The 57,671-nt window shown below is 58.1% G+C and carries 46 protein-coding genes and 2 pseudogenes (2 of these 48 running past the window's edge); 31 read left to right on the top strand and 17 right to left on the bottom strand.

What is annotated here, in order from left to right; all coding sequences use genetic code 11:
- The 4 genes in view from AB8B33_RS24300 to AB8B33_RS24285 are tightly spaced (at most 47 nt apart) and all read left to right on the top strand, a layout consistent with a single transcriptional unit that may run on beyond the window.
- Positions 1-911 carry the 3' portion of a Zn-dependent hydrolase gene (locus AB8B33_RS24300; protein ID WP_439017163.1) on the top strand. 370 nt of this gene lie to the left of the window's left edge, so 911 of the gene's 1,281 nt are visible here — the last part of the coding sequence; its start codon lies off the left edge, out of view; its stop codon occupies positions 909-911.
- The gene (locus AB8B33_RS24295) at positions 892-1,989 is read left to right on the top strand and encodes a DUF917 domain-containing protein (RefSeq protein WP_439017162.1); all 1,098 of its coding nucleotides are present in this window, start codon (positions 892-894) and stop codon (positions 1,987-1,989) included. Before AB8B33_RS24300 ends, AB8B33_RS24295 begins: the two co-directional genes overlap by 20 nt.
- A gap of 3 nt (positions 1,990-1,992) precedes the next feature.
- The gene (locus tag AB8B33_RS24290; protein WP_310379502.1) at positions 1,993-2,322 is read left to right on the top strand and encodes a TfoX/Sxy family protein; all 330 of its coding nucleotides are present in this window, start codon (positions 1,993-1,995) and stop codon (positions 2,320-2,322) included.
- A 47-nt stretch (positions 2,323-2,369) separates the two neighbouring features.
- Complete coding sequence (locus AB8B33_RS24285) at positions 2,370-4,031, top strand: urocanate hydratase (protein WP_439017161.1); 1,662 nt, start codon at positions 2,370-2,372, stop codon at positions 4,029-4,031.
- Between the two features lie 9 nt (positions 4,032-4,040).
- On the opposite strand, the gene AB8B33_RS24280 is transcribed toward AB8B33_RS24285, so the two are convergent.
- Together AB8B33_RS24280 and AB8B33_RS24275 are read right to left on the bottom strand one after the other, a co-directional pair.
- Positions 4,041-4,442 (bottom strand): GFA family protein, encoded by a 402-nt coding sequence (locus AB8B33_RS24280; RefSeq protein ID WP_439017160.1) that lies wholly within the window; start codon positions 4,440-4,442, stop codon positions 4,041-4,043.
- Positions 4,443-4,500: 58 nt separating this feature from the next.
- Positions 4,501-5,754, bottom strand: coding sequence for an MFS transporter (locus AB8B33_RS24275; RefSeq protein WP_439017159.1), 1,254 nt, complete (start codon positions 5,752-5,754; stop codon positions 4,501-4,503).
- Positions 5,755-5,845: 91 nt separating this feature from the next.
- Here AB8B33_RS24275 and AB8B33_RS24270 point away from each other — a divergent pair.
- Positions 5,846-6,722: pseudogene (locus AB8B33_RS24270) on the top strand (LysR family transcriptional regulator).
- Here AB8B33_RS24270 and AB8B33_RS24265 read toward each other — a convergent pair.
- Complete coding sequence (locus AB8B33_RS24265) at positions 6,719-7,624, bottom strand: LysR family transcriptional regulator (RefSeq protein WP_439017158.1); 906 nt, start codon at positions 7,622-7,624, stop codon at positions 6,719-6,721. The pseudogene AB8B33_RS24270 and the gene AB8B33_RS24265 sit on opposite strands and share 4 nt — an antisense overlap.
- Positions 7,625-7,749: 125 nt before the next feature.
- Here AB8B33_RS24265 and AB8B33_RS24260 point away from each other — a divergent pair, with 125 nt between their 5' ends.
- Together AB8B33_RS24260 and AB8B33_RS24255 are read left to right on the top strand one after the other, a co-directional pair.
- Complete coding sequence (locus AB8B33_RS24260) at positions 7,750-8,514, top strand: SDR family oxidoreductase (RefSeq protein WP_439017157.1); 765 nt, start codon at positions 7,750-7,752, stop codon at positions 8,512-8,514.
- 134 nt (positions 8,515-8,648) lie between these two features.
- Positions 8,649-9,398 carry an SDR family oxidoreductase gene (locus AB8B33_RS24255; RefSeq protein WP_439017156.1) on the top strand — a complete coding sequence of 250 codons (750 nt, stop codon included), beginning with the start codon at positions 8,649-8,651 and terminating at the stop codon, positions 9,396-9,398.
- 62 nt (positions 9,399-9,460) lie between these two features.
- Here AB8B33_RS24255 and AB8B33_RS24250 read toward each other — a convergent pair whose 3' ends face one another.
- Positions 9,461-10,324: an NmrA family NAD(P)-binding protein gene (locus AB8B33_RS24250; protein WP_439017155.1), complete on the bottom strand. Its 864-nt coding sequence runs from the start codon at positions 10,322-10,324 to the stop codon at positions 9,461-9,463.
- A gap of 250 nt (positions 10,325-10,574) precedes the next feature.
- On the opposite strand from AB8B33_RS24250, the gene AB8B33_RS24245 reads away from it, so the two are divergent.
- On the top strand, positions 10,575-11,495 hold the full coding sequence (locus AB8B33_RS24245; protein ID WP_439017154.1) for a DMT family transporter: 921 nt from the start codon (positions 10,575-10,577) through the stop codon (positions 11,493-11,495).
- 70 nt (positions 11,496-11,565) lie between these two features.
- Positions 11,566-12,777, top strand: a complete 1,212-nt coding sequence (coaBC, locus tag AB8B33_RS24240) for a bifunctional phosphopantothenoylcysteine decarboxylase/phosphopantothenate--cysteine ligase CoaBC (RefSeq protein WP_439017152.1) — start codon at positions 11,566-11,568, stop codon at positions 12,775-12,777.
- On the opposite strand, the gene AB8B33_RS24235 is transcribed toward coaBC, so the two are convergent.
- Positions 12,764-13,576 (bottom strand): class II glutamine amidotransferase, encoded by an 813-nt coding sequence (locus tag AB8B33_RS24235; protein ID WP_439017151.1) that lies wholly within the window; start codon positions 13,574-13,576, stop codon positions 12,764-12,766. The genes coaBC and AB8B33_RS24235 overlap by 14 nt on opposite strands.
- Before the next feature lie 550 nt (positions 13,577-14,126).
- Here AB8B33_RS24235 and AB8B33_RS24230 point away from each other — a divergent pair.
- The 5 genes from AB8B33_RS24230 (at position 14,127) to otsA (ending at position 19,988) form a co-directional block, all read left to right on the top strand.
- Positions 14,127-14,804 (top strand): FadR/GntR family transcriptional regulator, encoded by a 678-nt coding sequence (locus tag AB8B33_RS24230; protein WP_113324415.1) that lies wholly within the window; start codon positions 14,127-14,129, stop codon positions 14,802-14,804.
- Positions 14,801-16,093 (top strand): CynX/NimT family MFS transporter, encoded by a 1,293-nt coding sequence (locus AB8B33_RS24225; protein ID WP_439017150.1) that lies wholly within the window; start codon positions 14,801-14,803, stop codon positions 16,091-16,093. Before AB8B33_RS24230 ends, AB8B33_RS24225 begins: the two co-directional genes overlap by 4 nt.
- Before the next feature lie 98 nt (positions 16,094-16,191).
- Complete coding sequence (locus AB8B33_RS24220; protein ID WP_439017149.1) at positions 16,192-17,730, top strand: S10 family peptidase; 1,539 nt, start codon at positions 16,192-16,194, stop codon at positions 17,728-17,730.
- Positions 17,731-17,777: 47 nt separating this feature from the next.
- On the top strand, positions 17,778-18,575 hold the full coding sequence (otsB, locus tag AB8B33_RS24215) for a trehalose-phosphatase (protein ID WP_439017302.1): 798 nt from the start codon (positions 17,778-17,780) through the stop codon (positions 18,573-18,575).
- A 39-nt stretch (positions 18,576-18,614) separates the two neighbouring features.
- A complete protein-coding gene (gene otsA, locus AB8B33_RS24210) occupies positions 18,615-19,988 on the top strand; it encodes an alpha,alpha-trehalose-phosphate synthase (UDP-forming) (RefSeq protein ID WP_439017148.1) in 1,374 nt (457 codons plus the stop codon).
- Between the two features lie 82 nt (positions 19,989-20,070).
- On the opposite strand, the gene AB8B33_RS24205 is transcribed toward otsA, so the two are convergent.
- Positions 20,071-20,586 (bottom strand): Lrp/AsnC family transcriptional regulator, encoded by a 516-nt coding sequence (locus AB8B33_RS24205; protein WP_439017147.1) that lies wholly within the window; start codon positions 20,584-20,586, stop codon positions 20,071-20,073.
- A gap of 93 nt (positions 20,587-20,679) precedes the next feature.
- Here AB8B33_RS24205 and AB8B33_RS24200 point away from each other — a divergent pair, with 93 nt between their 5' ends.
- A complete protein-coding gene (locus tag AB8B33_RS24200; protein WP_439017146.1) occupies positions 20,680-21,066 on the top strand; it encodes a RidA family protein in 387 nt (128 codons plus the stop codon).
- Between the two features lie 39 nt (positions 21,067-21,105).
- On the opposite strand, the gene AB8B33_RS24195 is transcribed toward AB8B33_RS24200, so the two are convergent.
- A complete protein-coding gene (locus AB8B33_RS24195; RefSeq protein ID WP_439017145.1) occupies positions 21,106-21,813 on the bottom strand; it encodes a glutathione S-transferase family protein in 708 nt (235 codons plus the stop codon).
- A 111-nt stretch (positions 21,814-21,924) separates the two neighbouring features.
- Between AB8B33_RS24195 and AB8B33_RS24190 the strand changes: the two genes are divergently transcribed.
- Positions 21,925-22,818, top strand: coding sequence for a LysR substrate-binding domain-containing protein (locus tag AB8B33_RS24190; protein WP_439017144.1), 894 nt, complete (start codon positions 21,925-21,927; stop codon positions 22,816-22,818).
- Here the strand turns inward: AB8B33_RS24190 and AB8B33_RS24185 are convergent, their stop codons facing one another.
- Positions 22,819-24,402: a peptide chain release factor 3 gene (locus AB8B33_RS24185; RefSeq protein ID WP_439017143.1), complete on the bottom strand. Its 1,584-nt coding sequence runs from the start codon at positions 24,400-24,402 to the stop codon at positions 22,819-22,821. It abuts the gene before it with no gap.
- Positions 24,403-24,492: 90 nt separating this feature from the next.
- Between AB8B33_RS24185 and dut the strand changes: the two genes are divergently transcribed.
- Positions 24,493-24,963 carry a dUTP diphosphatase gene (gene dut, locus AB8B33_RS24180; protein ID WP_439017142.1) on the top strand — a complete coding sequence of 157 codons (471 nt, stop codon included), beginning with the start codon at positions 24,493-24,495 and terminating at the stop codon, positions 24,961-24,963.
- Positions 24,960-25,853: a GNAT family N-acetyltransferase gene (locus tag AB8B33_RS24175; protein ID WP_439017141.1), complete on the top strand. Its 894-nt coding sequence runs from the start codon at positions 24,960-24,962 to the stop codon at positions 25,851-25,853. Before dut ends, AB8B33_RS24175 begins: the two co-directional genes overlap by 4 nt.
- Positions 25,854-25,855: 2 nt before the next feature.
- Here AB8B33_RS24175 and AB8B33_RS24170 read toward each other — a convergent pair whose 3' ends face one another.
- Positions 25,856-26,323: an Lrp/AsnC family transcriptional regulator gene (locus tag AB8B33_RS24170; protein WP_376776545.1), complete on the bottom strand. Its 468-nt coding sequence runs from the start codon at positions 26,321-26,323 to the stop codon at positions 25,856-25,858.
- Positions 26,324-26,419: 96 nt separating this feature from the next.
- Between AB8B33_RS24170 and AB8B33_RS24165 the strand changes: the two genes are divergently transcribed.
- Complete coding sequence (locus tag AB8B33_RS24165; protein WP_439017140.1) at positions 26,420-27,334, top strand: DMT family transporter; 915 nt, start codon at positions 26,420-26,422, stop codon at positions 27,332-27,334.
- A gap of 21 nt (positions 27,335-27,355) precedes the next feature.
- On the opposite strand, the gene AB8B33_RS24160 is transcribed toward AB8B33_RS24165, so the two are convergent.
- A complete protein-coding gene (locus tag AB8B33_RS24160; protein ID WP_113182192.1) occupies positions 27,356-27,874 on the bottom strand; it encodes a Dps family protein in 519 nt (172 codons plus the stop codon).
- Positions 27,875-28,105: 231 nt separating this feature from the next.
- On the opposite strand from AB8B33_RS24160, the gene AB8B33_RS24155 reads away from it, so the two are divergent.
- Entirely contained in the window at positions 28,106-28,723 is a 618-nt protein-coding gene (locus AB8B33_RS24155) for a LysE family translocator (protein WP_113324402.1), read from the top strand.
- 142 nt (positions 28,724-28,865) lie between these two features.
- Positions 28,866-29,828 (top strand): cysteine synthase A, encoded by a 963-nt coding sequence (gene cysK, locus AB8B33_RS24150; protein ID WP_113324401.1) that lies wholly within the window; start codon positions 28,866-28,868, stop codon positions 29,826-29,828.
- A gap of 60 nt (positions 29,829-29,888) precedes the next feature.
- Here cysK and AB8B33_RS24145 read toward each other — a convergent pair.
- The 5 genes and pseudogenes from AB8B33_RS24145 to AB8B33_RS24125 form a co-directional block, all read right to left on the bottom strand.
- Positions 29,889-31,331, bottom strand: a pseudogene (locus tag AB8B33_RS24145) (YifB family Mg chelatase-like AAA ATPase); the annotation flags it as partial.
- A 154-nt stretch (positions 31,332-31,485) separates the two neighbouring features.
- Positions 31,486-32,469 carry a GIY-YIG nuclease family protein gene (locus AB8B33_RS24140; protein WP_439017138.1) on the bottom strand — a complete coding sequence of 328 codons (984 nt, stop codon included), beginning with the start codon at positions 32,467-32,469 and terminating at the stop codon, positions 31,486-31,488.
- A gap of 221 nt (positions 32,470-32,690) precedes the next feature.
- Entirely contained in the window at positions 32,691-33,221 is a 531-nt protein-coding gene (locus tag AB8B33_RS24135) for a hypothetical protein (protein ID WP_439017136.1), read from the bottom strand.
- Between the two features lie 68 nt (positions 33,222-33,289).
- A complete protein-coding gene (locus AB8B33_RS24130; protein ID WP_439017135.1) occupies positions 33,290-34,264 on the bottom strand; it encodes a hypothetical protein in 975 nt (324 codons plus the stop codon).
- 339 nt (positions 34,265-34,603) lie between these two features.
- Positions 34,604-35,068: a GNAT family N-acetyltransferase gene (locus AB8B33_RS24125; RefSeq protein WP_439017134.1), complete on the bottom strand. Its 465-nt coding sequence runs from the start codon at positions 35,066-35,068 to the stop codon at positions 34,604-34,606.
- Between the two features lie 119 nt (positions 35,069-35,187).
- Here AB8B33_RS24125 and AB8B33_RS24120 point away from each other — a divergent pair, with 119 nt between their 5' ends.
- On the top strand, positions 35,188-35,553 hold the full coding sequence (locus tag AB8B33_RS24120) for a DUF6641 family protein (RefSeq protein ID WP_439017133.1): 366 nt from the start codon (positions 35,188-35,190) through the stop codon (positions 35,551-35,553).
- Between the two features lie 173 nt (positions 35,554-35,726).
- Entirely contained in the window at positions 35,727-38,411 is a 2,685-nt protein-coding gene (locus AB8B33_RS24115; protein ID WP_439017132.1) for a DNA polymerase, read from the top strand.
- A gap of 301 nt (positions 38,412-38,712) precedes the next feature.
- Here the strand turns inward: AB8B33_RS24115 and AB8B33_RS24110 are convergent, their stop codons facing one another.
- Entirely contained in the window at positions 38,713-39,435 is a 723-nt protein-coding gene (locus tag AB8B33_RS24110; protein WP_439017131.1) for a hypothetical protein, read from the bottom strand.
- A gap of 199 nt (positions 39,436-39,634) precedes the next feature.
- Positions 39,635-39,967 carry a helix-turn-helix domain-containing protein gene (locus tag AB8B33_RS24105; protein ID WP_439017130.1) on the bottom strand — a complete coding sequence of 111 codons (333 nt, stop codon included), beginning with the start codon at positions 39,965-39,967 and terminating at the stop codon, positions 39,635-39,637.
- A 147-nt stretch (positions 39,968-40,114) separates the two neighbouring features.
- On the opposite strand from AB8B33_RS24105, the gene AB8B33_RS24100 reads away from it, so the two are divergent.
- The 8 genes from AB8B33_RS24100 to AB8B33_RS24065 form a co-directional block, all read left to right on the top strand.
- A complete protein-coding gene (locus tag AB8B33_RS24100; RefSeq protein WP_439017129.1) occupies positions 40,115-40,597 on the top strand; it encodes a YccF family protein in 483 nt (160 codons plus the stop codon).
- Between the two features lie 34 nt (positions 40,598-40,631).
- Entirely contained in the window at positions 40,632-41,225 is a 594-nt protein-coding gene (locus tag AB8B33_RS24095) for a hypothetical protein (protein WP_439017128.1), read from the top strand.
- A gap of 1,230 nt (positions 41,226-42,455) precedes the next feature.
- Positions 42,456-42,986, top strand: coding sequence for a hypothetical protein (locus AB8B33_RS24090; protein ID WP_439017127.1), 531 nt, complete (start codon positions 42,456-42,458; stop codon positions 42,984-42,986).
- Between the two features lie 4 nt (positions 42,987-42,990).
- Complete coding sequence (locus AB8B33_RS24085; RefSeq protein WP_439017126.1) at positions 42,991-50,715, top strand: hypothetical protein; 7,725 nt, start codon at positions 42,991-42,993, stop codon at positions 50,713-50,715.
- A gap of 153 nt (positions 50,716-50,868) precedes the next feature.
- A complete protein-coding gene (locus tag AB8B33_RS24080; protein WP_439017301.1) occupies positions 50,869-52,992 on the top strand; it encodes a type I secretion system permease/ATPase in 2,124 nt (707 codons plus the stop codon).
- Complete coding sequence (locus tag AB8B33_RS24075; RefSeq protein WP_439017125.1) at positions 52,989-54,464, top strand: HlyD family type I secretion periplasmic adaptor subunit; 1,476 nt, start codon at positions 52,989-52,991, stop codon at positions 54,462-54,464. The genes AB8B33_RS24080 and AB8B33_RS24075 overlap by 4 nt, the downstream gene beginning before the upstream one ends.
- A 160-nt stretch (positions 54,465-54,624) precedes the next feature.
- A complete protein-coding gene (locus AB8B33_RS24070) occupies positions 54,625-55,269 on the top strand; it encodes a recombinase family protein (protein WP_439017124.1) in 645 nt (214 codons plus the stop codon).
- Positions 55,270-55,610: 341 nt separating this feature from the next.
- Positions 55,611-57,671: the 5' portion of an AAA family ATPase gene (locus AB8B33_RS24065; RefSeq protein WP_439017123.1), read on the top strand. It continues 237 nt past the right edge of the window; 2,061 of the gene's 2,298 nt are visible here — the first part of the coding sequence; it begins with the start codon at positions 55,611-55,613; its stop codon lies beyond the right edge, outside the window.

Below are 57,671 nucleotides of genomic sequence, written 5' to 3'. Positions count from 1 at the left end.
ATTTCCTGGCCGAGGAGGTCAGCATTTTCGGCGTTTCCTGCATCGGCAGCCGTGGCATGACCGGCCAATTGCCGCAAGCATGGCTCTCTCGCACAGTCGAAGGTCGCGATCTCGCCGAAGCGATTGCCGAGGTCGGCGGATCGCCGGGTGTGCTTACTCATGAGAACAAGCCCGATATTGCCGGTTTTCTGGAACTGCATATCGAGCAAGGTCCTGTGCTTGAAAACGAGCGCAAGGATATAGGCATCGTCACGGCGATCTCGGGCATCACCCGCATCGAAATCACCGTCGAGGGTCGGGCCGACCATGCCGGCACGACGCCGATGGATACGCGTGCCGATGCGCTGGTTGCCGCTTCGCAGATCGTGCTCGATATCCGCAATGCCGCAAACGAGCTTGCCAAGACGCCCGGCCATTTTGCAGCGACCGTCGGCGAATTCCGCATCGAGCCGAATGCCGCCAATGTCGTGCCGTCGCGTGTCGTGTTGCTGATCGACGGGCGGGCCGAAATCCGCGCCGACATGGAAGCCTTCTGCCGCTGGCTGGACGGCCATACGGAAAAGCTCGCTCTGGCCTTTGGCGTGACGATCGCGCCCCCGAACCGCATCTCCGACAATTTTCCGACACCGAGCGACAAGGGCCTGCTCTCGACTCTGGAACGGGCCTGCGAGACTGTCGGCGCCAAACACCGCTTCATGGCCTCGGGTGCGGGTCACGATACGGCCTGGATCGCCCGCGTGGCGCCGGCTGCGATGATCTTCGTGCCTTGCCGGGAAGGCCGCAGCCACTCCCCGGATGAATGGGCTGAAAATGACGACATAGCGCTCGGGGCGGCCGTGCTTTTCGAGGCGGTGCGCGAGATGGACAGGACACTTACGACGGAGAAGGATAATGGGACGCATACTGGTTGAGAAGGACGTGGAAGCCGCCATCAAGGGCGGTTCCGTCTATGCCGCCGGCGGTGGTGGCTGGGCCGATCACGGCCGCATGCTCGGTTATGCCGCCGTTAATGTCGGCAAGCCCGAACTCGTCTCCATTGAGGAACTCGGCGACAACGACTGGATCGCGACGGCCGCGGCTATCGGCGCACCGGCCTCGACCACGCCCTGGGAAATGCAGGGCATCGACTATGTGAAAGCCGTGCAGCTTCTGCAGGAGGCGCTCGGCGAAAAGCTCTCCGGTCTCATCATCGGCCAGAACGGCAAATCCTCGACACTGAACGGCTGGCTGCCTTCGGCCATCCTCGGCACCAAGGTCGTGGATGCCGTCGGCGATATCCGCGCCCATCCGACCGGCGACATGGGATCGATCGGCATGGCAGGGTCGCCGGAACAGATGATCCAGACCGCCGTTGGCGGCAACCGGGCTGAAAACCGCTATATCGAGCTGGTCGTCAAAGGCGCGACGGCGAAGATCTCGCCGGTGCTGCGGGCGGCGGCCGACCAGTCCGGTGGCTTCATTGCCAGCTGCCGCAATCCGCTGCGCGCCTCCTATGTCCGCAAGAATGCCGCGCTCGGCGGCATCTCGATGGCGCTGAAGCTCGGCGAAGCGATCATTGAAGCGGAAAAGAAAGGCGGATCGGCGATCATCGATGCGATCTGCAAGACGACGGGCGGCCATATCCTCGCCGAGGGTACAATCACCGAGAAGGATGTGGTCTATACCAAGGAGGCCTTCGACATCGGCACGATCACGGTCGGCGCCGGTGACAAGGCCGTGACCCTGCATGTGATGAACGAATATATGGCGGTCGACGATGCCGACGGCAGGCGCGTCGCAACCTTCCCCGCCGTCATCACCACGCTTTCCGAGGAGGGCGAGCCGCTCTCCGTCGGGCAGCTCAAGGGTGGCATGCATGTGTTTATCCTGCACGTGCCGAAGGACATCATTCCGCTGTCGGCCAGCGTGCTCGATCCGACCGTCTATCCGTCTGTCGAAAAGGCGATGGGCATCGAGATAGCACGCTATGCACTGGAGATGAGGGCCTGAGCCATGGCGCGCGATCCCGGCCTGGAAGAACTGATGCGCGAGGAACTCGGCGACCGACCGGGGCTTACCGAAAAATCCATGTTCGGCGGCTGGGCCTTTATGCTCAACGGCAACCTGCTCTGCTGCGCGCGTCAGGATGGCATGTTGCTGCGTCTCGGCAAGGGAAATGACGATTGGGCACTGGCTCTGCCGGGCGTGATCCAGATGCTGTCGGGCGAGCGGATCATGCATGGTTGGGTGCGGGCCAATGCCGATATCTATGGCGACGATGCCATGCGGCGGCGGCTCATCGACGCCGCACTTGCCTATGTGGGGCCGATGCCTGCCAAGTGAATGAACCGGTGCGCTTGCGCCGATGACGAAAAGACGAGGAACCCAAGATGCCGAAGGCCAATCCACGCCATCCGAAATTTCCAATTCCCGGTGGGCCGGAGCTGCGCGCCAAGGGCTGGCGGCAGGAAGCGCTGCTGCGGCTTCTGGAAAACGTGCTCTCGGTCGGTGAAGACCCCGACAATCTCGTGGTCTATGCTGCGCTCGGCAAGGCAGCGCGCAACTGGCCGGCGCATCGCGGCATCGTCAAGGCACTCACTGAAATGGACGACGACCAGACGCTGCTCATCCAGTCCGGCAAGCCGATCGGTCTCGTGAAGACCCATGCCAAGGCGCCGCTCGTCATCATGGCGAACTGCAACATCGTCGGCCAGTGGGCGAAGGCCGAGGTCTTCTACGAGCTGCAGCGCAAGGGCCTGATCTGCTGGGGCGGTCTGACCGCTGGCGCCTGGCAATATATCGGCAGCCAGGGCGTCATTCAGGGTACCTATGAGATCTTCATGCGCATTGCCGAGCGCCGTTTCGGTGGCGACCTTCATGGCCGTTTCGTGCTGACGGCCGGGCTTGGCGGCATGGGCGGCGCGCAGCCGCTTGCTGGCCGCATGGCGGGGGCAGCGATCCTCTGCATCGACATCGATCCGGAACGCGCCCGCAAGCGCCAGCAGATCGGTTACCTGCAGGAGATTGCACCCGATCTCGACAGCGCGCTTGCGATGATCGATGCCGCGGTCAAGGAAAAGCGGGCACTCTCCGTCGGTCTCGTCGGCAATGCGGCCGAGATCTATCCGGAAATTGCCCGGCGCGGCATCGTGCCCGATGTCGTCACCGACCAGACCTCGGCGCATGATCTCGTCTATGGCTATGTACCGAAGGGCATGAGTATCGATCAGGTGAAGGGCCTGCGCGATGACGGCCAGGGCCAGCTGATGGCCGCCAGCCGCGCCTCGATCGTCGAACATGTCACCGCGATGCTGGAATTCCAGAAGCGCGGTGCCGAGGTCTTCGACAACGGCAATCTCATCCGCACCCAGGCGCGCGAGGGCGGCGTTGCCAATGCCTTCGACATTCCGATCTTCACGGAAGCCTATCTGCGACCGCTCTTTGCCCGTGCCATCGGCCCGTTCCGGTGGATGGCACTTTCGGGCGAGGAGAGCGATATCGCCCGCATCGACGATCTGCTGCTCGAGATGTTTCCTGACAACAAGATCATCACCAACTGGATCCGGCTGGCGCGCGAGCATATTCCCTTCGAGGGGTTGCCTGCACGTATCGCCTGGCTCGGCCACGGCGAGCGAACGGCGCTGGCGCGGCGAGTCAACGAGCTGGTCGCCAATGGCGAGCTCAAGGGTCCGGTCGCCTTCTCGCGCGACCATCTCGATGCTGGCGCCATGGCGCATCCGAACATCATGACCGAGCGGATGAAGGATGGTTCGGATGCCATCGCCGACTGGCCGCTCATCGATGCGATGATGCTCTGCTCCTCAATGGCCGATCTCGTCGTCGTCCATTCCGGCGGCGGCGGTTACGCCGGTTACATGACGAGCTGCGGTGTCACGGTCGTGGCCGACGGCTCGGAAGCCGCCGACGAGCGCTTAGACCATGCGCTGACCAACGATACGGCGCTCGGCGTCATGCGTTATGCCGATGCCGGTTATGACGAAGCGCTGGACGAAGTGGCAAAGAAGGACGTGCCCTATATCCGGCTTGGCTGAAGGCCGTCGTCAGAGATGCCGCGTTTCGGCCGGCGCGGCGTCATAGCGATCGTGCATGCCATCAAAATAGGCGACCGGAGCGGCGGCAAGCTCTTCGGCGCTGGCATCATCGAGGCAACTGACGGCGATGGCGATGAAGGGGCCGATCGTCTCGTTGTCGTTGCGGGCAAAGGAAGCCACGCCGCAATTCTCGCAGAAAAGGTGATGGATAGAGCCGGAGCCGAACAGATATTCACGCAACCCGTCCCTGCCCGACACCAGCCGGAAGTCAACGGGCTGAACGATCGCCAGCCAGCTGCGTTTCTTGCGGCAAACAGAGCAATTGCACTTGAAAGTGCCAGCCGAAAGGTCGAGCCCGGCCTCATAGGCGACGGCGCCGCAATGGCAGCTTCCATGATAGATCTTCTTCACAATGCTCCTCCGACTCTTATTTAACCTACAAGTTAAATTAATCGTCACAGGCCGGAAGTCAAGACGGGCGTCGAGCGAGCCGGCGAGCGGCGAGTGCTGACAGGAGAGCGAATGCCATCATGACCAGCGTGAAGATCACGATCGCCGCCCATCCCTCCATCGCCCAAAACCAGCCGCCGGCCGAGCCCATGACGCTGGAGCCGACGTAATAGGCAAGCATGTAAAGCGAGGAGGCGTGGCCCTTGGTGCCGGCGGCGAGTTTACCGACCAGACCACTTGCTACCGAATGGCTCATGAAGAAACCGCTGGTCAGCACGACGATGCCGAGGATGATGAGCGGCAGGGAGGCCGCCAACGTCAGAGCGCAGCCTGCGGCAGTGATGACGATACCGGCCAGGAGCACGGTAAAATGGCCGAGCCGATCGCCCAGAATGCCACCGACGGAGGAAGCGCCGATACCGAACAAGTACACGGTGAAGATCAGGCCGAGTTCGGTCTGGTTCAGCTCATAGGGCGGCGCGACGAGGCGAAAGCCGGCGTAATTGTAGATCGTCACGAAGGATCCCATCGCGAAGAAGGCAATGGCGAAGATGAAGGGTAGCGCCGGATTACTGAGATGCCTCATCCATGCCTTCAAGTGGAACTGAGGGTCGAAGCCGGCGCGGCGCACGAAATTGCGCGAGGGCGGCAGCAGCGCGATAAAGCCGATCGCGGCGGCAAGGCCGATTGCGCCGATCAGGAACAGAGCCGGCCGCCAGGAGAGATATTCGGCGAAAATGCCCGTCAGCACCCGCCCCGACATGCCGCCGAAGGCCGTGCCGCCGACATAGAGGCCCATGGTGGCGCCGAGACCGCGCGGGTCGATTTCCTCCGCGAGATAGGCCATAGCGACCGCCGGAACGCCGCCGAGCACGAAGCCCTGCAGCGCGCGAATGATCAACATCAGATGCCAGTTCGGCGCAAAGGCGGTGGCGATTGTCAGTAGGGCAGCGCCGACCAAGGAGATCGACATGAGGCCGCGCCGCCCGAGCCCTTCGGAGACGGCGGCGGCGCAGACGATGGCGATCGCCAGGAAGCCGGTGCATAGCGACAGTGCCAGAGAGCTTTCGGCAGGGCTGACGGCAAATTCCTGCGAAAAAATCGGCAATAGCGGCTGCACGCAATAGAGCAGCGAGAAGGTGGCAAAGCCCGAGAGGAAGAGCGCCAGGCTGGCGCGGCGATAGGCACCGGTGCCACGTGTCAGATATTCTTTGGGCTGTTTCTTGCCGGTCGTTTGCAGGTCGGCAACGTCTTGGATTGCAGTGTCGGACATTATTAATTCCTTCTGCCCTCCGATCTAGTCAGGACGCCTCCATTTGTCCAATATATGAAACTGGCGATCTTGATAGGTTTTGGAGATGACGATGGAGCTGCGGCATCTGAGGTATTTTCTGGCAGTGGCCGAGGAAGGTAATTTCACGCGGGCAGCCGCGCGGCTCGGCATCGGCCAGCCGCCGCTCAGCCAGCAGATCCGTGATCTCGAAACCGAAATCGGGGCGATGCTCTTCCATCGCGTGCCGCACGGGGCGGAGCTGACGGCGGCCGGCGCGGCCTTTCTGCCGGAAGCCAAGGCCGCGCTCGCAGCTGCCGAAAAAGGCACGGCTTGCGGCGCAAAGCGCCAATCGTGGCGAGACCGGCCGGCTGTCGCTTGGCTTCACCGCCTCCTCCGCCTTCAATCCCATCGTCAGCACGACGATCCGTCGCTTTCAGGCCCGATGGCCGGATGTGCAGCTGTCGCTGACGGAGATGAATACGCTCGGCCTGATGCAGAAGCTGGAACGCGGTGAACTCGATGCGACCTTCATGCGACCCGGCCTCGACGATCCCGATGGCATCAGGCTGAAGCGCCTGCCGGATGAGCCGATGGTCGTCGCCTTGCCGGCCAGCCACCCGCTGGCCAAGCAGAAGGTACTGCCGCTTGCCTTGTTGGCGAAGGAACCTTTCATCCTGTTCCCGCGCCTTGTCGGCCTCAGTCTCTATGACGACGTGGTGCGCGCCTGCCGCGAGGCGGGTTTCGACTTGAAGGTCGCTCAGGAGGCGCCGCAGATCTCTTCGGTCGTCAACCTCGTTGCCGCCGATCTCGGTGTCTCGATCGTGCCTGCATCGATTTCGCAAATCAAACTTTCCGGTGTCGCCTATCGCCCGATCGAGGGGCCGCCGGCCGTGGCGCGGCTGGCGCTTGCGGTACTGCGCAGCCAGCGCTCTCCGGTGACCGAAAACCTGATGGGCCTTCTGAGTTAGCAGTCCGGATCCCAATAGGGCGGATCACCGAAGGTCTTTTTCAGATGATCGGCGATGGCGCGCAGCTTGGCGGAGGGGTTTCGGCCTTCGGGATGGGCCATGTAGATGAATTCCGGCTCCGGCTTTGCGCCGACATCGATCTCCATCAGGCGACCTGCGCGAACGGTGGGGCCGGCAATGAAGGCCGGCAGGAGTGCGATGCCGAGGCCTTCGATCGCCGCATCATGCAGCATGTCGCCATTGTTGATGCCGAGGCCGAGCATCGCGCGGATGATGACGGTGCCCTCATCCGTCTGGAATCGCCAGTCGGCTGCGCCGCGGTTGGTATAGAAGACGCCACGATGATCGTTGAGATCGGACAATGAGGCAGGCTTGCCATGACGCTCGATATAATCGGGCGAGGCGACCAGCAGCCTGCGGCTGCGAGCGAGCTTCCAGGCGACGAGTCTTGTATCGGCGATGGCGCCGTGGCGGATGATGGCATCATAGCCGTCCGAAGCCGGATCGACACGCCTGTCATCCATGTCGAGCGTCAGCGCGATCTGCGGATGCGCCTTTAAAAACGGATAGAGGGCAGGCCCGAGATGCAGGCGACCGAAGGTGACGGGGGCTGCAATGCGCAACGGGCCTGAAAGCGTGCCGCGGCGCTCGGCCATATCGGCCACGGCGTCTTCCATCTCGCGGACGATGCGCCCAGCGCGCTCCAAAAAGGCGGCTCCATCCTCCGTCAAGGTCAGCTTGCGTGTAGTGCGATGGACGAGCATGGCGCCCAATGTCTTTTCGAGCTCCGCCAGCCTTTCGCTGACGACCGATTTCGACAGACGCAGCCGCCGCGCGGCTTCGCTCACCGAGCCCGCCTCGACTACGGCAACAAAAGCCGCGATCCCTTCGATTTTCATCATCGTTCGGCTTTTCCGAATTCGAACTCCGCGATCAGGAGACTAATCCGAACGAAAGAAGAATGCCATCTTCCAGTCATCGAAACGGGACGGCAACGCCGATCCAATCAAATTCAGGAGATGGAACAATGAATCGTCTGATCAACAAAGTCGCAATTATCACCGGCGCAAGCTCGGGCATCGGGCGTGTTACCGCCAAGCTCTTTGCCGCCGAAGGAGCCAAGGTCGTGGTCGGTGCCCGCCGCCAGGCCGAACTCGACAGCCTCGTTGCCGAAATCAAGGCTGCCGGCGGCGATGCCGTGGCCGTTGCCGGCGATGTCCGCTCGGAAGACTATCACAAGGCACTGGTCGCAGCCGCCGTTGAAAATTACGGCAAGCTCGACATCGCCTTCAACAATGCCGGCACGCTCGGCGAAGCCGGCCCAAGCACCGAAGTCTCCGAAGCAGGCTTCAGTGATGCGCTGGCGATCAACCTGACGGCTTCCTTTCTTGCCGCCAAGCACCAGATCGCCGAAATGGTCAAGCATGGCGGCGGCTCTGTTGTCTTCACCTCGACTTTCGTCGGCTACAGCTTCGCCTTCCCGGGTGTTGCCGCCTATGCCGCCAGCAAGTCCGGCCTCATCGGCCTGACGCAGGCGCTCGCCGCCGAATACGGCCCGCAGAACGTCCGCGTCAACGCGATCCTGCCGGGCGCTGTCGATACGGACATGTATCGCGAAATGAATGATACGTCAGACAAGCAGGCCTTCATCACCAACCTGCATGCGCTGAAGCGTGTCGCAGCGCCGGAAGAGCTGGCCCGCTCCGTGCTCTACCTCGCATCCGACGATGCTAGCTTCGTCACCGGCACAGCCACACTAGTGGATGGCGGAGCCTCGATCACCCGCACCTGAGGACCATGGCGCGATTATCCGCGGCAGGTTGATGATCCTTCCTGAAACGAGCAGATTATCGCGCCGGCCTTCTCCCTGCATTCTCTCAGCATCAAAAGCATCAAGCGCCACACGGACACAGAAGGAATACGACAATGACTCGCCTCGCAAACAAGACAGCCCTGATTACCGGCGGCACCAGCGGCATCGGCCTTGAAACCGCCCGCCAGTTCATCGCCGAAGGCGCACGTGTGGCTATTACCGGCAGCAGTGCAAAGAGCGTGGAAGCCGCTCGCGCCGAACTCGGCGACAAGGTTCTCGTCATCCAGGCCGATGCCGGCAATATCGCCGGTCAGGCCGCCGTCGCCGAAACGGTGAAGAACGCCTTCGGCACGCTCGACATCCTCTTCGTCAATGCCGGCATCGCCGAATTCGGCCCTGTCGAGGGCTGGAGCGAAGCTGCTTTCGACAAGTCTTTCGCAATCAATGTCAAAGGCCCCTACTTCCTGATCCAGGCCTTGCTGCCGATCTTCTCCAAGAAGGCTTCGATCGTGCTCAATACCTCGATCAATGCCCATATCGGCATGCCGAATTCGAGCGTCTATTCGCTGACGAAGGGTGCGCTGCTGACGCTTGCCAAGACGCTTTCCGGGGAGCTGATCGGTCGCGGCATCCGGGTCAACGCCGTCAGCCCCGGCCCTATCGCCACGCCGCTCTATGGCAAGCTCGGCATGTCGGAAGCCGATTCCAAGGCGATGGCTTCCCAGATCCAGTCGCAGATCCCGGTCGGCCGCTTCGGTGATGCTAGCGAAGTCGCCAAGACCATCGTCTTCTTCGCCTCGGATGAGGCTGCCTATATCGTCGGCAGCGAACTGATCATCGACGGCGGCATGAGCAACCTCTAAGCCCCCTTGATATCAGGATCTCAAGCAATGGCCGCGGTTTCTTTTGACCGCGGCCTTTTCGCTTATGCGCCAGCAACGAGGCGGCGGATCACTGTTTCGATGCTGGTCGTACCCTTCAGCGATTTCTCACGCCCGGCCTCAAAGTCGATCCAGCCTTCGTTGAAGCCGTCGAGCATGCGCATGCGAGGCTCGGGGTTCTTCATGCCCTGGGCACGGAACAGCTCTTCCCAGCTTTCCTGCGGCACGACTTCCGCCGTCACCGGCTTGCCGAGCACCTTGGCGAAGGCGGCGGCAATCACGGCCGGGCTGACACGCTCCTGCGCTTCCAGTTCTGCCACGCGCGCACCCTGCCAGTTCTCGCGGAGCATCTTCGCACCGAGCGCGCCGATATCATCCACGGCAATCATCGGCACGGCACGGTCGAGCGGCTGAAGGAAGCTCGGGATGACGCCGGTTTCGCGTGCGGGCGCTACATCCCAGGCAGCGTTTTCCATGAACCAGGCGGCGCGCAGGAAAGCGACCGGGATGGAGAGTGTCGAAAGCTCCTTCTCGACGATGCCGAGCTGGCTCAACAGGTTCGGCTGCGTGGCCTGTGCGCCGACCGTTGACAGGCAGACGAGCTTTCCGGGCCTTGCAGCCTCAAGCGCGGTCTTCAGCGTTGCCAGCATGCCTTTCACCTCCGGGAAGCCCGGCGTGGGATCGAAAAGCGGCGGAATGACGAGGAAGACACCTTCCGCGCCTCTGAACGCTGATATCAGCGATACAGCGTCGTTCATGTCGGCGACAGCGATCTCGCAGCCCCGCTCTTTCCAGCCGGCGGCCTTTTCCGGATTTCTCACGACGGCACGGACCTTGGCGCCATTCTTCAGCAGATGATCGGCAACGGCGGCGCCGACCTGGCCTGTCATTCCGGTTACAGCAAACATGGGGCAACTCCTTTATTTGGGTTGGCCCACTATGCTGCCGCACAATCTTTGACTGAAGTGCGCTTACGTCATAGGATTGATGACATCAAAGCAGTAATTTCGACTCGTTTTGCCAAGCCCGTCTCCGCTATGTCGCAGGCAGACTCTTGTTTCCGCCCGCGATAGGGCATATCGGCTAGGCGATATTTCTTCACGACCGCTCCACATCCCTTTCCTGCCGGAGCCCAGTCCCATCTCTTCGGAGTTTCACATGCTGATCGGCATCCTCTGCGGTCTGGCCACCTGTGCGCTATGGGGGCTAAGCTTTGTCGCCCCGCGCGTCGTCGCGCCCTATACGGCGATCGACCTGACCGTGGCACGCTACGGGCTTTTTGCCGTCGTCAGTCTTATCCTGATGATCAATCCGCGATTTCGTCCGGTGGGATTGCGGCGGTCGCTTGTTCTGACCGGCATTGCGCTCGGCAGCATCGGTTATGTCGGTTATTTTATGAGTATTTCCTATGCCGTGCGTTACGCAGGCACTGCCATTCCACCGCTCGTCATCGGCACGATGCCTGTACTGCTTGCCATCATCGCCAATCTCAAGGACCGATCCATCGACTGGAGAACACTGGCACTACCGCTGATCCTGATAGCTGCCGGCATCGGCTGGGTGAATGTCTCGATCTTCGCCACGACATCCGCCAGCGATCAGCCGGAGATCCTGCTCGGCATCGTCGCCGCGCTGATCGGACTGGCGCTCTGGGTCGCCTATGGGATGATGAGCGCTGCGGTCATGCAGTCGCAGGATGCGCCAAGCGCCATGCATTGGACCGCCTTGCAGGGGATCGGCGCCGGCATCGGCGCACTCGTTCTCCTGCCCTTCACCTCGCTCGGGGAGACTGTCAGCTTCACCGGCACGCAGACCTTTCACTTTGTACTCTGGGCGACAATCATGGGCATTGCCGGCTCGTGGCTTGCCACGCTGTGCTGGATGATTGCCTCGCGCCTTCTGCCGCTTGCGCTTGCCGCCCAGCTGATCGTCGCGGAAACCGTCTTCGGGCTGTTTTACGGCTTTCTGTTCGAACAGCGCATGCCGACCGTGCCCGAAGCCGGCGGTGCGGTCCTCCAGCTGATCGGCGTCGGCATGGCGATTGCGATCTTCACGCCGAAGCGGGTCAAACAAGCCTGAGTGCCGCGATTGCATGTTTTCCGCCAAAGGCTTAGGGTTTTGTCCGGTCAAAGAAGCGGCGGGAAAAACCATGGCTCTCAGCGGCAAACGCATCCTCCTCATCGTCTCGGGCGGCATCGCCGCCTACAAGAGCCTCGATCTTATCCGACGCCTGCGGGAACGCGGCGCTTCCGTGCGGCCGATCATGACGAAGGGTTCGCAGGAATTCGTGACCTCGCTTGCCGTCGGCGCGCTCGCGGCCGACCATGTCTTTACCGATCTCTTTTCGCGGCAGGACGAGCAGGATGTCGGCCATATCCGGCTGGCGCGCGACTGCGATCTGGTGCTGATCGCGCCTGCGACCGCTGATCTCATGGCGAAGATGGCGCATGGGCTTGCCGATGACCTCGCTTCCACGGTGCTGCTCGCCACCGACCGGCCGGTGCTTGCCGCCCCTGCCATGAACCCGAAAATGTGGGCGCATCCGGCGACGAAACGCAATATCGAGACATTGCGGCGCGACGGCATCCGCTTCATCGGTCCTGTCGCCGGCGAGATGGCGGAAAGCCGGGAGACCGGCACGGGCCGTATGGCCGAACCGCTGGCAATCGTCGCCGCCGCCGACGCCCTGCTCGATGATGGTCCGAAACCGCTTGCCGGCAAAAAAGCGATCGTGACGTCAGGTCCGACGCATGAGCCGATCGATCCCGTGCGCTACATCGCCAACCGCTCCTCCGGCCGGCAAGGTCATGCCATTGCCGCAGCGCTGGCGCGGCTCGGCGCGGATGTGACGCTGGTGTCCGGCCCGGTAACCATTCCTGATCCTGCCGGCGTCAGGATGGTGCATGTCGAGCGAGCCGAAGAGATGCGCGATGCCGTACTCGCTGCCCTTCCCGCCGATGTCGCCGTCATGGTGGCTGCGGTCGCCGACTGGCGGGTGGCTTCGGCCGCCGACCAGAAGCTCAAGAAGCATCCGGGCGAATCCATTCCGACGCTAGCGCTGACGGAAAACCCGGATATTCTCAAGACCGTCGGCCATCACACAACGCGGCCGAAACTGGTAATTGGCTTTGCGGCAGAGACGCAGGATGTCGAGGCCAATGCCAAGCTGAAGCTGGAGCGCAAGGGTGCTGACGTGATCGTCGCCAATGACGTATCGCCTTCAACCGGCATCATGGGGGGCACGCGCAACAGCGTAAAACTCATCCGCCGCGACGGCATCGAGCAATGGCCCGATCTTTCCAAGGACGAGGTGGCGGAACGGCTGACGGCGATGATCGCCGAACGACTTAAGCAGGAATAGAGACAGGCTCTGGCCTTGCGGACGCGCGCTTTTCAGGCTGGAAGGACGTGATCTCAAGACCATCGGCGCTGACAATCACAGCACTGCCATCGGGTATTTCCTGCCAGGCATCACCATCGTCATTCAGCGGCTCGGACACGAGGCAGTAGCCCTCGGCACGCGGCGAGGCATAGAGTGTCGGCGCCTTGCGGTCGGTGGCATAGCGGACCGCGTAAAGAGACTTGCCGTCCGAGAAGGCCGCGGTGAAGCGCAGCAGCACGGAGCCGAGAATATTTTCCGCCAGGCCTTCGACGAAGGCGATGGTCTGGGCCACAGCGGCGATCGGCGCATCCCGCAGGCCGAACTGCAGAGCGAGCAGGAACAGAAGCTCGGAATCCGTCGTGCCACTGCGGGCATTGAAGAGCTCGTCATCCAGCATGGTCTCCATCGGCCGACGCAGCCGCTCGAAGCCGGAGATCTGGCCGTTATGCATAAAAGACCAGGTTTCATGCGTGAAAGGATGGCAGTTGTCGCGCCGTGTGCCGCCGCCGGTCGCTGCCCTAACATGGGCGAGGAAGAGCGGTGAACGTATCTGCCGCGCCAGGCTCTTCAGATTGCAGTCGGACCATGCCGGCAGGATATCGCGGTAGCGGCCCGGCTCAGGCCGGTCACCATACCAGGCGATGCCGAAACCATCGCCATTCGTCGCCGTCTTGGCGCGGGTGGCGCAATGGGATTGCTCGATCAGGGAATGGGCGGGCGAAGACACCAGCTCCTCCAGATAGAGGGGGTCTCCGCGATAGGCTGCCCAGCGACACATGCTCTTGCTCCGGCCCACCGCCTGCTGCGGCAGGAATGCTGAAAACATCTTGGATAGTCTGATGCTACGGCTAACAACGACTTAACGACCACCCGATTTGCAAGGCGAAGATGACAAATTCTTGACGCCGGCCGAGATCACTTTCCGCAAAAACGATATGGATTTGCGTGATCGCAGCAGCAGAAAATCAGGCAATTGAACGAGATAGCCAGACGCCGGCTAAAAAACAGCCCTGCGTTTTCCTCTTGCATCTCGGAGGAATCGGGCTACTTTTGACCTATCGTCAACGTAACGAAAGGAAGGTGATCCAATGTCTAATGAGTTTTCGGACCTCGTAATGGGCATGGAAGTGGTGATGAAAGCGAGGCAGCCCTCGCTCTAAAACCCCACCTTCCTAGGATCGCACAAGACGGTCCGGGCCAGTTACAGGCCAAACCTCATGGAAAGGGTCGCCAAAGCGGCCCTTTTTTATTGCTTTCTTTGCCCCGTTGACGCTCGAGCGGAATAGCATTATTCATAAAGTCATCTGATGACTTTATGAATAATGCTCATGCACCCTCTCAACAAGACCAATCTTGCCGATACGGCCACTGAAGCGATCCGCAGCGAGATACTCGCCAAGCGCTGGGCTGTCGGCGAGAAACTGCCGAATGAGGCCTCGCTTTCGGCTATGCTGTCGGTCAGTCGAGGCACTGTGCGTGAGGCCGTGCGCGTTCTCGTCTCGCAAGGCTTTTTGGAAACGCGGCAGGGCTCCGGCACCTATGTGCTTTCGACCACCGATAGCAGCCGACCGCTCACCATGGCGCGGCGCGCCAGCCTGCGCGACCAGTTCGAGGCGCGCTGCGCGCTCGATGTGGAGGGCGCGCGGCTCGTCGCCCTCCGCAAGACACCCGGCATCATCGCCGGGCTTCGTGCATTGCTTGACGAACGTGGCAATTATGAAGGCGGCGATCCGGCAGGCTTCATCGAACGCGACCTTGCCTTCCACAAGGCCGTCATCGCCGCCTCCAACAACCGGGCGATGATCGAGATCTATGATTTCTTCTCCACCTCGATCGCGGAGACGATTGCCGCCACACTCGACAAGGCGATTCCCGAGCCTGACATGCAGGCGCACCAGTCGATCGTCGACGCCATCGAAACCGGCAGCCCTGACAAGGCCGATGCAGCCGTGCGCGACTTCATGGCACCCATCCTTTCCGCGCTCGACCGGATGCTTCTTTCATGAGGATGCCCATACAGAATGTCACATCCTCGTTCGACGCCGTCGACGAGACGATGATTGATGCCGAAATCGACAGCCTGCCTGTACCATTGCCGCCGCAGAAGCAGAGCCCGACGGCTCGCTTCCTGCTCGGTGCCAGCCTCGTACTGATCGCCTTCAATCTGCGACCCGTGTTTTCCAGCGCTTCCGCCCTGCTGCCGGAAATTCGTACCGAACTCGGCCTGTCGCCGCTCGGCGCCAGTCTGCTGACGACCTTGCCCGTCGTCTGCCTTGGCGCCTTCTCGCCGCTGGCGCCGCGACTTGCCCAGCGCATCGGCTCGGAGCGGACACTGCTCGGCGTGCTCCTGCTGCTGACGCTCGGTACGGCGCTACGCGGTCTTTCCTCCGTTCCTTTGCTCTTTTTCGGCACCGCGCTTGCCGGTGCTGCGATCGCCGTCGGCAACGTGTTGCTGCCCGGACTGGTGAAACGCGACTTCGCCACGAATACGGCTCTGATGACCGGCTTCTATACGATGGCACTCTGCGCGGGCGCTGCCAGTGCCGCCGGCCTGACACTCCCGATCGAACATGAGCTCGGCGGCTCGCTGGAAGGCGCGCTCGCCATCTGGGCACTGCCTGCCCTCGTCGTCGGGCTGATCTGGCTGCCGCAGGTCTTTGCGAGCAGTCGACAGGCGCGGCGCAGCGGTTTCCGTGTCGAAGGTCTGTGGCGGGACAAGCTCGCCTGGCAGGTCACGCTTTTCATGGGCCTGCAATCGGCGCTTGCCTATTGCGTCTTCGGCTGGCTGGTGCCGATCCTGCGTGAACGCGGTCTTGACGGTGTTGTGGCCGGCGGCATCGTCTCGGTCTCCGTCATGGTACAGGCCGCCGCCTGTCTCGTCGTGCCGCATATAGCGGTACGCGGTAGGGATCAGCGCCTCATCAACGTGACGCTCTGCACCTTCGCCGTCGTCGCACTTCTCGGCCTGCTCTTTGCGCCGCTTTCCACCGTCTGGGTCTGGGCCGTGCTACAGGGTATCGGTCAGGGCGGGCTGATCGCCGCGGCGATGACAGCCATCGTGCTGCGTTCGCGCGATCCGCATGTCGCCGCTCACCTTTCCGGCATGGCGCAATGCGTGGGCTATCTGCTTGCCGCCATCGGCCCGTTCATCGTCGGTCTGATCCGCGGCTGGACGGGAAGCTTCGCCTGGTGCGCAGTGCTTTTCGTCGCGCTTGGCCTTGGTGCCGCCTTCAATGGGTGGCGGGCCGGTCGGGCGCTGCATGTGAATGCACGCACGATCGAGAAGGGCGAATGAGCCAGGCTCACTTGCGTATCACCATCTCTTGATCTCCATCGAAGGAATGCGGCTGCTACCCTATCTCAGCCGCATTCTGGCCCACCGGAGGAAAATCCTTGCGTTTCCGATCCCTGTTTCTGTTCGCCGCGCTGACCGCTGCGCTCGCACCCGCTTTCTCCTTTGCGCAGGAGGCTGGCGAACGCCGTGCCCCTGCAGCACAGGGTTCGTCCCGCGAGGGCGTCCTCAAGCTGCTGCCAGGCGATTCCGTTACAGAGCACGAGTTGACGACGGCCGATGGACGCAAGATCGCCTATACGGCTACGGCAGGCACACTTGATCTCTTCGGTCAGGATGGCGGGCAGAACGCTGCGATCTTCTACACCGCCTATGTCGCCAAGGATACCGGGCCGAACCGGCCGATCACCTTCGCCTTCAACGGCGGGCCGGGGGCGGCTTCCGCCTTCCTGCATCTCGGCCTGGTGGGGCCGAAGATACTCGACTTCGGACCCGATGGCCGCGACGGCGCCAATGCGAAGCTCGTCGATAACACACATAGCTGGCTCGATTTTACCGATCTCGTGCTGATCGATCCAATCGGCACCGGCTGGAGCCGCACGGTGAAGGCCGACGACGCCTCGAACTACTATAATGTCGGCGCCGACGCGCAGTCGATGGCGAAGACGATCGCCCTCTACGTCGCGCATAACAACCGCGGCAATTCACCGAAATATCTGCTCGGCGAAAGCTATGGCGGCTTCCGCGCCGCCAAGGTCGCTTCGGCCCTGCAGCAGAGCCAGGGCATCATCATCGCCGGCACCGTCATGCTCTCACCGCTGCTCGAAGGTCAACTGATGTTCAATGCCGACCAGTTCGCGCTGGGTGCTGCGCTGGAATTTCCCTCATTGGCAGCCGCCGAAGCCGACCGGCGCAAAAGCTTCAGCGAATCCGGCCAGCGCGATGCCGAGAGTTTCGCGCTTGGCGAATATCTCACGACGCTTGCCGGCCCGACGCCGACGGGCGATGCGGCAACAGCCTTCTACAACAAGATCTCCGGTCTTACGGGCATTCCGCAGGATGTCGTTACCCGCAATCGCGGCTTCCTCGGCAATGCTTACGCCAAGCATTCCGGCAAGCAGGCGGGAGAGGTGATGAGCCCATACGACGCTGCCTTCGCCACGCCGGACCCTTATCCGGAATCCGATTACGACCGAGGCGACGATGCGATCCTTGACGGCTTTACCCGCGCCTATGGCGGCGCCTTCGCCGACTACGCCCGCAACGAGCTCGGCTTCAAGACCGAGATGACCTATACGCTGCTCGAAAATGATGTCAGCCAGCGCTGGGAGTGGGGCAGCGGCCGTGGCGGCGGTTCACGTTTCCAGGCGAGCGCCACTGATGATATCAGGCAGATGCTCGCCTCCAACCCATCTTTCCATCTGCTGATCGCTCATGGCTACAGCGATCTCGTGACGCCCTACGGCGTCAGCCGTTATGTGGTGGATCACTTGCCGCCGTCCCTAGCGGGAAATCGTGTATCGCTGAAGCTCTATCGCGGCGGGCATATGTTCTACACGACCGCCGGCCAGCGCGCCGCATTCACGGCGGATGCAAAAGCCTTTTATGCCGAGCATCCCGCCAACCCGCCGGCGGATTGAAGACGATCAAGGGTTGCCGGAGGGGCGTGCTGACCTATTTCTCCGGCATGGCAAACAGCAATCAGCTACCAGAAGCTCGGCCATCCGGCAGCGCTTCCCGGCAGGACGAAACCCTCTCCACACTCTCTTCCTATCTTCAAAACAGCGCACTCTTCCTCGATATCGACGGCACGCTCCTCGATCTTGCGCCGACGCCGGATGAGATATTCGTGCCTCCGTCGCTTCCTGCGCAGCTCGACACGCTGTCGCAGAGGCTCGGCGGGGCACTGGCTCTGGTGACCGGGCGAGGTCTTACCTATGCCGACCGTCTCTTCACCCCCTACCAGTTTCCCATCGCCGGACTACACGGAGCCGAACGCCGCAACCCCGACGGCAGCATCTTCAAGGTGGAGCCAACGGCCGAGTTCGAGAGGCTGAAGATTGAACTTCGGGCAGAAACGGCGGGCTGGACCGGCATCCTCATCGAGGATAAGGGCGCGGCCGTCGCCGCCCATTTCCGTCTTGCGCCGGCGCGGCAGGCGGAACTGACGGAACTGATGCAGCGTTTCCTGAACCGTGCAGGACCGGATTGGGCCTTGCAGCACGGCAAGATGGTTCTCGAAATCCGGCCCGCCAGAGCCAACAAGGGCGATGCATTGGAAAGCTTTCTCGCAACTCCAGCCTTCCGCGGTCGTCATCCGATCGCCATCGGTGACGATGTCACAGATGAGGCGATGTTCGACATGGCGAACCGGCTTGGCGGTTACTCCATCCGCGTCGGCCCGCCGTCTGCAGACACTGCCGCCCGCGGCACTCTGCCCTCCGCGGAAGCGGTCCGCGAGATCGTCGCGCGTTTTGCCGGCTGATTGTATTTTTGCAGTTATTTCTAATGAAAGGAATTTGCCATGAGCCGCCTTGTCGTCGTTTCAAACCGCGTGCCCGTTCCGGAGAAGAAAGGGGCGGCGTCTGCCGGCGGGCTCGCTGTGGCACTGGAGGCCGCCCTCGGGAAACGGGGGGGCGTCTGGATGGGCTGGTCAGGCAACGTCAACGACGAAGGCGAACCAGGCCCACTTGCGATCGAGCAGCGCGGCAACATCACCTATGCGCTGACCGACCTGACATCCAAGGATGTCGACGAATATTACTTCGGCTTCGCCAACCGCATGCTCTGGCCGATCTGTCATTACCGGCTGGATCTCGCAGAATACGGGCGCACCGAGATGGCCGGCTATTTCCGGGTCAATCGCTTCTTTGCCCATCGGCTGGCGCCACTGATCAAGCCTGATGACATCATCTGGGTCCACGATTATCACCTGATTCCGCTTGCTGCGGAACTGCGGCAGATGGGCATCAAGAACAAGATCGGCTTCTTCCTGCATATTCCCTGGCCGCCCGCCGACGTACTCTTCGCCATGCCCGTCCATGAGGAAATCATGCGCGGGCTCGCCGCCTATGATCTCGTCGGCTTTCAGACCGATCACGACCTTGAAAATTTTGCGGGCTGCCTGCGCCGCGAGGAGATGGGCGACATGATCAGCGAAGGGCGTTTTGTCGCCGGCGAGCGCACGTTCCGCGGTGGCGCCTATCCGATCGCCATCGAGACGGCCGCCTTCGCCGAATTCGCCAGGAAGGCCGGCACGCACAGCATGGTGTTGAAGGCACGCCATAGTATCGAAGACCGCAGCCTTATTATCGGCGTGGACAGACTGGATTATTCCAAGGGCATTACCCAGCGTATCGATGCCTTCGAGCATTTCGTCACCAACAATCCGGCACATCAGCGCCAGGTCACCTATCTGCAAATCACACCAAAATCGCGCTCTGAAGTGCCTGAATACGAGGCAATGCAGCGCACGGTCGCAGAACAGGCCGGCCGCGTGAACGGTGCACTCGGCACGGTCGACTGGGTGCCGATCCGCTATATCAACCGCTCCGTCAGCCGGCCCGTGCTTGCCGGCCTCTATCGGCTCGCCAAAGTCGGCCTCGTGACGCCCTTGCGCGACGGCATGAACCTCGTCGCCAAGGAATATGTTGCCGCACAGAACCCTGATGATCCGGGCGTGCTGGTCCTCTCCCGTTTTGCCGGCGCGGCGCGCGAGCTGAACGGCGCGCTGCTTGTCAACCCCTACGACATCGTCGGTACGTCCAATGCGCTGGCGCGCGGCCTCAACATGCCCCTTGAGGAGCGCCGCGACCGCTGGCAGCGGATGATGGACCATCTGCTGGAGCACGACGTCTCGCGCTGGTGCGATGACTTCCTCGGCGATCTCGCCGCCTGAGCAATTTGACGGGCGCGGCACCATGGGTCGCTCCCTCTGGAAGAACAGCACTATAGCAGTTGGGATGCAGCGTTTCGGCACTTCAGGCCGGCAACGGGTTCTCCGGCCAGTCCGCCGTCATGTTCGCCTGGACAGGCCGCTCCAGATAGGTGGAAAGCGCAACATAGCTTTTGGTAGCCGTCACGCCGGGAACGGCATGAACTTGCGAGAGAAAGGCTTCCAGTGCGCGCGGGCTTTCGGTCCGCACCTTGAAGATGACACTGGCGTCGCCAGCAACCGAGTGCATCTCCTCTACCTCGGGAAAGCGGCAAAGCTGCGTCAGCCTTTCGCTTTTGCCCCAGCCCGCAGCCTCGACATGCACGAAGGCCAGCAGCGGCTTGCCGAGCGCCGTGCCATCGAGCGCAGCGTGCGCGCCTTTCATGACGCCGGATCGGCGCAGCCGCTTGACGCGCTCATGCACGGCGGGCGGCGACAGATTGACAGCTTTGCCAAGCGCCGCATAGCTCTGCAGGGCATCCTCTGCCAGCGCGCCTAATATTTTTCGGTCGAAAAGGTCCAGTTGCTCGGCCTCTCGCCTGCGGCGTCGAATGCCATTCATTTCTTTTATCATTCGGAAAACTCGCCTTATCGCCGAAGAATATTCGGTGATAATAACGCCAAGCTTTCAGATATTCGAGGCAGGGACTTTCAAATGGAACTGGTGAAGCACAGTCCAAGCGGCGGCATCTACGCGGCAACGTCAGATTATGTCCATGCGATGGAGGTCAGGAATCCCGCCCGCTTTCTGTTCGTGAGCGGCACAATGGGCCTCGACGCGGAGGGTGCTCCGGGCAGAGATCTGTCGGTCCAGCTCGACCTCATCTGGTCGAACCTGCGGGCGATCCTTGCGGATGCCGATATGGACGTCAGCAATATCGTGCGGCTGACCAGCTATTTACGGGATGCTGACTATGCCGAAGCAAACCAGAATGCGCGGCTGGCCGCGCTCGGCGATCATATCGTACCGACCACCGCCATCGTCGTTCAAACGCTTCAGAAAGACTGGCTGGTGGAAATCGAAATCATCGCTGCCGCGTGAAAGGCCGCCCTGTCTGGACAAGGCGGCACCATGGGATGTTCAGGCAGCCCGGCGCAGCAGGCCGAGCGCTTCTTCCAGATCGATTTCTCCCAGAAAGCGACCGGTGCTTTCCGCCTTTTCCTGGTGCTCGATCGCATGCGCGAAGCGAACGGCCGGCTCCTGCAGCATGCGCTGATAGAGATCACTCAGCGCAGGAAACTGGCTGATATCGACGACCTTGTGGAAGTCGTTCCAGCGGGCGATGCCGGTGAAATAGGCATCCGCAATGCCGGGCCTGTTGCCGAGCAGCCATTTCCGGCCGGCAAGCAGACCCTCCAGCATACGGTGCGCCTTTTCCACCTTGGCCGTGCCGTAGGCGACGAGAACGTCTTTCTCGGCCGGTTTCAGTTCATGCTCGACAGCGTGCCAAAGCGGGCTGAAGGCATTGAAGAAGCTGGTGTTCAAATAGGCGAGCATCTGGTTCAGGCGGTCGAAATCCGCAGTACCCTGCGCAAAGCCCAATCCTTTGTCGATCGACTGCGCGCCCATGTAATTCAGGATCGCCATGCTTTCGCTGATCAGCCGGCCATCGGGCAGCAGCAATGACGGGGTTTCGCCGACGGTGTTGATGCGCCTGTATTCGTCACCGGAGACGACCTCCGGCATCTGAACGCGGCACAGACGGTACGGCAGGCCGGACCATTCCAGTGCGACGATCGAACCGAAGGAACAACCTTCCGGCACGCCGTAGAAGAGTGTGAGTGACATTGTCGGGTCCTTTCCATAGGAATTGTTGAACCCGGCCAATATGATTTCGTGGACGATGAGGCAGTAGATGGCGATAATGCATCTTAAAGTCCACAAGCATGGAAGATGAATGTGACCGCCTTCAACCTCAACGACCTCCATCTCTTCGTGCAAGCGGTGGAAAGCGGCAGCTTCACGGCGGCAGGACATCATCTCGGCATTCCGAAATCGACCATCAGCAAGCGCGTGGCGGAACTGGAGGAGAGGCTCGGCGTGCGGCTGATCCAGCGCACGTCGCGCAGCTTTGCGCTGACGGATATCGGCAGGGATTTCTTCGACCATGCGCAGGCCTCGATCATCGAAGCGGAAATGGCCGAGAGTATCGTGCGCAACCGCCTGGGAGAGCCGAGCGGTATCGTCAGGCTGACCGCAGCGGTGCCGACGGCACAATTCACGCTTGCCGACCATCTGGCCGAACTGACAGCACGCTATCCAAAGCTGAAGGTATCACTGCATGTGACGGATCGCTTCGTCGATATCGTCCAGGAAGGCTTCGACATTGCGCTGCGCAGCCATCGCTTTCCACTCGGGGATTCGACGCTCGTGCAGCGCCGGATCGCGGTTCATCCGTTCCTGCTCGTCGCTTCGCCCAATTACATAGCGCAATATGGGAGGCCCGAGCGGGCCGAGGACATCGCCGGCCACAGGGCAATCATGCCCAGTCTCTCCGAGGAGCAGTGGCGTCTCACCTCGGATAACGGCGCTGAGACTGTGGTAACGCCTCAGCCCATCATGGCGGCAGACGAGCCGATGGTGCTGCTGAAAGCGGCTGCGGCAGGCATGGGCATTACCATTCTGCCGACCTCGGTCTGCAACGACGCTTTGAAGAACGGCCAACTCGTGCGCCTGCTTCCCGATTGGACGGCGGGCAGTATCACCACGACGATCCTGATGCCGCACCGACGAGGGCAATTGCCCTCCGTGCGCGCGGTCGTCGAGTTCCTTGCCGAACGGCTGGCGGGGTGATCAGGCGGCCTTGGCCGCGTGATATTCCTTGATTGCCACCATCTTGATCGCCGGATAGCGCTCCGCCTCGTAGCGCAGCGAGAAACCATCCTGCGCCAGGAAGACCGGGTCGCCATCGAGATCGCGGGCGATATCGCCGCGCTTGACGGTGAGGAACTTGTCGAGTTCAGCAGCTTGGTCGGACGAAATCCAGCGGCAGACGGAGAAGCGCGACATTTCGAAGGAGACCGGCAGGCCATATTCGGCCATCAGGCGCTCCTTCAGGACATCGAGCTGCAGCGCGCCGACGACACCGACGATGGCAGGCGAACCATCCTCCGGCTGGAAGAGCTGGACGACACCTTCTTCAGCCATCTGCTGCAGGGCTTCCTTCAGCTTCTTGGCCTTCATGGCGTCTTCCAGGCGCACGCGGCGCAGGATTTCCGGCGAGAAATTCGGCACGCCCTGGAAAACCAGGCTTTCGCCTTCCGTCAGCGTATCGCCGATGCGCAGCGTGCCATGGTTCGGAATGCCGACCACATCACCGGCGAAAGCCGTATCGGCGAGCTGGCGCTGTGAGGCAAAGAAGAACTGCGGCGCGGTGAGACCGAGCTGCTTGCCGGTACGTGCCAGCCGCGCCTTCATGCCGCGCTCCAGTTTGCCGGAGCAGATGCGGGCGAAGGCGATACGGTCGCGATGGTTCGGGTCCATGTTCGCCTGAATCTTGAAGACGAAGGCCGTCATCCTGTCTTCGGCGGCATGTACGGTGCGGATATCGGCCACCTGGTCACGCGGCGGCGGAGCAAAATCACCGAGCGCGTTGATGAGGTCGCGCACACCGAAGTTGCGGAGCGCCGAGCCGAAGAAAACCGGCGTCATATGGCCTTCGAGGAAGGATTCCCGATCGAAGGGACGGCAGGCCTCAATCGCCAATTCCACCTCTTCGATGAAGGCGTCGCGCTCATTTTCCGGCAGGCGGTCGGCGACGCTCCGCGGCCCGTTGACGGCGGTGACGACGACTTCCGTATCGGAGCCGCGAACGGTGTTTTCCTTCAGGTGATAGGAGCCGCAGAAGGTCTTGGCGCGACCGATCGGCCAGGTGACCGGGGCCGTGTCAAGCGCCAGCTTCTCTTCAACCTCATCCAGGATCTCGAAGGGATCGCGGCTTTCGCGGTCCATCTTGTTGATGAAGGTGATGATCGGAATGTCGCGCATGCGGCAGACTTCGAAAAGCTTCAGCGTGCGCGGCTCGATACCCTTGGCGGCGTCGATGACCATGACGGCCGCATCGACCGCCGTCAGCGTGCGGTAGGTGTCGTCGGCGAAGTCTTCGTGACCGGGCGTGTCGAGAATGTTGAAGACATTGCCTTCATATTCGAAGGTCATAACCGAAGTTACGACCGAGATGCCGCGCTCGCGCTCGATCTTCATCCAGTCCGAGCGGGTCTGAATGCGGTCCTTCTTCGCCTTCACTTCACCGGCGAGCTGGATAGCACCGCCGAAAAGCAGCAGCTTTTCCGTGAGCGTCGTCTTACCCGCGTCCGGGTGCGCGATAATAGCGAATGTGCGGCGGCGGGAGACCGCCTCGGCGAGACTTTCGGCCATGATGTGAATCCTGTGGAATTGCGGCGTATCTAGCGATTAAAGCGCGTCATTGCAATTGACCTTGCGGTGTGGGGCGCGAAGTAATGCCGCATGACCATTCACACAGATAGCCGCCCGACCCTCAATTTGATCCGCCTGCCGAACGGCCAGGGCCTGGATCTGCCCGCCTATGAAACGCGTGGTGCAGCCGGCATGGACCTGCGCGCGGCCATCGACGAGGACAAGCCGCTGGTGCTGGCGCCTGGCAAACGCGCGCTCGTTTCAACGGGCTTCGTCTTTGAAATCCCTGAGGGTTTCGAGGGCCAGGTGCGCCCGCGCTCCGGCCTTGCAGCCAAGAACGGCGTCACCTGCCTCAATGCGCCCGGCACCGTCGACTGCGACTATCGCGGCGAAGTGAAGGTCATTCTCATCAATCATGGCGAGGAGGATTTCACCATCACGCGCGGCATGCGCATCGCGCAGATGGTGATTGCACCATTCATTCAGACCCGCATCGCCGAAGTCTCGGAGACGACCGAAACCGCGCGCGGCGCCGGTGGCTTCGGCTCGACCGGGGTATGAGCGTCGCCGATTCGGACGGGCTTACCTTCCGACAGGATTATTTCAGCGATCCGGCGGCCTGGAGCGCTCTCGTCTCCCTTCTCGATGATACGTTCGGCATCGATATCGATCCGCTGCGCGAACTTGGCGGCCCAGACCCGACCAGTATGCCGTTCGGCTGGTTTACGGATGAAGGCCAGCTCGCCGCCAATCTCTCCGCCTTCGCCATGCCTTTTGTCCTCAACGGCAGGCTCGTCAATGCCGCCGCCTTTCAGTCCGGCGCTGTCCGCCCGCCATGGCGCGGCCGCGGCCTTTACCGAGATGTGACGGGCAAGGCGCTCGCCTGGTGTGAGGCGCGGGATTTCGAGGCCATCATCCTCTACACGGACAAGCCGGCGCTTTATGAGCCCTACGGTTTCCGCTCGCTTCCGCTTCACAAGTATGTCGGCGCTGCACCAATGTCTGAAGGTGCAACCACCTCGCGGCCTCTTCAGCCGCGCGATGCGGAAGATCTCGCCCTGCTTCAGGGTCTGCTGAGGAACCGCGAGCCAGTTTCGGAGACGCTCGCTGTCGCCAGCAGTTCCGCGATGTTCCTCATCAACACGCAGCTCGATCCCGACGTGCGCTTGAGCTATCTGGAAGGGAGCAAGGCCGTCATCGCATGGAAGATGCCCGCACCCGGTCACGTCGTTCTTCTCGATGTGGTCACGCGTGAGATCCCGTCGCTCGCCGCCGTCCTTGCTGGTCTCGGCATCCAGGCAACGTCAGTCGAAACGCTGTTCCGGCCGGACAGGCTCGCATGGTCCGGCGAAGCAACGCCTTACGGAAGCGGAACGCTGCTGATGCTGCGTGGACTGGAGGAGATGAGCCTCGATCATCCCGCCATGCTGTCGCCAATGGCGGATTTCTGAGGCTATTTTTTCCGTATCAGGGGCGGCAGGCGCCGCTTAACCGGCGAGGATTTGATCATCGACGTATTGGTCTCCGCGCGCTCGGCGACCTTGTCGAGAATGCTGTCGAGCTCTCCCATGGAGCGGACGACGAGACGGGCGATGAAACAATCGTCTCCAGTCACTTTGTCGCATTCGATGAATTCCGGCGTGTCCTGGATGATACGCTCGACGATGTGGAGCTGGCCGGGCAGCGGGCGCACCCGCACGATCGCCTGAAGCGGGTAACCGATCGCCGCCGGATCGAGATCGATGGTGAAGAGCGTCACGACGCCGCGATCCTCAAGCCGACGCAGACGCTCTGCCGCGCTCGGCGAAGAAAGTCCTACAGCCTGGGCGAGCTCTTTTAGGGAAATACGCGAATTTCCTGCCAGCGCCTCTATCATTGCGCGGTCAATATCGTCGACTGCCTGCATCTCGTTAGCCAACATGGCAAAAACTCCTAACAAGATTAGGTTTATCCAGCCTTTCCCTTTTTCAGCTTATAGAAAATGCTGCGATGCCGCAATACAATTTCCCGCTAACGAATGGAGATGGCGATGCAGGGTGACATCAGAAGAGGCACAGCAGAGATGACGGCAGCGATGCTGATCTCGGGAACGATCGGCTGGTTCGTCGTCATGTCGGGTCAGCCGGTCAGTGGCGTGGTCTTCTGGCGCTGCTTCTTCGGCGCACTGACCCTGCTTGTGGTTTGCACTGCGCTCGGCCTGCTGAGGCCCGGCATCATCAGCCTGCGGTCGCTCGCTATCGCTGTCTTCGGCGGCATAGCGATCGTCTCCAACTGGCTGCTGCTGTTCGCCTCCTATTCGCACGCCTCGATCTCGATCGCCACGACGGTTTACAACACCCAGCCCTTCATGCTGCTTGCGCTCGGCGCACTCTTTCTGGGGGAGAAGATCACAGGCACCAAGCTCTTCTGGCTCGGGCTTTCCTTTGCCGGCATGGCTGTTATCGTCGAGGCGAAACCAAATACCGACGCCGTCTCCGGCAGCTACGGTCTCGGCATCCTGATGGCGTTGGGTGCCGCCTTCTTCTATGCACTTGCCGCGCTTGCCGCCAAATGGCTGAAAGGCACGCCGCCGCATCTGATCGCGCTGATCCAGGTCTCTACCGGCATCGTCATGCTGGCACCGATGACCGATTTTTCGAACCTTCCCGCCAATACCAGTTCCTGGATGATCCTGATCGCTGTCGGCGTCGTCCACACCGGTCTCATGTATGTGCTGCTTTATGGCGCGATCCAGAAGCTGCCGACGCATCTGACAGGCGCTTTGTCTTTCATCTATCCGGTCGCCGCGATCCTGGTCGACCGCTTCGCTTTCGGCCACACATTGCAGCCGATGCAGATTGCCGGGGCGGCAGTTATTCTGCTCGCCGCCGCCGGCATGAATCTGGGCTGGTCGCCGGCGAGACTTATTCGCCTGCCGGCGGCCGGACGCTGAGCCATTACTTCGGCTTACCTGTTACTTCGCTTGGCGCGTCGTTTCGAACAGGAACCAGGTACGGCGCTCGCTCTGGTCGATCCAGTTTTCGATCAGGCTTGCGGTCGCGACATCGTTATGCTCGTCGCAGACTTCGTGCACTTGGCGCAGGATTGAAACGAGGTGAAGGTTGTCTTCGCGCAGCTCGGAGAGCATATCCTCGGGGGTGACGTAGTCAGCATCATTGTCCGGAATGCGCTGCTGGCGGGCGATCTGGCCGATCGAGCGCAGCGTCGTGCCGCCGATCTTGCGGGCGCGCTCGGCAACCTCGTCCGTCATATCGAAGATCTGTTCCGCCTGCTCATCGAGCAACAGGTGGTAATCGCGGAAGTGCGGGCCAGACATGTGCCAATGGAAGTTCTTGGTCTTCACATAAAGCGCAAACACATCGGCGAGCAGCGCGGTCAACGCGGCCGAAATATCGGTGATCGCGTTGGTCGGCAGGTCGGAAGGGGTCTTGAGCGGTGAACGTCTGCGGGCTTCGGCTGAGGTAGTCGACATGCATTCTCTCCTTGGTGATGAAAACCTTCTGCGCCGACAGCCTCGGGAAGCCGCGGCGGGCCGTGTCTGCGGCCGCTTGCAAGGGGAAAATAGCAAGGCCGGATTGGTTTCCAAGTAGATCATGGTTCAGCCGACCTATTCTTTATGGTTATGGACAGATCAGCGCCAGGCGATTGATGAGGCCTGGCTTGCGCGCCTATAGAGAGGCTGCGCAAGTCAGTGGATACGAAGATGAGCCTTACCGTCCTGATCGCCTATGCTGGAGCCCTGTTCATCGCCGCCGCAATTCCCGGCCCGGGGATCACGGCAATCGTGGCGCGTGCACTCGGTTCGAACTTCCGCGAGACCTTCTTCATGGGTCTCGGCCTCGTGCTCGGCGACATGACCTATCTCACCGCTGTCATTCTCGGTCTTGCCTTCGTGGCGCAGACCTTCACTGAGATATTCCTCGTCATCAAGATCGCCGGTGCTCTCTATCTCGGATACATTGCCTGGAAGCTCTGGACTGCCGGCCTGCTGCCGCAGGATATCGCCGCGAAGAAATCCAGCAGTGCCGGCATGTCCTTCCTGTCCGGCCTGCTTGTGACACTCGGCAATCCGAAGACCATGTTGTTCTACGTGGCGCTGGTGCCGACCTTGATCGATCTCGGCAGCATCGGCATGCGCGAGTATCTCATCCTGCTCGCCGTCACTTTCGTGGTGCTTATGATCGTGCTCATCCCCTACATGATGCTTGCGTCGCGCGCCCGCACGATGCTGAAGCAGCCGCGTGCATTGCAGGCGCTGAACCGCGTCGCCGCAAGCATCCTGGCGGGTACGGCAGCCTTCATCGCCACGCGTGCAGCCTGAAATAAACATTCGGCAACGGACGGTTCTCAAAGGATTTTTTCTCCGGCTCAAGCGGCCGACGGGTGAAGCCACTCTGGTCTCATCACCACTTTGACCCTATTCTCTCCACAGATTTCAGAATGGATTTCAAAGGGAGAGCACCATGTCGCACAAACCGGGCCGCGGCCGCATCTATTCCTCGATAACGGACACAATCGGCGACACGCCGCTCGTTCGCCTCGATAAACTCGCCAAGGAAAAGGGCGTGGTGGCCAACATCCTTGCCAAGCTGGAGTTCTTTAACCCAATCGCCTCGGTGAAGGACCGTATCGGCGTTGCCATGATCGATAGCCTGGAAACGCAGGGCAAGATCTCGCCCGGCAAGACCGTGCTGATCGAGCCGACCTCGGGCAATACGGGTATCGCGCTCGCTTTCGCCGCCGCTGCCAAAGGCTACCGGCTGATCCTTACCATGCCGGAAACCATGTCCGTCGAGCGCCGTAAGATGCTGGCGCTGCTCGGCGCCGAGTTGGTGCTGACTGAAGGACCGAAGGGCATGAAGGGGGCGATCGCCAAGGCGGAAGAACTCGCCGCCTCACTGCCCGACGCCGTCATCCCGCAGCAGTTCGAAAACCCGGCCAACCCTGAAATCCACCGCAAGACGACCGCCGAGGAAATCTGGAACGATACCGATGGCACGGTCGATATCTTCGTTGCCGGCATCGGCACCGGCGGCACGATTACCGGCGTCGGCCAAGTGCTGAAGAGCCGCAAACCGGGTATCCGGGTCGTGGCCGTCGAGCCGGCGGACTCGCCGGTACTGTCAGGCGGCACGCCCGGCCCGCACAAGATCCAGGGCATCGGCGCCGGCTTCGCACCGAAGATTCTCGATACCAGCATCTATGACGAAGTCGTCACCGTCAGCAATGACGACGCATTTCAGCAGGCGCGCCTCGTCGCCAAGCTCGAAGGCGTGCCGGTCGGCATCTCCTCGGGTGCAGCATTGACGGCCGCGATCGAGGTCGGCCGCCGTCCGGAAAACGCCGGCAAGAACATCGTCGTCATCATCCCGTCCTTCGCGGAACGGTATCTTTCGACGGCATTGTTTGAAGGCCTTGGAAGCTGATCGAACCTTCCCGGGTTCTTCCTCTCACCCGGTACCTGGGGCGCTTCGGCGCCCCTTTTATCATGCCGCAGCGGTAAGCCTCTCGCCGGCAACACGGTAGGAAATCGCCTCCGCGAGATGAATGCGGCCGACCATTTCCTTGCCGTCGAGATCGGCAAGCGTGCGGGCGACCTTGAGGACTCGGTGGTAGCCACGCGCCGAAAACTTCATCTTGTCCGCGGCATCTCGCAACAGCTGCAATCCTGCGGCATCCGGCTCTGCGAATTTCTCGATCATTGCGGTCGAACATCCGGCATTGGTGGAAATACCCACAGCGCCTGCAGCAGCATAGCGTTCACGCTGGATGTCACGGGCACGCGCAACGCGCCGGGCAACATCGGCACTCGCTTCGGCTACCGTCGGCCGGATCAGGTCGGCGGCGGAAACGGCTGGCACGTCGATGCGGATATCGATGCGGTCCATCAACGGACCGGAAATCCGGGCCTGATAATCCGTCATGCAGCGCGGCCCTCGGGCACAGGTGTGGCCGGGCTCGCCAGCCATACCGCAGCGGCAGGGGTTCATCGCCGCAATAAGCTGGATCCGCGCCGGATAGGAGACGCGGTGATTGGCGCGCGCGATGACGCATTCGCCGCTTTCCAACGGCTGACGCAAGGCATCGAGCACTTGCGGCGCGAATTCCGGAAACTCATCAAGGAACAGCACACCATGATGGGCAAGCGAAGCCTCTCCCGGCCTGGCACGCAGACCGCCGCCGATGAGGGCGGCCATCGTCGCCGAATGGTGCGGCGTGCGGTAGGGCCTGCGGTCGGAAAGCTTGCCGCCGGACAGCTGGCCGGCGATGGAATGGATCATCGAGACTTCAAGCAACTCCGCAGCCGAAAGCGGTGGCAGGATCGATGGCAGTCTCGAAGCCAGCATCGACTTGCCGGAACCGGGCGGCCCGACCATCAGGAGGTTATGGCCGCCGGCAGCAGCCACCTCCAGCGCCCGCTTGGCGCTTTCCTGTCCCTTGATCTCGGCGAGATCAGGCAGATTGGCGGCATTCGGGCGAATGGACGGTTCCGGGCGCGAAAGGATCTGCGTGCCGCGGAAATGATTGGCGAGTGCGATCAGGCTGCGCGGCGCCAGAATGTCGACCCCGGACCCTGCCCATGCGGCTTCCGATCCGCTTTCGGCCGGGCAGATCAGGCCTTTTCCACTCGCGTTGGCACCGATTGCGGCCGGCAGAGCGCCAGCGATTGCGGCAATTGTACCGTCGAGATTGAGTTCGCCGACGACGACATAGTCGGACAAAGCATCCGCCGGGATGGCGCCGAGCGCAGCCATCAGGCCAAGTGCGATGGGGAGATCGAAATGACTGCCTTCTTTGGGAAGATCGGCGGGCGCAAGATTGACCGTCACACGCTTGGATGGCAGCGCTAGGCCGGAAGCGTGCAAGGCTGCCTGCACCCGCTCGCGACTTTCCGCCACCGCCTTGTCAGGAAGCCCGACGATCTGGATTATGAGGCGGATTAAATGGCCGCACTGATCGACTTTTCTGAGCTTACAAGAGGAAGTCAGGGGTAGTGCAAGTAGGCTCGTGAATGACACCTTTTCGGTGTTCACTATGCGGCGGCTTCTCCTGCTCCCAACACCGCCAAGGACCAAGTACACGTTACTTTATGCCTCTCGCCCTGCCAGGCGCGGCAAGAATTTTAGGGAGCTTTGAAGCGCAGAAAAACCGAAAGCTGTTTTGCAACGCGTCGCCATCACCGCAATAGAACTCTCCACCCTGCGAAACAAACCGCTTCTCAAACTCATTCTTGAGCTCGGTCTCACAGGAATGTGCCGTGTTGCCGTCGGCAAAGGCTTCGCTATACTTCAATTCCCAACGACAAACCGCCCTTTCGGGAAAGCCTCCGTTGATCTCTTTCAACCGTCGACGTGGATCGTTTGAGCGGCCGACTTTAACAAGAGATTTTCCCACATGTGGCCCGGCTTTGCCAAGTAAGGCTTCGGCCTTCGCAGACAGCATCATCAGGTAGAGGTGGTTTTCTCCGTCGTCATACTGCGAGGTTCGATGTCCAAAATTAGGGGCGATACCCCGGGAAGGTTTGAGCACGTCGGCCATTGTATACACAGGGAGCGGTTCGACTCCGATCGGCGGCTCGCCATACACTCCGACCTCGTAGACGGGATGACTCAGCGCTCGGTGCCTTTCAGCGGGCTCAAGGAGGATGGCTTTGGTCGTCCGCTCAAATCGGTTTTCTGCCCGGTATGCCATGGGTGCAATGGTTGCGATTCCAACGCGGTTGCGAATTCGCCACGCACGGACTACCTTAATTCCATAGGTCCACCGGTCTTTAAAACCGTATTCAACCTTCCATTTCATCGAAGAGTCATTTTGCCGATCCAAATCACGGCACTTTTCCAATTTGATTTCGAGAAATCCCAGTGCCTGGCTCCTAAGATCGGGCTGTGTTAGGCTTTGGACTGCTCCGTAGATCAGAACGAGATCTCCATCCCTCATTCTACCGATCATGTCCTCGCGTTGAGATTCTTTAGTAAAGCCAAGATATCCGGCTTCTTCCGGATTGAAGCCGTAGAATGCACGTAGCCATACCTGTCGATCGCTGGCGACATTATCACTTAGTATCATTGCACTCCCAGCTCCGTCAGAACGAAGGGATTCTATTCCTCCCCGCAGGCGTCATTTGAGCAGGCGAATTATTAAAAATTAGTCTTGGGTCAGAAGCGATGTGCCAGATCCAACTAAGCGAATAGTGGAGGCGGGGCGAAGAGCATTCCGACAGACTGAAACAGCGCAGACCCGTTTCCGGCGTTCAACTCCTTACGAAAGACCGGCGTGTGGTCGAGCCTCTAAGGTTGATGAACCTTCTCTGTTAAAAAGAAGACGCCTTGAAGCGTAGAGATCAAAAGGCTTCCAAATCCCATCGAGAAGACAAAAAGAACGCCGATTTTGGCCGCCTCCGTGATCCACCAACCGTATGCCGATTTTCTGACGGCTGCGGTTATGAAATGGATCGATCCTTCGCAGGCGTTTAACGCCATCAGTGCTACACATAGCACAAACGATATCAAAACCAGATATGAGAAGAGATAGCTCAGGAACTGACGTTTAGTCAGCTTGCTCTCAACTAGCTGGCCACGGGTTAGGATTTTAATCTTAGGTGCTGGATGAGGCATCTCCCGATCCATCTCTTGGCTTCCGAAGGTAGCGACAGCAGCGAGTCCTGCAAAGTAAAACCCCGGCAACGTCGAAAGTAGGGTCAGTGCCGATGCTATAGCGCCATTCTCCCCTAGAAAGATCGGTTTCACTGGAAGAACGAGATATAACACCAGAACGGCACAAGCTATCAATATCGGAAGCCACATGGTGTATTTTCCCATGTGCTGGTGCCTAATCTCGCGATAGGCCAAGCCGCGTAACAGCTCATATCGCAATTCTCTGAGCATGGTTATAGGTTCCGATGAGCGAGGAAGAGCGGCACCGCAGCTTCCATCAACCTCGCCACGATCGCCTGAGACGACTGCGCCAAGGGTGGGAATATATTCATAATCTCAAATTGCTGGATGTAAAGATCATTTATCGGGCTGCCGGTCGCGTTATCGATATCGACGGTTACCACGCGCCTGCTATTGGGTAGCCGGTAACTGACCTCGGATTTCCAATAATCCTGCGAATAGGCGTTCAGCATCGATTGAAGGGAACTCCAGACATGCGCTGGAACACTATCTTTCACCACTTGCAGCCTGAGTTCAGATGTGTCCTTTACCAAATAGCCTGCCCCGGTCATTGGGGTTATAGCCTCGGCCTTTACGAGCTTGACGCCTAATAGAACGCCTTCTTCAAGATCGTGGACAAACTGATCGGAAGGGCGTCCACGCAATTCGATGTGGGGGCAACAACGTTCGACGCGAGGATTACCATCCTTGTCCAGACCTCCTCCCGGTGATGGGTACTGGAAGGAAGTGGAGACCTGATTGAACTCAATGTTCAAGAACTTTGAAAGCATTCGCTTTACGAAGACACTTGGAAGACCCGGAATGCGCTCTACGGCACAGGTGTATACGTTGGGCTGATCCGTCTCCGGAACACGTGAAACGACAACATGGCACCCGAGATCGGATCCGGTATCGTCATCCTTCTCGTGCTCGACGAAGGAGTTTGTGACGATCTTTGAATAGACGCTATTCGGGGCCTTCTTGTCCGACAGCCGAACGAGAAGCGTGACATGATCCTCATTCGGAGCCGCCCGAATATCACCGATAAGCATAGAAGCCGAACCATTGTTTATCTCGTAGACTTGGCTTTGGTCTTTGAATTTCTGCCAGATCGCAATGACGACATCTATCGTCGGCGGTTGAGCGCCTTCTTTTCGGGCCGCTATTTCCAGATCGAAAACAAAGAACTGACGTTGGTCACTGCGCATTGCTCACCTCAACGAATCGGTGAGGAAATGCTATACAACTTATACATTCATTGGAAAGATCAGTTAACCACTGTAGTTACATGATCAACAACTGCGCAATGAAGCGCGGGATACGTTTCTGATGTGGCGAACATATCGATGGTCGAAACGCTGAATAAAGCGAAATGACTTCTTTCTCTAAACGCCGCTGTTTTTCGCCTTCTGTGATCACATCCCTCACACCACCCCTTGCGACGTCTTACCAAACTCGGGCACGGCATTGCGATCGACTAGCTGCGTCTCAGTAACCTATGAGGTCGATGGCATTTATTCGGTTTCACCTCGCTTGTCTCATTGCCCTCACTCGCGCACCATCAAATAAGCTGCGACCTTAGCCCCGCAAAAGTCCTCAAAAAACCTTCCCGCCTTCCTCCAGCCGCATCGCTCGTAAAAGCGGATCGCAGAAACGTTGAACGCTGCTACGGACAATCGTCGACCGCCAGCCATATAAGCGTTATGCAACAGGCTGAAACCGATCCGATTACGTCGAAATTCCTTCGCAACATTTAGCGCGGTAATGCAGCCGTCGGTCTGGTTGATCGAGCCAACCACACGTCCATCAACGTCGGCAACCTGCATGCTATTCAAAAACACGCGGAGATGTTCGCCAACGCAATCCTCGTCGGTAAAGCGTCCAGCGATTTTCCGTGAGACGTGACGCCCATACGTCTCCATCCAGCACGAAGAAAGCAATCGGTGCAGATCGTCGTAGTCGGAATCATTAGGAGGACGGAAAATACAGTCAAAATTTAGGGGGTCGATCATTTAGGCGCTCCTTTTCGGAAGCGCGGTCCTCGATCGGGGCCTGATGTTCAACTGCTGTCAGAAGTTGACCTTTTATCGGAGTATGAGGAAAGCGCGCTCTAGCCAAAGGAGCGTGAAACATGACATTCGAAAATCTCAAGCTGATCGCAGCCAAAAAGAAGTCCCCACTTGATGCAGCCGGAAAACGCCGTGCAAGGCTGCTGCATCAGATCAACAAGCAGATCGACTTCGCTTCAAAATTCACGCCTGCTCGTGCGCAGCGTGGAAGATGGTTTCAGCAGGAACCGGACGGTAGCTTCACCATTGCTATCCGCTACGGACGACGCGATCTCGAACTATCGAAAGGGAAATTTGCGATCTCATGCACGTCGACCGATGAAATGATCAAGGCGTTGGAAGCAGCTCGGTTGCACTGCTCGAAGGGTCAGTTCGACGAACAGTTGGAGCGGATTTCTGGTGAGATCCGCAGCGGATTTAAGCGATAACAGGTGAGAAAGTAACTGTTGGTTGGTGGACGGACATCAACCAACACCTGACAGGAAACGGAAGTAGATAAATTTATTTTTAGCGCCGAGCTGACACGCTCTTGTATTTCTGCGGCGCGTTACCAAATGCACACTCCCCACGGTTCGCCGTGGTAACTCTAGAAAGGGAGTGAATGCATAAGTACAGTTTCGCGAATACCTTCACCTTCAAGATCGAGCCTGACGAGCAGGGAGGTGCCACCAAGACAGTAAGTATCAACAGGCACAATATTGCAGTGCCGCCCGATCCCGGGCGAGGAAAGAAAAAGAAGCAAGAGCCCAAAGCTCATCTTCTGATCGGTTTTGACACCGAATACCAAGCGGTCGATGATCGTGAAAATCAGAGCACCATCGAACCGGGTGCAAAAAATACCCTTCTCTCCTATCAATTCTCCATAAAGCTCCTCGAGCAGGGCAAGTCCGAAGGTCATCCCGAAACCGATGGTATTATCATACCAGATGAGAACGAGCGCCTTACCATGGAGCAGTTCATCGGGTTTGCAATCGGTTCTCTGATCGAGAAATATCCTGACGTTATTCTTCCAGTGAGAGTTTATCTGCTCGGACACTTCCTTCGCGCGGACTTGCCTGCGTTCAGCGATTTCAAAGAAAAAGCGCAAGCGATGATGGACAACGTTCGCAGCACTTTTGTCACTATCGACAGCGCAATCCCCGTCGTCTTTGCTGCTGACGATAACCAGATCGCGGAATTCAAGGTCAGCATCCGAGACACTGTTCTTCTGGCACCAGGAAACGTGAAGACACTTGCTGCGATTGGTGAAATCGTTGGTTTCCCGAAGATCGAACTCGGATCAACACCGGAAGAAGACAAGGCTATCAAGCAAAACATGTCCAAGTTTCGCGCCGAACATTGGCCGGAGTTCCGTGAATACGGGATCCGCGATGCTCAGGTTTGCGCGCGATATGCTGAACGTGTCATCGCCCAAAGTGAAAGTCTCTTTGGTCAGTTCAAGATGCCAGCGACGCTTACGTCGTTCGGGACAAAACTTCTTCTCCAAGGCTGGAAAGAAAACGAAAAGGATCCACTAGCGATCCTGGGCCGCGAAAAGGCTGAGGAAAGAAAATTCAATAAAAAACTAGGCTATTATAAGAAGGAAGATGCCACCCCGTTTTTGGAAGACGTGCATTACGAGGAAGCATTCATTACCGAAACATATCACGGAGGCCGTAACGAACAGTTCATCTACGGTGCTGCGGATGAAAGCACATGGCGTGACCACGATCTAAGTTCCGCATACATGACAGCAATGTCATTGATTGGACTGCCTGACTGGCTTAGCGTCCGCCGCATCGAGAAATTTGACGACATAGGCCTTGATGATCTTGCCTATTTCTCAGTGGATTTCGAGTTTCCTCCTGAAGTTCGCTTTCCCACACTGCCCGTGAGAACGTCGAACGGGATCGTTTTTCCAAGGAAAGGTAATTCAAAATGCGCAGCACCAGAGCTGTTTCTTGCGAAACAGCTCGGAGCAAAGCTCCGACTTCGAAGAGGGGTGATAGTTCCAACAGATAAAGAGATCAGGGTCTTTCGCGATTTCATCCAGACAAGCGTTCGAAACAGAAACCAGCACGCTAAAAGAACCTTCGACAATCTGTTCTGGAAAGAGATTGGAAACAGCACCTATGGGAAAACTGCCCAAGGCCTTCGAAAAAAACGAGTGTACGACCTTCAGGAAGACGACATGCGAAACCTTCCTGAGAGCAAGATCACCCAACCATATTTTGCGTCGTTCATCACGTCGTACACTCGCGCAGTTCTGGGGGAAATGTTGAATAGTTTTTCCGCTCGGACACAAGTTTTCAGCGTTACCACCGATGGCTTCCTGTCGAACGCCGACGATGAGGAAATAGATAGTGCGACCGACGGCCCACTGTTTAGCTCGTTCGCCGAGGCACAGAAACAGTTGGATGAAAAAGGTCAACCGCTGGAGGTCAAGCATGTTGTTCGCAGACCGATAGGGTGGAGAACGCGAGGTTCAGCAACGCTAGTTGCCGGCGACGACGAGAACGGTATCGTTCTGCAAAAAGGAGGGATCAAAACCAAGTCCTTCAACGATCCCATCGAAGAAAACAAGGAGACCGTAGGGCTGTTTTTGAACAGAACGCCTGACAAAAAAATCGAATACAAGTCAGGCGTCGGAATTAAGGACATGCTTCGCAATGATACGGATTATGTATACCGCTCGGTGTCAAAGCGTCTTTCAATGGAATTCGATTGGAAAAGAAAGCCGATCAATGAGAAGGATGTTCAGTTCGATTTTGATGGAATAACACATGTACACTTATCATTTGACACGGTGCCAATTGAGACGGTGGCAGATTTCGACAGGGTGCGTGAGACATGGGAAAAATACAATAAAAAGGCCCGACACAACTTAAAGCGCCTAAACGACTTCAGAAATTTTGAGGTCTATCAACTGACCGATGCCATGCCCGATAGGGATGCCGCTCTGTATCTGCGTCAACACGAAGGTGACATAAAACGTCTCCGCCGTGATCTAGCAAGAGCGTTCAAGCATTTTCAGGCAGGTTTCGATGTTATTCTAGATAAGCATCGGGTGACGCATAGTGAGTTTCGAAATGCGCTAGAACATTGTGGAATCTCATGCCGTATCAGCGATTTGGACAATGCAAAACGCCAGGAATTCAAGCCGCATCAAACTCCTGATACGCCAAGGGTGCGTGAAGCATTGCAGATGCTGAAACAGCATTACTATCCGCAGCTGGAAATTGAACTTCTCCTTCCGGAAGAAACCACGGACAAAACCCAAAAATCATCATTGTCGGTCGCAGCATGACGAGAAACACTCAATCCTGATTTTCGACTTTTCTCCATGCTCCCTTCCTCCCATCAAGGATGAAGGTGCATGGAGAATTATCTAAATCCGTAAAAGTAAGCGTCCCCACTCCCATATAGAACTTTTACGGATTCCCCTTCTCATAAGAACATATCTAAATCAAAGAGAAGGAAAACTGCATGGGACAACATAGCCATCCAGAAGCATTCCGTAATTGTTGCTTCCACCACTCCCACATAGAACTTTTACGGATAGCTGGTGACTGTAGGATGTCATGTCAAAGCTCTTAGGAAGCTTTCATCTATGAATTTCGAGAGCCAACCATCGTTTTCGTAATGTCACATCTCGGATAGATTTCTAGATCGTCTTCGATGTCGATGTCGATAGCATTAAATCCCAGGAATTTCGCGCTATACGATGCGATTCTCTTGATGTCGTCACGATAGTTCAGTCGATCCGAATTTACCTTGCGAATGTCGATTGCGCTGAAATCGTAGCGGTCACCGACGTCTGTTCCGATTGTTTCAAGCTGCTCCTTAAACCCGCCACGCTGTCCGTTTCCGAAAACCCATATCGAATGGATATGAACGTTCTCGATAGTACCGGAAGACTTCCAATATCGCGTTCCATTAACATCCGCTGCAGCAATCATCAGCGGTTGGAATTTCCTTTTGCTTGGTCGATGAAAATTTGAACCCAGAATCGCCTTGCAGACGTCTTTATACATGCGATCGATATTGTCGAATTCAGCACTCAATTCGCGTCGTTTGGATCCACGAAGCTTGATTCGATCGGAATTAACAACTGCTTCGCTGACGCTCAGGCTCGACTTACGTCTCGCAAGCTTTCTTTTGTCGAAGATAAACGTCACGAAAAATGCGTTCGCCTCGATATAGCTGTCATAGGATTGGAATGGGAGCCGGTGACGATCGAGGAAGCTCTCTATCGTCGTTTCGAACCAGTCGGAGTAGCTCTTGGCAATTGCAGAGGGGCTTGCAGAATGAATAGGCTTGTTTTTGGACATGACAATATAAAGGCCCACGGAAGGCGTGAGCATTGAAGGGGAGTGAAGGCATAGCCAGGTCTTCCGAGGACATCCGTCGGTAGGTGGAAATGCTGGATTTGGATGATTTTATTTAGGAAATGCAAACGCAGGCTGCGCGACCACAAAGGCACAAAAGCAGGAAAATAAATCGGAAAGATCTAATTTACATTGCCAGAACTTAACTTGAACGCGCTAGTGCTTTCAATTGGTCCACGGCTATCAAAAGCTTATCATCAGGCAATGAAGCAAGAACAGCATAACCCTGATTTATCTTATCTCTCCGGGCTGGTGTGAGCTGTGCGTCCTCTGGCAGGAGCAGACTTTCAATCGACGCGTTAAGAGCCTTCGACAGCGCTATCAGGGTGTCGATGCTGGGCACGCTGTTGCCCCGTTCAATCATCGAAACGGCGTCCATCGTACGTCCGATCGCTTCCGCTAAGTCGGTTTGCGTCAAGCCTTGAGCTTTACGCAGCTGACGGACTAACGATCCTATTTGCTTCCCTGATGTCATGCGCCAGACATTGGCGAAGCCGGCGCACAATGGAATGTGGGTGCGCTTCGATCTTTCTTATAAAATTCGATGTTTAGATCGAATTCTGCTAGCCATATTCAGCGGGCAGCATCTATATTGTAAATCGCAATTATAGAGGGAAATCTCATGCGCTTCTTCGGTAACGTAATTTGGTTTGTTTTTGGTGGCTGGTATCTCGCTTTGCTCTGGCTAGCTGGTGCGCTTCTGGCCGCTTTCACAGTCGTCGGTCTGCCGATTTCACGTGCTGCTTTGGAAATGGCAAAGATGTCAGCCTTTCCGTTCGGAAAAGATGTTGTTCACGTTCGAGAGCTTGATGGAAAAGAGCTGAGTGCAGTCACGGCTCTGACGGGAACGGTAGGCTTTATCGTCAACATCATCTGGGCATGCACATTCGGGTTTGCCCTTTTCATTGCTCACCTCTTTGCAGGCATTCTTTCATGCATTTTCATCATTACCATTCCGTTCGGACTTCAGTCGTTCAAGCTGGCCGGTCTGTCGTTCTGGCCGGTCGGTCGACGCGTTGTCAGCATTGAACTGGCGCGTGCAGCCCGCGAACACAATGCAAAGATCAAGCTTGGAAAGATGCACCGTGTTCCAGTTTCCTCCTAAGCCAACTGTTTCCCGAGGGCTTGCGATTGCTACCATGGCCAGCATCAGCTTTTCGCCATTGCAGGTTTTCGCTGTCGAACTGGAGAAGATGTTTGATCGCCTGGAACCTGCCTACACGACAATGGCGGGTGCTGAGGAATGCGGCCTGAGGCTTGAAATCGGACCGCGCCTTTGGCGATACGCTGAAATGCGCGTCAAGGATCTGGAAGCGCGATCCCGGCTTTCTGACGAACAGCTAGGCGCGAAGAGAGAAACTGCTAAGGCTGAGGGTCGCCAAGTCGCTGGTATCGGAGCCTGTGGAAGCGTTCTGATAGCTTTTCAGGTCCTTGACGAGCTGAGGAAAGCGACGGGGCAGCCCTATCCCGATGACGACGCTCCTTCCACCAAGGCCAAGCCTTCGCCCGGGTCGGTTGCCTTGAAGAAGAAACAAGACATTCCATCGTTGGTTAGCCAATGGACCGATGCTTACATCGCTTGCCGAGGTGGATTTGGAAATGAGGAAAGCACGTGGGCAGCTTGCGATAAACGCGATGAAATATCGGAAGAGCTGGCACGGGACGGCTATTGTCAGGAAAGAAGCCCGAGTGGCTCACCGGTTTGGATGGTATGTGCGTCGGCTCGAAAATAGCCTCTGACCTCAACCAAATAAGTGGTAGCGGTCAAAGACAAGTAAATGTACGTTGCGTTTGGCGCGAATGAAAATATTCATAGGCATTGGCTGAGCATGCCTCGGAAAATTCGAATATTATTCTTCATACTATTCGTACATACTAGCATAAATTCCCTGATATTTTTCTTATAGCAGGCCGGTGATGGAATTAGTCTTGTCGTCGCTATTGGACAGCGGATGATCTCGAAAAGAACACCCAGCTCGGTGGAAAAAAATTCCGATCAAAGTTTCTTATCTCATTGAGCTAATTACGTTCCTACTTCGGATTTCTGGCACTCTCGCGCAAGTAGAAATATTTTTTCTGGGACTGGCTAAGAACTGATTGACGAACGCAACTCAAACTGGCAGTAGTCGTAAAATACTTGGGGGGGCGCGGGTTTTTTATCACTATGGATATCGTATGCGATACGTCTCTTGCGAGCTATCCTGATAACCCCATACCTAAAGCGGGTGCGGGGGCAAGAAAATACTTCAAAGTTCGGCTTTTCGAAGAGCGCGATATACCGGTGATACGTGAAATCATGGTTCAGCACCATGCTACCACAGTTTTCCGCGATCAGCGCTTTTCAGACTGGAAACTAACTCGGCACTTCGAAACTATCCTTTCGCGTCCACCCGGTATGGTGTGCATTACGTCGGAGTGGGGTGGCGTTGCTGCCGGCGTCGCCTGGGCAGTGGCGGACTCTTACATGCTTTCGGACGGACCTCTGTTTGTCACAGTGCATGTTATCGCCGTCGATCTTACTCTGGGCCCGGTACGACGGGCTAAGATTTTCCTGTCGCTCGTCGCCGGAATTCGGCAATGGGCCGCGTCGCTTAACGCCACTCACTCGTTTGTTCACGTAACGACTGGGACCAGCATAGATGCCTCTGACAGGTTGATGAAGGCAGCCGGAGCTACGTTCGTAGGGGGCGCATATATTGTTTAGAGACGCAACCGGAGCCTTTTCGCGGCATGTCCATGGAGACCCTGGCCTCGATCATCATCGAGATGCAGGGAGGAATGATCGCCCGCGATCGAGTCAAGTCGATCAGGCTTGAGGAGGATTTATGTTTTACAGGAGACGTAAGGAATATTTCATTCGCGTTAGGAGAACCACGCTATTCGCGATCCTTGCCACTTTATTCTATTCGTACAGCGACGCGCGCTCGGCGGAAAGATTTCTTATCAATAAATCGAATTTCACCATGAGTGGCATAGAGGACCTCCTCAAAAGAGAGAGTAAACGCAATCCAAAATATACATTCGACTGCGCAGGGAGCTGGAATATAATCTGGACGGAAGTAAAAGAAAAAAATCCATGGGCGATGCTTGCCTATGCCGTCGACCTTAATACCGCTGTCCAGAACCAGAACAAATTTAGGAATATCTCTCCTCTTGAGCGAGCCTATACCAATCGCCGGAGTATTTTATCAAGTGTTTACTACCTGAATTACAATAACAAAAATTTGCTTAAAGAATTTGAGGACACGTTTCGCGAAATACCAGGTTTTCCATCAAAACTCCATGAGATAGGCCGATACTTCGGAGTGCCCGACGAAACAGAGAGTTTTGTAGAATTTGCGAAATGCATAAAGGCATCCGAGAGTCAATCGGCGGCAGATATGTGCTTCAATCGTTTATCCGAAGAAAAAAAAGTGCTGAAATTTGATGAATTGATGACCTACGTTGATGACGACAGCATAAAAAGCAAAAGAGACATTGTCTGTTTGAGGTAGAACCGTGACGAACTTCAGATATCTTACCGAAGGTGAAATTAATCTTGGAAGATCCATTTATGGATACTCTATAGAATACAGTAGAATTAAGATATACAATGAAAGCTTTCTTAAGCTTGGGCCATTTTCTTTTCAAAATAAGACGACAACTATAACCCCTGATGGGAATATGTATTTTCCGAAGGGCGATCCTTATTATAAAGATGACTTAACAGTTTGGGGGGAGGATCTGCAAAAGCACTTCATACACGAGCTTGGACATGTCTACCAACATCAGCACGGCGAAGACGTTCTCGAAAAGGCCATCAAATTGGCAGTCGCGTACGCGGACTTCGCGGGCGACGGCCGGAAGTATGAGATCACGGATCTTCGCAATGCTAAATGGAAATACCTTAACATTGAACAGCGCGCGGCCGCTGTAGCCAGTTATTGGGCGCTATTCAAAGCTCCGACTCTTGATCTAAACAAAGTAGCTCTGTACGAACGGCTCCTCCCAGCCGACATCGTTAGGCAACCCATATTCGATAACGTTCCCACCCCGTCTGAGAGACCTGCTCAGTGCTTTCCCGGCGACACCAAGATACGAGTAGTTGGCGGAATTAAGCCGATACGTGAAATACAACCTAATGATTTAGTTCTCGCGTTTGATCCGTCTCACGAAAACGGACGAGGTCCACTTGTTCCTCGCCGTGTAATTCGAGTCTTCCGCAACGTCACTACGGAATGGGTGAAGTTGAGTTGGGCCGAAGAGGGCGCGCCGAAAGAGCTCATATGCACGCCAGGCCACCATTTCCTCGACGAATTTGGCCAATTTCCGCCAATCGAGAACATGATCAAATCGGGTCGCGCGACTGTTGTTCTTGCTTCCGGCGCCCTGGCAGAAGTTGCGGCTGAGCGAATTGTTTATTCAACCGAGGCGGCGCAGATGTTCGAGCAGGCGCAGATTCTGGGCATCTCGGCAGGCGGGGCCGCACTGCAGCCGGTCGAATTGGATGGCTGGCAAACATACAATTTCGAAGTTGAAGAGTTACATACCTATGTCGCCGGGGGTGTCAAAGTTCATAACGTGTCCGACCCGATCGCCCACAATGGAAGGGGTGTTGACTATCAAGAGGGGGTCGCCAAGGCGTTCGACGTCCCAGGTTATGGAACTCAGAGGTTCAGCGGAGCTGCGCTGGATTATTATTACAATTCGCTGGGCGGCGCGACGGGTTTTGCGGGCACTGCAATCGGCTGGGGCCTGACCGCGGCGGCTGCGGCTAACCTCACCGGCGCCAGTGGCTTTCTAACTCAAGCAATCTTCGGCGTGGCTTACGCGGAGAAGGCTGGACCATATAGTAATCCCGCCACTGCGCAGTACCTCCGATATAGCGCCATGCAATATGTGCAAACTGTGGAGGCCGCACACGGAACGATATCTCCGCGAGGCTTTTTTGAATCCCTTGGACCCGCCAGATATGGCGAACAGATCGGCTCCCCTGAACATGTCGCCGACCGCGCTTTTGCGCGTGGCTACAGCTTTTTGGACGTGTATTCGGCTCAGGCAGGGATCTCGCCTTATTCTCCTGAAGCCTATCATGCCGTCGATCAGCACCGCGCACAGAACGAGGCGAGACGGTCTGGTTCTTCAAGCTCCTCTTCGTCCAGCAGTTCCAGGTCCCCGTCACGCAACAGCTCCAACTCCCATGGTAGCAGCGATTACGGCCCAAGCCCCAGCGGCAACTGGAGCTCCTCTACGAGGCCGGTTCTTCTTGATTTGAGCGGCAACGGCTTGAGCGTCGAGGCCCTGCCGACCTCGTCGAAGTTCCTGGATCTCGACGGTGACGGCTACCAGCATCGTACTGCTTGGGCCGGAGCCGGCATCGGCGTGCTTGTCATCGATGCTGACGGCGACGGCAAGATCACGCGGTCGAGCGAATTTGCCTTCACGGAATGGGATTCTGCGGCGACGGGCGACCTTGAGGCGCTGAGGCATATCTTCGACACCAACGGCAACGGCAAGCTCGATGCCGGCGATGCGCAATGGTCGAAGTTCCGAGTGGAGGTGAACGGCCAACTGGTGACCCTCGACAGCCTCGGCATCACTTCGATCGATCTGACGCCAACCGGTAGCGGCCAGACATTCGAAGACGGATCAGCGATCACGGGAACCACCACCTTCACCCGCGCCGATGGGACGACGGGTACCGTCGGCGACGCCAAGCTGGCGAACGATGACGATGCCTATATCATCAAGACGACCAGTACGACGAAGGCCGACAATTCGCTCGAGAAGACGATCCTTGCCTACAATACCGATGGCAGCCTTGCTTTCCGTAATGTGGTAACTACCAGCGCCGATGGACGCAGTATCCAGACTCAGTTCGACGACGACGGCAACGGAACGTTCGATCGCTCCCAGACCAATGTCCTTGTTGTCGATGCTTCCGGCGTCCAGACGAAGACCGTCTCGAACTTCAATACCGACGGATCGCTTGCGGATCGCACCACGACGGTTACCAGTGCCGATCATCTGACCGTGACGACAACGCTGGACAATGACGGCGACGGCATCATCGATCAGAGACAAACCTACGTCCGCAATGCTGATGGATCGAACACGACGACCACCGAACAACTCAGCATCAACGGCACGGTCCTTACCAGGACCAAAGTCGATACCAGCGCCAACGGCTTGACGAAGACCACGTCCGTCGACGTGGATGCCAACGGCACGGTGGAGGATATCATCACCGAAACGACGGTGATCGGCAGTGATGGCTCCCGCACCAAGACGGTGGATGACAAGAGCTCGGCCGGCAAGCTGCTCAGCCGGGACGTTACGGTCACCAGCGCCGACAACAAGACCAGCACATTGTCATCCGACGAAGATGGCGATGGCGACGTCGACACCAAGACGGTGTCACTGACGACGATAGGATCGTCGGGCGACATTTCGGTCGCAAACTCGGTCTACAACGGTGACGGCACGCTCCGCGGCAAGGAGGTCACGACGACGTCAGCCGACGGCCGATCCACGGCGACCTCCACCGACCAGACCGGTGACGGCATCTATGACCTGGTCGAAAGCGACGTCAGTGTGGTCGGCACGAACGGAGCGGTAACGCAAACGGTTCAGCAAACAGCTGCCAATGGCCGCCTGCTGTCGAAGGTCGTGACGACCCGAAGCGCCGACGGCAAAACCGTCAACGAAACGGCCGATACCGACGGCGACGGCGTCGCCGACCGCACAACCGCGTTCAGTACCAATGCCGCCGGCTATAAGAATCAGGTCGTCAGCGTTCTGAATGCGGATGGGTCTCTTGTTTCCAAGGTATCAAAGCTCGCGTCTCCCGACGGACTCTCCCAGACGATAGACACCGATGCAGACGGTGACGGCACGGCCGAGCTTCTTTATGTCGCTTCAACCACGGCCAATGCCGATGGCAGCAAGACAGAGACATCTTATTCGAAGAGCGCAAACAGCACTCTCTTGAATAAAACGATTACGATCACTTCGGCTGACAGCCTGACGCAGACGATCACGACCGACAGCAACGGCGACGGGGTCATCGATGTGCGCAGCAGCGATACGCTCAGCCTCCTCGCCGATGGCACGCGGACGGAGACGGTGAAGACGGCGAGCGGCGACGGAACACTGCTCAGCCAAGAATATACCGTCACCGCCGCAAACCGCCAGGTTACGACGGTCAGCACCGACTCCAATGGCGACGGGGTCTATGACAAGATCGTCAGCAATACCAAATATGTCGGCGGCAACACGGATTCCTACACCCGTAATTTCGCGGCCGATGGTACCGTCATCAGCAGGACGGCGACGGCTGTCACGGCGAGCGGCCTTGCCACTCTAACCAACACCGATCTGAACAACGATGGCGTGATGGACAGTGTGATCCAGGATCTCACGTCATTTTGGTCCGATGGAAGCAGGACGGACTCTCATTATGTGAAATCCGGCAATAACACTGTGCTCAGCCTGGACTCCGTACAGACCAGCGGCAACAAGCTTTCCATCCTGACTAGGCGCGATCTGAACGGCGACAGCACCTTCGATATTCTCATTCAGGACACCACCGTTCTGGGAGCAGATGGTTCTCGCACGCAGACGGTGACGACGAAGAGTGCTGACGGTGCTCTCTCCGGCCAGACCAGAACCGTGACCAGTGCCAGCGGCCTGCAGCTGCGCAGCGACGTTGACGCCAACGGCGACGGCACGTTTGAACGCAGCACGCTGTCGACCAAGACCCTTAACAGCGACGGTTCGACGACGCAGACCACCACCGTCACCGGCGCCGACGCGAGCCTGATCGGCAAGTCGGTCACCACGGTCAGCGCCGATGGCAGGACCAGCCAGGCAACATCCGATATCGACGGCGACGGCGCGAACGACCGCAAGGAAACGGTGTCGGTCGCGACAAATGGTCTGTCGACCGACACGGTCGAGACCTACAAGGCGGACGGAACGCTGGCGAGCCGCGCGGTCTCGACGGTGACGGCCAACGGTCTTACCAAGACAACCAAGTCCGACCTCGACGGCAACGGCACGTTCGAGGAGCAGACATCGAGCACGCGTTCCGTCGGCGCCGACGGCGCAACGACACACATCTTCTCCCGCCTCGACGTCAATAATGCGCTCGTCGAGAAGACGACGACGGTCACATCGGCGGATGGAAAGACAAAGTCGACGAGCTGGGCGGATGCGAGCGGCACGACAAAACGCTCGATGACCGATGCTGTCGTCGTCGCCCAGACCGGCACCACGACCGAGACGCTGTCCTACCTGAAGGCGGATGGATCGCTTGAAAGCAAGACGATCACGACGACCGATGCTCATGGGATCGTCAAGACGACCACCAAGGACATCGACGGCAATGGCGTCATCGATCAACGCATTACCGAGACGGTCGCCAGCAACGGTTCCAAGCAGCAGAAGTTCGAGGATCTGACCTCGACCGGCACTGTCAAGAGCTCGGCCAAAGTGACGACCTCGGCCAACGGCTTCAGCACCACTGCCGATTACGACACCAACGGCGATGGCACCGTCGACAAGCGGATTACATCCGCCCTCGCGATTGCGGCTACCGGCGTGCGCACGACTGTCGTCCAAGAATCTATTGCCGGTTCGGGCGGACTGGCGCTTGGCAACAAGCTAACAACGACAGTCTCCGGCACGGGCCTCCAGACTCAGATAGACTTCGACAAGGGTGGCGACGGGACCGTCGATCAGTCGAGCACCGACACGACGGTCTTGAACGCCGATGGTTCACGCACACAGGATGTGAAAATCCTCAGTGGCACCACACTCGCCAGCCACTACATGACAACGACCAGCGCCAACGGCCTGTCCGTCAGCCAGCAGTGGGATCCGGCCGGGACGGGCACCTATTCGCAAACCTCCACGGATGTCACGGCGCTCAATGCCGATGGCACCAAGGTGCGCACGGTGACGAACCTCAGGGCCGACGGTTCGGTCATCTCCAAGTCGGTAACCACGGTGGACAAGTCCGGGAACGTCGTTCGCACGGTCGATACTCGCCCAGTCTTTGGTGACAAGGGAACGAAGACAGAGACGACGCTGCTTGCCGATGGCGCATCGCGTGTAACGGTCACCGGGACGGATGCGAGCAACGTCCTCACCGACAAAGCCGTCGTCCTCACCAGTGCGGATAAGGCCCGCGTGACGATCGAACGCGACGTCAATGGCGACGGCATCGTCGACCAGCGTCAGCAGGTAACGACCGCTAATACTGGCGTCCAGACTTCCGTCATCACCGATCTCAAGGCAGACGGCACGGTTGCCGACAAGACCACCACCACCGTTTCTGCGGATGGACGCCAGACGACGATGGTTTGGGATTACGACGGCAACGGTACCAACGAACGTCAGCGGATCATAAACGATACGATCCGCGCCGATGGGGGACGCACGACGGTGATGACCGACACCGACCTCGTCACCAACAAGGTGGCGGCGGTCATGACGACCGAGCTTTCTTCCGACGGCCGGACGACCACCACGACCAAGGACGTCAATGGCGACAACGCCGTTGACCAGACCGAGACGGTGACGAAGGATCTCTTCGGCAATATCAAGAGTGTCGTGAGCAACAATACGACTGCCCGCAACGTCTCCTATCTCTCGTCCGGCGGCGTCTATTGGAAGCAGGCGATTGCGGCCAAGCTGGAAACGACGACATCGGCGGACGGCAGGACAAAGACAAGCTACTACGACTATGATGGCGACGGCATCTTCGAGGTCACCATGCAGTCGACGCAACAGATCGACGGCTCGATCGAGACGGTCGTGACAGAAAAGGCAGCGGCTGGCGCCACCGTCGGCAAAGGTACCCTGTCGACAAGTGCCGATGGCTTGATTTCCAAGCTCACCAAGGATGCCGACAACAACGGTACCACCGATCACACCGAGACCTCCGTCAAACATATCGATGGCTCGATCACGCTGACGAAGGTCGACCTCAACACCACCGGCTCAGCGACCCAAACAGTCATCGATATCGTTAATGCGCTCGGATCGCTCTCCTCCCGCACGACCAAGGATTCGCTCGGTCGCAAGACCGAACAATTGAATGTGGCGGCTGACGGAAGCTCAGTGAAGACAACCTATGATGCAGCAAGTGGCTTGGTGTCGAAAGTCGAGACCGCAAGTAAGGCCGGGTTGGCCGTAAGCGCCACTTACTTCGATCCGCTCAGCAAGGAAGCGTGGCGCCAGATCGACCAGACATTCAATGCTGCTGGAAAGCTCAGCTACCAGACTACTCGGTACGATAACGGGTATACATATGACTACACATTTAATGCCGATGAGACTCCATATTCTCTCGTTATCAAGGACGGCGCCGAAAAAATAACCCAAAAGAATTATTACTTCGCCGATGGTGGATACGATGTTTACGTTTACGATCCTTACAACAATAGCAATTTCAGTTATTATTGGGATTCTTACTATTACAATTCATCGACACAAAAATATTACTTAAAAACTCATATTACGTACAGAGACGATACTGGTCAAACAAAATACGACGCAACTCTGTATGATTATCTCAACCAATACAACTGGGCAAGTATTTATGGGAAGTTTGACAAGTATGGAAACCGAGAATACCAAATAACTACTTACGATGACGGAACTCAGCGGCCGGTACTGTTGGACCTTGATGGCGACGGCCATATAGATCTGCGGCCATTGGATTTGACCGCAAGCAACGCCACATTCGACTGGGACGGTGACGGCGTTCGGGATCAGACGGCCTGGGTCGGTCCGAACGATGGCTTCCTGGCGATCGATCTCGGTGCTGATGGCTCTGGCGGACCTGACGGCATCATCGATCAGGCGCGAGAGTTGGCATTTGCACAGTGGCCAGAGAATGATGGTACGGCCGACATTTCTGACCTCGACGGCCTCCGTCTCGCCTTCGACACGAACCACGACAATATTCTTGATGCGAATGACGCCCGCTGGGGCGAGTTCCGCATCTGGCGCGACAGCAACCAGAACGGCATCAGCGATGTCGGCGAACTGCTCACTATGTCTGAGGCGGGCATCAAACTCGTCAACCTGATCCCCAATCCAGGCGGTGCACAGGCATTCGACGACGGTTCGGCGATATCAGGCACGAGCAGCTACGAGACGACGAACGGTCAGACCCATCTCGTTGCAGATGCGAGCCTTGCTTGGCAGAAGAATACCAACGGTGTTGCTGCGTGAGCCTTGCGATGACCGCTCGCACCATGGCGGCGCACATTCGATGGATGTGCGTCGTTTCCTTTCTGGGTATGCAGGACGGCCTCCGTGATCGTCACCGCTGATCCGGCCACCGCCGAAACAAACAAAACCGTAGAGCATGAGCCCGCCGTCGAGATCGTCGACAGCGGGCTTTCGGCTCTGTGCGCGATTGCCGGCTATTTCCGGATCGCAGCGCAGCCGGCCACACTTGCTAGAGACCTGGCGGTCATCGGCTCTTGCGGATCGAATGACCTGCTGCGAGCAGCCAAGAGCCTTGGGTTGAAGGCCCGTGTCGTTCAGGCCCGTGATGCGGCCAAACTCGCAACGCTTCCGGCCCCATCCATTGCCATGCTCGCAGACGGCTCCTTTGCCGTTTTCGGCGGCTCGACGGGCGATGGGACCTTCCGGCTCGTTGATCCGGTTGCCTTTTCCGCGCGCAATGTCTCGGCCGAAGAACTGCTTGCTGAAACAGGCGGCCGGTTCATTCTCGTGCAGCGCCGGTTCTCCGGACCGGGGGCATCGCCCAAGAGCTTTGGCCTGCGCTGGTTCCTGCCGGCGATCTGGCGCTATCGGCAGGCTTTCGGCCATGTTCTGATCGCCTCGCTGATCGTGCAGATCTTCGCGCTGATCACGCCGCTGTTTTTCCAGGTCGTCGTCGACAAGGTTCTCGCCCATCGCAGCTATTCGACCCTGATCGTCCTGGTCGTCGGGCTGGCAGCCGTCGGCCTCTTCGACGCCGTGTTGCAATATCTTAGAACCTATGCGCTGTCGCATACGACGAACAGGATCGACGTGGAGCTTGGGCGGCGGTTGTTTCGCCATCTGCTCAATCTGCCGCTGAGCTATTTCGAGACCAGGGCCACGGGGCAGACGATCGCCCGCGTGCGCGAACTGGAAACGATCCGCGCCTTCCTGACCGGCCAAGGCCTGTTTTCGGGCCTCGATCTCATCTTCACCATCGTCTTCATCGCGGTTCTTTTTTCCTATTCGTCGAAACTTGCCTGGATCGTCGTGGCCTCGATCCCGGTCTATATCGCCATCGGCGTCCTGATCCGCCCGCTTCTGAAGGACCGCATCGACGAAAAGTTCGAGCGCGGCGCCTATAGCCAGCAGATGCTTGTCGAAACGGTCGTTGGCATCCAGACAATGAAGGCAGCCGCCGTCGAGCCGGTCGTGGCAGCGCAATGGGAAGAGCGCCTTGCTGCCTATGTTCAGTCCTCGTTTGCTGCGACCATGCTGGCCGCCAAGGGCCAGAACGCCATCCAGTATGTCAACAAGATCACCTCGGCGGCCCTGCTATTCCTCGGCGCGCAGGCCGTGATCGACGGGGAACTGACCGTCGGTGCACTTGTCGCTTTCAACATGATCGCCGGCCAGGTCTCCCAACCGATCCTGAGATTGTCGCAGCTCTGGCAGGACGTCCAGCAGGTACAGGTCTCCATCGACCGGCTATCCGATATTTTGAATGCACCGGCCGAACCACGCCCTGCCGTCGCAATCAGCCTGCCGAAGCCGAAAGGGGCGATCGCCTTCAAAAGTGTCAACTTCCGCTATTCTCCCGAGGGTCAGGATGTTCTGAAGAACATCAACTTCGCCGTCCGACCCGGTGAGGTGATCGGCATCGTCGGTCCTTCCGGCTCCGGCAAGTCGACACTCACCAAGCTCGTGCAGAGGTTCTATATCCCAAACAGCGGCCAGGTCTTCGTCGACGGCCAGGATATTGCCCAGGTCGATCCTGCCTGGCTGCGCTCGAACATCGGCGTGGTGCTTCAGGAGAACATGCTATTCAACCGGACGATCCACGACAATATCTGCCTGGTCAACCCGGCGATGTCGCGGGCCGCTGCCATGCAGATGGCAAGGCTTTCCGGCGCCGACGAGTTCATATCGAAGCTGCCGCGCGGCTATGACACCATCATCGAGGAACGCGGAGCGAACCTCTCCGGCGGCCAGCGACAGCGCCTGGCGATCGCGAGGGCGCTGGCCACCAATCCACCCATTCTCATCCTCGATGAGGCGACCAGCGCGCTCGACTATGAGAGCGAGCGCATCATCCTTACGAACATGCGTGAGATCGTGCGCGGACGCACCGTGATCATCATCGCCCACCGTCTGGCGACCGTGCGCCACTGCGACCGCATTATCGGCATGAAGGATGGCCGTATCGTCGAGGAGGGCACACACGAGACATTGCTTACCCGCGAGAACGGCCTCTATGCCCATCTGTGGCAATTGCAGACGGCACCGGTCCAGCCATGAACCAGACCGTTCGTCCGCCCAAAGTGCCAAAGAAGCCACCGCGCAAACCGCGCGATCACACCGCATTCCTGCCGGCGGCCCTTGAGATCCTGGAAACGCCGGCCTCACCAATCAGAGCGGCCCTCATCTGGTTCATCTCCGTCTTCGTGATTCTGGCGATCGTTTGGAGCTACTTCGGCCGGTTCGACATCGTCGCGACCGCTCAGGGCAAGTTGCAGCCTACAGGACGAGTGAAGGTCATTCAGTCGCTGGAGACCGGAAAGACAGCCGCGATCCCTGTCGCCAATGGTTCGAAGGTCAAAGCGGGCGATATCGTCGTAGAACTCGATCCAACGGAGACCAAGGCAGAGGTCGATGCACTACTGGCAAGCCTGCGATCGCTGCGAGCCGAGGTTACAAGGCGTACCACCGCGAGAGCGCAGGTCGAGGCGTGGCACCGTGCCGGCCTTTGGACAAATTCGCCGACGATCTCCACGCCTCTTGTCTTCGGTGAGGATATCCCTCCGTCCGTCAGAACGCGGGAGGAAGCACAGTTCCAGTCATCGCTGGAACAACTGGCGTCGTCGCTTGCAAATCTCTCCTCGCAAAGGGAGCAGCAGCTCGCATCGCTTGGCCGGTTCAATCGCATGGTGGCTGCTCAGAAAAACCTGATTGCGACGATGAATGATCGCGTCGCGATGCGATCGCAGCTCATGGAGTCGAGTGCCGGGCCGCGCCTCGGCGTCATTGATGCAATGGAAGCCAAGCAGCGCGTCGAGGCGGATCTCGCCGAGCAGATCGGCCAGGCCGAGGAGGCGTCTGCTGCCCTTGTCGTTGCGACCAGCGAGGGCGAGAAGGCGATCAAGACCTTCATGGCGGAGAATGTCGAAAAGCAGACAGAGGCAGAGCGGCAGATCGACGAGCAGGAGCAGCAGCTCATCCGGGCGCAGAAAAAGCTGGACGCCATGACGATCAAAAGCCCGATCAACGGGACGGTGCAGACATCGGCCATTACGACCGTTGGCCAGGTGGTCATGGCCGGATCGGAGCTGATGCGGGTCGTGCCGGAAAATGCAGTACTGGAGATTGAGGCCTACTTGCCGAACCAGGATATCGGTTTCGTTGCACCCGGTCAGCTAGCAGTGATCAAGGTTCAGGCCTTTCCGTTCACCCGCTATGGGGTGATCGAGGGGAAGGTGACGCGGGTTGCGACGGACGCCATTCCCGAACCGGACGCGCAACAGCTCGAAGGCCAGCCTGACAAACAGCTCCAGAGTTCAATGCCGATCGGCAACGCGCAGAGAGTTCAGAACCTGGTGTTCCCGATCACCGTTGTGCCGGACGCCGAGAGCATCGATGTCGATGGCACCTCCGTGGCGCTGTCCCCGGGCATGGCCGTGTCGGTCGAGATCAAGACGGGAAGCCGGCGCATCCTGGAATATCTGTTCTCACCGATCGCCGAGGTGTCGTCCGAGGCGATGAAGGAGCGGTAACGCGCTGTTGTTAGATCGTTTAAGCGATTACCTCCGCGCAAATTAATCTCGACTACGGAGGTGCCCAGAGAACGCTAAATCTCTGGGCATGCCGTTGATATGCAGTCGAAATGAGAAGACCCTTCAAACATAAACCAACGTTTATGTTTGACGAGGAACCTTGAAATACATCGCCTATTATCGCGTTTCCACTTCGAAGCAGGAGCGTTCTGGCCTGGGCCTTGCAGCACAAAAGGCGACGATAGAAGCCTTCCTGCAGCCCGACGACGAGTTGATTGCGGAATTCGTCGAAACGAGTTCAGGCAAGAAGGACGATCGCTCCAAGCTCGCGGAAGCGATCAAGACAGCAAGGAAAAGCAACGCAAAATTGGTGATCGCCAAGCTCGATCGTTTTTCGAGGCGCGTTAGCTTCATCGCGAAAATGATGGAAAGCGATGTCGGGTTTGTCGTCGCTGACATGCCGACCGCTTCAGCATTTCAGTTGCACATCTTTGCCGCTTTGGCTCAAGAGGAGCGTCGGCTCATCTCGGCGAGAACAAAAGCGGCGCTTGCTGAAGCAAAACGGAAAGGTGTGAAACTTGGTGCTCACGGAGAATGCCTTGCGCAGCAAAATAGAATGGATGCTATGCGTCGGGCAATTGAGCTTCGTCCGTATTTACCGGAAGGCTGGGCAGAAATGTCTTATTCCGCTATCGCCCGACATCTTAATAGGGCGGGGATTAAACCGACAAGGGGCGGCATCTTTCATCCGCAAAGCGTAAAGAATTCTATCCGCCATTTAAGTGAGCTTCATCAATTAAATTAATCGCGATTTCATCCAACGTATAGAAATCGCAACGAAGCAGCCGATCCTATCTTCGATTTTGTGTTGATCGTTGCAGGATGGCCGACGCGAATTATGTGAGAAATGCATGACGTCGAAACCTAAGGATCTGCGTGTTTTGTGAGGTTTGTCCTTTCTATACGTTTTAGGAGAATGACGGCTATTCGTCGCCAGCAGGAGACATGGCGGTCAGGTTGGAAGAGTGACCGCTTGTGGCCCTTGCCGACTGGCTAGGGAATGGGCCAGTGAATGTCCCTTTCATTCTTGTCTATGCAACGTTTCGCAACCTTGACAAGAATAGTATAGGCTGTGAATTTCAACTCATGGGAATCATCGCCAACATCCGATCAATGCAAGGCATGGGAATTCACGTTGACCGGAATGCGCGATCCCCGTCACTCAATCTGCGCCAGTATAATCTTATTTACGGGTTTAATGGGTCTGGTAAGAGCACGCTCTCGCGTTTGTTCTCGAGCCTACAAGCCGGAGAGCTGCACGCGAAGTTGCCCGACGGTTGTTCGTTCGAGGTAGTGCTGGACGATGGTGCTGCGTTCGGTTGCCCGACAAATCCAAGTGGCCTCGAACAGCGTTTGCTGGTGTTCAATACCGATTATATTGAGCAGAACCTGCAATGGGCGGCAGGGATGGCGAACCCTGTCTTCTACATTGGAGCCGAGCAGGCGGATGCCGCCGCCGAGCTGACCAAGATCGAAGGCGAGATCGTGAAGGCAGAGACGGCCAACGCTCTGGCGCTCGCGGCGGAGAAATCAGCTGAAAAATCCTTCGCGACCTTTAAACGCGAGCGTGCGAAGTCGATCGCTTCGCGCCTTCATCTGGGCAGCCGCAAATATGAGGCCCCAACTCTCGCCAAGGATTTCGAGTCTTGGAAAGATGATGATGGCACTTCGCTAACCCAGGATGAACTGATGGCCGCCGAAAATACGCGGCGCCAGGACGAACCAATGCCGCGAATCGCACCGATTGCCTTCGAAGCAGCAAGCATAGGCGCCGCGTACCGATTTATCGTCGACATCTGCGGTCAGTCACTCACTACAGTCGCCCTCGATGAGGTGCAACGCTATCCCGATATGCTGCTATGGCTGAAGCATGGTCACGAATTTCATCAAGCGAATGAGATGGCAGACTGCCTTTATTGCGGGAATGCAATCTCAAGTGAGCGACGCGCCCAACTAACCGCCGCGCTTGACGACCAAGTCGACCAGTTCGTCGCACGCCTCGACAAGACCGCTGAGCGCCTCGACGCAGTGATCGCAACACTCACAGATATTGAGGAGCGCGTACCATCGAAAGAGGCGCTTTCCGCCGAGCTGCGGGAAGGCTTCAGTGAAGCGAGAAAGTTGGTCTCACAAGAGGTCAGAAACGCGATTGCGCACCTTTCTGGCCTGCGAGGGGTCCTCGATGCCAAACGCACGCGCCCCGCATCACCTGCAGATACCAGCAAATTGTCGACTGAGGCGGACGTCATCGCAACCGCAGATGAATTGGCTAAAGCGATCACAGCGATCAATGAGGCGATCATTACACACAATGACATCGTCGATAACTTTGCCAAGCACAGAAACACCGCTGAGATGGCGATCCGTCGCCATTTCCTGCTTGAGTGCCGCACCGATTTTGCTCAGCAGGCAAAAGACCTCGCTGACGCGACCACCAATGTCATCACGGAAAGTGATGCGCTGGCTGCATTGAAACAGACCGCGACCGACCTGCGACAGAAAATCAGGGTTCACGGCCCGGCAGCAACGGCGATTAACAGGCTGGTAGCGTCGTACCTCGGACATGCAGAACTGACAATCCATCCGGTGGAAGATGGCTACCAGCTTCATCGTCACGGTATGCCGATCACAGGGATGCCGAGCGAAGGAGAAAAGACTGCTATTGCGATCTCATACTTCCTATCCTCGATCGAGGCGGACAATCGCAAACTAAAGGATGCCATCGTTGTCATCGACGACCCGGTATCAAGCCTCGACACAAAGGCGCTCAATTTCGCTTGCTCACTTGTTCGTAACAGGCTCGACAAGGCCGGCCAGGTGATCGTGCTCACCCACAATCTCCAGTGCATGAACGAATTTCGGAAGGCATGGAAAAACAAGGCGCGCCCCCCTGAGGGCAAGCAGCCTTCAGCTACCTTCTTGTTCATCGACGTCGCTGTTCCGGAGGGCCAAATCCGGCGATCATCGACAATCGTCGAGATGTCGAAGCTGCTTCGGGAATATGACTCCGAGTATCATTTCCTCTTCAGCCATGTCCTACGCTTCGTCGAGAAGGCAGGTGCCTATGACGATCACGGGTACATGATCCCTAATGTCATGCGGCGTGTCCTCGATGTCTTTCTAGCGTTCAAATGCCCCGGGAGCTCC

The sequence above is a fragment of the Rhizobium sp. 768_B6_N1_8 genome, from assembly GCF_051811225.1.
Classification (GTDB): Bacteria; Pseudomonadota; Alphaproteobacteria; order Rhizobiales; family Rhizobiaceae; genus Rhizobium.
This window is presented reverse-complemented; position numbering and strand designations above follow the sequence as displayed.

Coding starts and splice junctions, on each gene's coding strand:
- AB8B33_RS24200 (WP_439017146.1), top strand. CDS start 20,680: ATGGAACTGGTGAAGCACAGTCCAAGCGGCGGCATCTACGCGGCAACG.
- AB8B33_RS24115 (WP_439017132.1), top strand. CDS start 35,727: ATGCATAAGTACAGTTTCGCGAATACCTTCACCTTCAAGATCGAGCCT.
- AB8B33_RS24245 (WP_439017154.1), top strand. CDS start 10,575: ATGCTGATCGGCATCCTCTGCGGTCTGGCCACCTGTGCGCTATGGGGG.
- AB8B33_RS24130 (WP_439017135.1), bottom strand. CDS start 34,264: ATGCGCAGTGACCAACGTCAGTTCTTTGTTTTCGATCTGGAAATAGCG.
- AB8B33_RS24165 (WP_439017140.1), top strand. CDS start 26,420: ATGGAGATGGCGATGCAGGGTGACATCAGAAGAGGCACAGCAGAGATG.
- AB8B33_RS24295 (WP_439017162.1), top strand. CDS start 892: ATGGGACGCATACTGGTTGAGAAGGACGTGGAAGCCGCCATCAAGGGC.
- AB8B33_RS24125 (WP_439017134.1), bottom strand. CDS start 35,068: ATGATCGACCCCCTAAATTTTGACTGTATTTTCCGTCCTCCTAATGAT.
- AB8B33_RS24185 (WP_439017143.1), bottom strand. CDS start 24,402: ATGGCCGAAAGTCTCGCCGAGGCGGTCTCCCGCCGCCGCACATTCGCT.
- AB8B33_RS24290 (WP_310379502.1), top strand. CDS start 1,993: ATGGCGCGCGATCCCGGCCTGGAAGAACTGATGCGCGAGGAACTCGGC.
- AB8B33_RS24135 (WP_439017136.1), bottom strand. CDS start 33,221: ATGGGAAAATACACCATGTGGCTTCCGATATTGATAGCTTGTGCCGTT.
- dut (WP_439017142.1), top strand. CDS start 24,493: ATGACCATTCACACAGATAGCCGCCCGACCCTCAATTTGATCCGCCTG.
- cysK (WP_113324401.1), top strand. CDS start 28,866: ATGTCGCACAAACCGGGCCGCGGCCGCATCTATTCCTCGATAACGGAC.
- AB8B33_RS24195 (WP_439017145.1), bottom strand. CDS start 21,813: ATGTCACTCACACTCTTCTACGGCGTGCCGGAAGGTTGTTCCTTCGGT.
- AB8B33_RS24100 (WP_439017129.1), top strand. CDS start 40,115: ATGCGCTTCTTCGGTAACGTAATTTGGTTTGTTTTTGGTGGCTGGTAT.
- AB8B33_RS24255 (WP_439017156.1), top strand. CDS start 8,649: ATGACTCGCCTCGCAAACAAGACAGCCCTGATTACCGGCGGCACCAGC.
- AB8B33_RS24075 (WP_439017125.1), top strand. CDS start 52,989: ATGAACCAGACCGTTCGTCCGCCCAAAGTGCCAAAGAAGCCACCGCGC.
- AB8B33_RS24140 (WP_439017138.1), bottom strand. CDS start 32,469: ATGATACTAAGTGATAATGTCGCCAGCGATCGACAGGTATGGCTACGT.
- AB8B33_RS24275 (WP_439017159.1), bottom strand. CDS start 5,754: ATGTCCGACACTGCAATCCAAGACGTTGCCGACCTGCAAACGACCGGC.
- otsA (WP_439017148.1), top strand. CDS start 18,615: ATGAGCCGCCTTGTCGTCGTTTCAAACCGCGTGCCCGTTCCGGAGAAG.
- AB8B33_RS24175 (WP_439017141.1), top strand. CDS start 24,960: ATGAGCGTCGCCGATTCGGACGGGCTTACCTTCCGACAGGATTATTTC.
- AB8B33_RS24090 (WP_439017127.1), top strand. CDS start 42,456: ATGAGTGGCATAGAGGACCTCCTCAAAAGAGAGAGTAAACGCAATCCA.
- AB8B33_RS24105 (WP_439017130.1), bottom strand. CDS start 39,967: ATGACATCAGGGAAGCAAATAGGATCGTTAGTCCGTCAGCTGCGTAAA.
- AB8B33_RS24250 (WP_439017155.1), bottom strand. CDS start 10,324: ATGTTTGCTGTAACCGGAATGACAGGCCAGGTCGGCGCCGCCGTTGCC.
- AB8B33_RS24225 (WP_439017150.1), top strand. CDS start 14,801: ATGAGGATGCCCATACAGAATGTCACATCCTCGTTCGACGCCGTCGAC.
- AB8B33_RS24095 (WP_439017128.1), top strand. CDS start 40,632: ATGGCCAGCATCAGCTTTTCGCCATTGCAGGTTTTCGCTGTCGAACTG.
- AB8B33_RS24155 (WP_113324402.1), top strand. CDS start 28,106: ATGAGCCTTACCGTCCTGATCGCCTATGCTGGAGCCCTGTTCATCGCC.
- AB8B33_RS24170 (WP_376776545.1), bottom strand. CDS start 26,323: ATGTTGGCTAACGAGATGCAGGCAGTCGACGATATTGACCGCGCAATG.
- AB8B33_RS24265 (WP_439017158.1), bottom strand. CDS start 7,624: ATGATGAAAATCGAAGGGATCGCGGCTTTTGTTGCCGTAGTCGAGGCG.
- AB8B33_RS24235 (WP_439017151.1), bottom strand. CDS start 13,576: ATGTGTCGCTGGGCAGCCTATCGCGGAGACCCCCTCTATCTGGAGGAG.
- AB8B33_RS24260 (WP_439017157.1), top strand. CDS start 7,750: ATGAATCGTCTGATCAACAAAGTCGCAATTATCACCGGCGCAAGCTCG.
- AB8B33_RS24230 (WP_113324415.1), top strand. CDS start 14,127: ATGCACCCTCTCAACAAGACCAATCTTGCCGATACGGCCACTGAAGCG.
- coaBC (WP_439017152.1), top strand. CDS start 11,566: ATGGCTCTCAGCGGCAAACGCATCCTCCTCATCGTCTCGGGCGGCATC.
- AB8B33_RS24120 (WP_439017133.1), top strand. CDS start 35,188: ATGACATTCGAAAATCTCAAGCTGATCGCAGCCAAAAAGAAGTCCCCA.
- AB8B33_RS24205 (WP_439017147.1), bottom strand. CDS start 20,586: ATGAATGGCATTCGACGCCGCAGGCGAGAGGCCGAGCAACTGGACCTT.
- otsB (WP_439017302.1), top strand. CDS start 17,778: ATGGCAAACAGCAATCAGCTACCAGAAGCTCGGCCATCCGGCAGCGCT.
- AB8B33_RS24110 (WP_439017131.1), bottom strand. CDS start 39,435: ATGTCCAAAAACAAGCCTATTCATTCTGCAAGCCCCTCTGCAATTGCC.
- AB8B33_RS24285 (WP_439017161.1), top strand. CDS start 2,370: ATGCCGAAGGCCAATCCACGCCATCCGAAATTTCCAATTCCCGGTGGG.
- AB8B33_RS24160 (WP_113182192.1), bottom strand. CDS start 27,874: ATGTCGACTACCTCAGCCGAAGCCCGCAGACGTTCACCGCTCAAGACC.